We start from the raw sequence: 55,465 nt of genomic DNA on the forward strand, positions 1-55,465 counted from the left end.
CAACTTCTCCTTCAACTCGCAGCCACTCGTGCTCTTCAGAATAATACGTCGACATTCCTGTTCTCTCCTGACTTCAACGCTTGTAGTTTTGCAAAACAAACGGCAACGACACAATCTCAGATGGCTGAGGCGCAAACGTTGTTTTTGGCAGCAGTTGTATACCAGGATATACAACCGGCAATTCCCCTTTGGGAAACTTTTCTCCGTCAGGCAACGAATTTGCCCGAAGGCAGCGCGTTGACTGCATGTTCAAGTACATGCAGCCCCGCGATCAGATCATGTTCGGACGTATCTTCTGAGAAGTCATGACTAATCCCGTTGATCGACGGCACGAACAGCATAGCAACCGGCATCAGGCGGGACACATTGGTTGCATCATGCAACGCGCCAGACGGCATGGAACGCCAGCGGGATGGGGCAATTCTTTCCGCCCCCTGTTCCAGCGCCGCGCGGAGTTCCCGATCCATCGCCACGGGCTCCAGCCCCAGCAACGGCCCGAAGGTCAACGACATGTTCATCTGATCGGCGACCTCCTGCGCGGTCGCGCGGATGATCTGCTCCATCCGTTCCAGCCGGTCAGATGTACCGTCGCGCCATTGCATCGAGAAGCGAGCAAGCCCCGGCACGATGGACGACGCGTTGGGATGCATATCGACATGGCCAATGGTCCAGACCGTTTCGGGGGCAACCACATTCCGGAACCGGTCGTTGATCAGCGAATTGAACAGGGACACTGCCTGAAAGGCATCCCGACGCAGATGCATCGGTGTTGTGCCCGCATGATTCTGCTGTCCCTCAAAGGTGATTTTCATGTCGCGGATGCCAACGATGTCGGTCACGACACCGATCTGATCCCTGCTGGTGTCCAGCGCAGGCCCCTGTTCGATATGCATCTCGAGAAACCCGGTGAACCGACCGGGATCGACGAAGTTCTGAGCCAGACCACTCATCAAGGCGCGGGCCTCGGAAAATGCCGTGCCTTCATGATCGGTGAGAGCATCCGCTGCGGACAAAGGCAGCGTTCCCGACCACACGGCAGACCCGGTGGTCACGCCAAACCGCCCTTCTTCATCCTGAAAGCTGACGACCGAAATCGCGCGATCCGTTGCGCGCGCCACTTCAAGTGCCGCGATGACGCCCAGCGCACCATCCAGCCAACCACCTTCTGGCTGGCTGTCGGAATGCGACCCCATCAGCAGCGACGGACCGGCGGCCAACCCAAACAGGTTTCCGACCGGATCGAAATGCGGGCGCAGTCCGGCGTCTTCCATCCGACCGGCCAGCCAGCGGCGCGCCGCGATATCCGCGTCGGAATAGGCGGGCCTGACCACGCCCTTCCCAACACCCGCCGCCCCAAACGAGCGCAATTTGTGCAGATCGGCCAGAAACCGGTTTTCATCGACAGCCATGATTGCCCCCTTGTCACGATCAAACTTATGGGCCGCGCATTGACCTGCAAGTCTTCCGCTGCATCGGATCCGCGATTTTTCACTCCGGGCGGGTGCAACACCTCTGGCCCCGGCAATGAACCTGTCTTAAGACATGACGCCAAGAGGAACCACCATGTCACATATCACACTGGTTCGTCACGGACAGGCCAACACCTCTGCGCGTGATGAAAAAGACTATGACAAGCTCAGCGAGCTGGGCCATCAGCAGGCGCGGTGGCTTGGGGGGTACCTCAAGGAAACGCATACGCATCACACGCGGGCGTACTGTGGCACCCTGACCCGGCATGTGGAGACCGCTTCCAGCATGGAACTGCTCAACCCGGTGCGCGACGCGCGGCTGAACGAGATTGAATATTTCACAATCGCAAAGCTGTTCGAGGAACAGCATGGCGTGGCCGTTCCGACGGACCGGGAGGGTTTTGTCGAACACCTGCCCCGAACCTTTGCGGCCTGGGCAAGCGGCGATATCCGCAACACACCAGAGACCTTCGCTGAATTCGAAGCCCGGGTTTCGGCGGCATTGCGGGATATCGGAACCGAGGGTGGCCCGGCCATCGTTGTCACCTCGGGGGGACTGATTTCCATGGTCGTGCGGCAGGCGATGGGGCTGGACATACCTTCCATGGCTCGCGTGGCACTTGCCATAATGAACACGTCCATGCATCGTCTGCATCCGATCGGCCCGCAGCTCAGTACGGTTCTGTTCAATGCCGTGCCACATCTGGAAGCGCCCGACCGGCAGTTTGCCCAGACCCATCTGTAAGGAAACCGGAGGCCATCTGATGCAACTCTACTACGCGCCCCGCACGATTTCAGTCGCCGTCGCCATCGCGCTGGAGGAAGCGGGTTTGGAATACGAGGCCATACGTCTGGATTTTGCAGAAGCCGAGCAGACCAAACCGGCCTACAAGCAGATCAACCCCAAAGGACGCGTGCCGGCATTGGCCGTTGACGGCGGTATTCTGACCGAAACAGGCGCGCTGCTGGACTACATCGCGGTCAAAGCGCCCGAAGCCGGGCTGGTGCCTGACGACCCGGTCATGGCGGCCCGTATGCGCGAGGTGATGTACTATCTGGCCTCAACCATGCATGTGAACCACGCGCACAAGCTGCGCGGGCCGCGTTGGGCAGACAAGAAAACCAGCTGGAAGGATATGAAAGACAAGGTACCGCAGACGATGACCGCGTCCTGCGACTATATCTCGTCGAACGGTCTGCGCGGACCGTTTGTACTGGGCGAGGCGTTCTCGCTGGCTGATGCATATCTTTTTGTCGTCTGCAGCTGGCTTGAGGGCGACGGCGTGGACGTCTCGGCCTTTCCCAAGATTGTCGCCTTCCGCGAGGCGATGGAAGCACGCGCATCGGTTCAGGCGGTGCGCGCCGCCGGAATGCTCTGACAAAAGGACAACGAATGACACATCTCTGGGTCCGGGCAGAACAGCGCCCGAACGAAGAACGGGTCGGCCTGACCCCCGAAGGCGCCGCCGCGCTGCTTGCCGCAGGCATCCGCGTGACGGTCGAGGAAAGCCATGTCCGTGCGATCACGATCGACGGCTACAAGGACGCCGGGTGTGAGATCGCGGCCGAGAATTCATGGCCCGACGCCCCGCGGGACGCAATCATCTTCGGCCTCAAGGAACTGCCCGAGGATGGCACGCCCCTGCCGCATCGACACATCATGTTCGGCCACGCCTTTAAGGGCCAGCATTCTGGCCGCGCGCTGCTGGAGCGGTTCAAGACCGGTGGCGGCACGCTTTATGACCTGGAATATCTGGTCGACGAAAACGACCGCCGGGTTGCGGCTTTCGGGTACTGGGCCGGGTACGCAGGCGCGGCGGTGACGCTGAAGACGTGGGCCGCACAGCAGCGCGATGAGGTATGTCCGCCCGTGGGTGTCTATCCCAGCAAAGATGCGCTGAACGCGGAGCTTCTGGCCGAACTGGACGCGACCGGCACCGACCGCCCCCGCGCCATTGTCATCGGTGCCTTGGGGCGTGTCGGAACGGGCGCGGCTGATCTGTGCGAAGCCATGGGCGTTACAGTCACCAAATGGGACATGGCCGAAACCGCCAGCGGCGGACCCTTTCAGGAAATTCTCGACCATGACCTGTTCCTGAACTGCATCTTCGCCCGCCCCGGTACGCCCGTCTTCGTCCCGCGTGAGGCATTGACCGCAACTCGCAAGCTGACCGCCATCGGTGACGTGGCCTGCGACCCGGACAGCGACTACAACCCGGTTCCGGTATATGACCGGGCCACCACCTGGGACGCCCCCGCCCTGCGCGTGGCAAGTGATCCGGTGATGGATGTGATGGCGATCGACAACCTGCCGTCGATGCTGCCGGTTGAAAGTTCCGAAGACTACGCGGCGCAACTGCTGCCCTCTCTGCTGACCCTGACCAATCTGGAAAGTGGCGTCTGGGGCCGGGCGGAAGCAACCTACAAAACACATATCGAAGGGATCTGAGCGATGACGATTCACTGGTGTGGCACCGGCCTCTCGGCCATTCCCGGCCTGCGCCGCCTGTTCGAGGGCGGGCACAAGATCACTGTCTGGAACCGGACCATCGAAAAAGCCAAAGCCGAGGTCGGAGACCTGACGGATGACATCCGCGCTTTCGACATCGACGCACTTGGTGCGGTACTGGAAAAGGGCGACGTGATCGTGTCCATGCTGCCGGGCGACTGGCATGTGCCGCTGGCGGAGCTGGCGATTTCGAAAGGGGCGAATTTCGTCTCGTCGTCTTATATCGCGCCCGAAATGCGCGCGCTGGACGACAAGGCGCGCGAGGCCGGCGTGGCGCTGGTCAACGAGGTTGGTCTGGACCCGGGTATCGACCACCTGATGGCACATGCACTGGTCGATGAGTACCGCGCCTCGGATGCGTTCGATCCGCAGAACCACCTGAGCTTCATCTCGTATTGCGGCGGTATCCCGAAGAACCCCAACCCATTCCGTTACAAGTTCAGCTGGTCGCCGTTGGGTGTGCTCAAGGCGCTGCGCTCGCCCTCGAAATCGATCCGCGATTACGCCCCGCTGGATGTCACACGCCCATGGGATGCGATCAGCAGCTATATCGCGCCGCTTCCAGCGCCGGAAAGCTTTGAGGTTTACCCAAACCGCGACTCGATCCCTTTCATGGCGCAGTATCACTTCGAGGATCACTGGCCGGTCAAGGAATTCGTCCGCGGTACTCTGCGTCTGAACGGCTGGGCGGACGCGTGGTCGGACGTGTTCCGCGAAATCGAAACCCTGACCGGACCGGACGGCGATGCGCGGCTGAAAGAGATGTCCGATCAGTTCTGGGAAGAAAACGCCTATGACGACGGCGAACCCGACCGCGTGGTTCTGTGCGTCGGCCTGAAGGCCGAAAAAGACGGGGCCGAGGTCTGGCACAAAACCTACGTCATGGACGCCTGGGGCGATGAACGCGGCACTGCCATGGCCCGTCTGGTATCGATCCCGGTCTCACTGGCCGTCGAAGCCGTCCTGAACCGCGCCATTCCCGCTGGCGTTCATGCGGCGCCCAGCGATCCCAAACTGGTGGCGGCGTGGATGGGCGAAATCGACACGCTGGCGCAGCATTTGCAGATTGTGGATCACACAAGCTGAGCTTTTTCTCAGCGCGCAAGAAAACAGCCGCATCGGCGTGGCGATGCGGCTGTTCCGACATCCCGCTTTCAGATGTAAAGCTGGATCGTTTCATCAAGGTCAGACCGATTGATTCCAAGCTCGGACAGCTGGTTATCGGACAGACGGTTCAGTTCCTGAGCGGCCCGCACAATATCAGACCGAACAGCACGGATTTGCATGGCCCGGTCAAAAAGCAGCAATGCGCTGGCAATGGGGCGCTCCTGGTGTACTCCAATAGTATCTAACATCGTTTTGTTCCTTGAATTGCAGACAAAGATCGGTCCGTGTCGGGACGAACCAGCCTAGCGACGCAGTTCCACTGGGGACTGACCATAGACGCTTTGATAGGCGGATCGTGCGATCCGATGGCGCGGAATGCCGATGTCGTCCAATTGTCGGTCAGTCATTTTTTCCAGCGTTTGCATCGACTCAGCGACCTGCCGGCGACGCGCAAACTCATCTCTGAGCGCGCGATAATCTGAACTCAGACCGGCAAAGAAGCTGCGCTGCGGTCTGGCTGTGTGTACATGTGCCATCGCCTTCTCCTTCTCATCCGAACAACGTTTCTGGTCACAGTTCTGATAAAGGAGCGGAGTGTTAACGATGCCAAAACACCGGATTAATCCGAATTAATGTTCTGCTTGCGGGTCTTCGAAATCCAAAGCAGGATCAGACGACTCTGGCCCTGTTCGATGGTTCAGGCATATGGAGCCTACATCAGGTCATTCTCGACATCCTCGGCCGAAATCCCCAGCGCATCCAGCCCGTTTTCCAAATGATCAGACAGGTGCGGTGTGCCGATCAGGTAGTCGGCACAGGGGGTCGAGGCCTCGGATTTTGCGGTTGCGATGGCTTCGGCCAGATCTTCGGCAAAAAAGCTCTCGCGGCCGATCCACATGATCGCCACCAGCTCGGCCTGCTCGTCTTCGCTCATGCGGTCGACGAAAGCGCGCAGCTCTGCTTCGGCACGCCCCAGCTCGCGCCCCATCATTGCCACCTGGGCTACCTTTCTGGCCGAAATTTCCAGCATGTCCCATCTCCTTATGTTCGCGGGTTTCAGGCTATCACAATCACGACGCAACGGCCGCGTCTTTGATCTTACGCAAACGTCGCCTGCTCTGAGGGAATCTTACATGCGGGGGCGCGACACCGGCTGCTCTGGCACCGGTGCGGTTCGAAAGGGTCGGAACGTGGCCTTCTTGATCCACAGCTTCAAAGCCTGCCATAGGATCAGGGCAAATCCCCGGCGCGCCCCAAAGGGGCGACGGACAAGCGCCGTCAGGATTGAGCGGTTGGTTAACGGTGCCCGCAACCCGGTCAGGGTTGCCACCAATCCGCCATCCTTCCGGGAGTAGTCGATCATGACGCCAACTCGGTCCGGTCGGAAGTCAAACCGGAAGCTGTACGTCCCTTCGATCTTCTGAAACGGAGAAACATGCATCTTCTTGTCCGCCACTATTCGATCTTCGGGCCGGATCGGCGACAGGTCGGGCTTATGACAAAGATAGCTGTGCCGCGTGCCATAGGTATTCGTCACTTCGGCGATCACTGCGAAAAGTTGCGCGTCCGGGTCAAGGCAAAGCCAGAAGCTGACCGGGTTGAACACGTGCCCCAGTACGCGCGGTTGCGTCAGCAGCAAGATTCGAGACGGCGAGGGCAAGCCCATCTCCTCAAGCCTGCTGCGCAGCCAGTTCACTCCCTGCCCTTCACCTGGGCTGCCACCATGATCGCGGTCGCGCCAGTTCATCACGTTGGCACGCCGAAAGGAGAACAGAGATGGTGTTTCCGGCAGGTTTTCGGGGTCGAACAGAATGAAATCGACCGAATACCGAAACGCGTTCTCAATCTCACCTTTCCGGCTGTGATAGATGTGCCCCGCGATATGGTCGATTTTGTTCATGCGGCTACGGGTTCCTGTCAGACTACCAATAATGCAGTTTCTGCAAACTTAATGCGCTGATTTCAGTTTTGTTACGGCCAGATGGGCAAATCGGATCAAAAAATGCAGGGCTAAATGATCCGGCTTTGGCGCTGCCACGTAATGTGGTTATGTTTACCGAGATCGACACCGCGACGCTCGACGATCCTGCGCCCCCAAGTGGCGCGGGCCAGCCTTGGGTCGCAAAGAAACGCATCAAGGGTAAACAATTGAACGGAAAGCAAAAGAAGTGCGGTGTCAGGTCCGAATGGGTTGATCACGTCAAGCGCATACGTGACACGCAGGATCAGGCGGCTTTTGCCGAGCTGTTCCGGCATTTTGCACCACGTATCAAGGCGTTCCTGATCAAGTCCGGTGCCGATGGCACCACTGCTGAAGAATGCGCGCAGGAGGTGATGGCAACTTTGTGGCACAAGGCGCATCTTTTCGATCCGACCCGCGCCACTGTGGCAACCTGGGTGTTCACGATTGCAAGGAACAAGCGGATCGACATCCTGCGCAAACAACGCCGCCCCGAACCCGAGGATCTGGGCTGGGGACCCGAAGCCGAACCGGATCAAACCGAGGTTGTTGCCCTGCAACAGGAAACCGACCAATTGCGGGTTGCTATGAAGGCTCTGCCCGAAGCGCAGCGCCAACTGATCGAAAAAGCATATTTCGGCGATCTGAGTCACCGCGAAATCGCGTCGGAAACCGGATTGCCGCTGGGAACAATCAAATCACGAATTAGACTGGCGCTGGATCGCCTGCGCCATGCGATGAACTGAGAAAACGATGACAGAAGCCATTAAACATCACCTGACCGACGACCTGCTGATGGCCTATGCAGCAGGAACGCTGCCCGAGGCATTCGATCTGATGGTCGCAACGCATTTGTCACTGTGCGACCGCTGCCGGGCCGTGGCTGAAAGCTACAACATCATTGGTGGCGAGGTTTTGGAGGATCAGGTCGAGATGCCCGCAATGGGCGAGGATTCTTTGGCGGCGACCATGGCCTTGATTTCCCAGGGCGCGCCGACGCCCAAGCCGGCACAGCCAGCCTGCTCCGTTCTGCCCGCGCCCTTGCAGGATTACGTCGGTGGCGATGTGAACGCGATCCGCTGGAGGCCGATTGGCATGGGCGTCAAGCAAGCGATTCTGCCGACGACACGCGAGTCAACGGCCCGGTTGCTGTTTATCCCTGCAGGGTCTGCCGTACCGGATCACAGCCACCATGGAACAGAACTGACCATGGTGTTGCAGGGCGCGTTTTCGGATGAGGTCGACCACTTTGCGCGTGGTGATGTCGAAATCGCCGATCAGGACCTGCATCACATGCCGGTGGCCGACATCTCGGCCGACTGCATCTGTCTGGCGGTGACGGACGCGCCCCTGAAATTCACCAAACTGATGCCGCGCCTGTTCCAGCCATTCCTGCGGATCTGACCCGCGCGATCAGGCCTCGGTCTTGCCCAAGGGCACAACGTTGGCGTGATCGTCCGGGGACAGTTCCTCAAAATCGAAATTGTCCAGACGTTGTGCCCGGCGTCCCGCCTTTTCAGCGCTGATCTTGATGTCCGAGATGTCTTTGGCGGCCTGCCCGAAATGCCGGTCCAGATTGGCCACGCGATCGCCCAGCCTTTCGACATCCTTGTGCAGCATGCCCAACTCCCGGCGGATCGCGCCAGCCTGTTCGCGCATCCGGGCGTCCTTGAGGATCGCGCGCATCGTGTTCAGCGTTGCCATGCAGGTCGTGGGTGAAACGATCCAGACACGTGCCGCGAACCCTTCGCGGACCACTTCGGGCAGGCGCGCGTGCAATTCGGCATAGATGGCTTCGGACGGAACAAACATAAGCGCACCGTCGGCTGTTTCACCGTCCAGAATGTACTTCTCGGAAATAGTCCTGATGTGCACCTTCACCGCCGCACCAAAGGCCTTCAGGCATCTGTCCACTTCGGCCCGAGTCTGGGCAGCGGCCAGCGCTTCGAAATCTTCCAGCGGAAACTTTGCGTCAATTACGATGGGGCCGGGCGGGTTGGGCAGGTGGATCAGGCAATCCGCCCGTTTGCCGTTCGAAAGGGTGGCCTGCAACGAATAGCTGTCGGTCGGCAGCGCCTTGGACACGATGTCGTTCAGTTGGATTTCCCCGAACATCCCGCGCCGCTGTTTGTTGGAAAGAATATCCTGCAAGGACAGCACATCCCCTGACAATTTGGTGATGTTGTCCTGCGCCTTGTCGATGGCGGCCAGCCTTTCCTGCAATTGGGTCAGCGAGGTCGCGGTCTGTTTCGACGACCCGTGCAGCGATTCCTTCATCCGTTCCTGCATCTCGGCCAGGGCGCGGGCCGATTTCATCGCGTTGTCCGCCAGCCGGTCGTTCATCTGCTGCTGGACCGAAGACAGGCGCGCCTCGACCGTCTGGATCACCTGAACCTGCGCATTGGCCTGCGTGTCCGACACGTGCTGCAGCCCGCCACGCAGCTGCTCCTGCCCTTGCCCCAACTGCTGCACATGCTGGCCCAGATGCGCCATCTGCCGCGCCAGCGGTTCCGCCATCCGGGCTGAGCGGTTGGCCGCACGAAGCGACAGGAACAACAGCAGCAAGATCAGCGCAACCACTCCACCCACGATCAGAATCAATGGGTCGTTCAACGCGTATTGGGTACCTGCAATCTCGATCATGCTGCCTCGGATGTTCTTGTTTTATTCCCCTTAGCCTGTCTTGGGCGCAGGATCAACTGCGCCCGAACAGGCGTTCGATATCGCTCAGCTTCAATTCGACATAGGTGGGTCGACCGTGGTTGCACTGGCCGGAATGTGGAGTGGCCTCCATCTCGCGCAGCAGAGCATTCATTTCTTCGGCCCGCATCCGGCGGCCTGACCGGACGGAACCATGGCAGGCCACCCGGCTGAGGATCGCCTCGATCCGCGCCTGTACCTTCTGGCTTTCGCCCTGATCGGTCAGCTCATCCAGGATATCCAGGATCATCGCCCTGGCATCGACCTCACCCAGAATGGCCGGGGTTTCGCGAACGGCGATTGCGCCGCCTCCAAAGGGTTCGATCGTCAGGCCGAAGCGGGACAGATCTTCGGCCACCGCCATCAGACGCGAACAATCCCCTTCGGACATTTCAACGATTTCGGGGATCAGTAAGGCCTGCGCGGCAACGCCATTTGCGGCCGTCTGGTTTTTCAGCTTTTCATAGACCAGCCGTTCATGCGCTGCGTGCTGATCAACGATCACCATGCCATCGGCGGTCTGGGCAATGATGTAATTCTCATGCACCTGCCCGCGCGCCGCACCCAGCGGCAGGTCCTGTGCAGGCGGTTCTTCCACCGTCGCAATCGCGGACGCCAAAGGCGCCGCGTCAACAATGCTTCCGCTGTAGTCGTTTGCCAGTTCGGCAAAGCCCGGGGCCTGCGCCCGGTAGGCCGCCTGATGTGCGGCTGGTGAAGGGCGGTCCATCTGGTAGACCCGCGCCGGCGCCGGATGCGCCGGTTCCGGCCGCATCGCACCCAAAGTGGCATTGGCCACGGTCGAGGACGCACGGTGTCCGGCATCGGCCAGCGCATGACGCAGGGCGGACACGATCAACCCGCGTGCAAGACCCGGGTCGCGGAACCGCACTTCGGATTTGGCGGGATGGACGTTCACATCCACCAGCGTCGGATCACAATCGATGAACAGTGCTGCTGCCGGGTGGCGGTCTCGGCTGAGGAAATCGAAATAGGCTGCCCGCAACGCGCCGGTCAGCATCTTGTCGCGAACGGGTCGCCCATTCACGAACAGGTACTGCGCCACCGCTGCCCCCCGGGAATAGGTCGGCAACGCGGCGTAACCGTAAAGCCGGATGCCCTCGCGCGTGGCATCGATCTGCAACGCGTTCTCGGCAAACTCGCGCCCGATCACGCGGGACAGACGGGCGTGCAGGGCGTCAAACAGATCGCCGTTCTCGCGGTCGGCGCGGAAGGTTACGCGCCCCTCTCCCCCGCCCGAGACGTCGCGCAGGGTGAAAGTGACCGAGGGCTCGGCCATGGCCAAACGTTTGACCATATCGGTGATCGCCTGTGCCTCGGCCCGGTCGGTGCGCATGAACTTCAGGCGCGCAGGTGTCGCAAAGAACAAGTCGCGCAACTCGACAACAGTGCCCGCACGCAGGGCCGCCGGTTTAACCGGCTCTATCTTCCCGCCCGACACATGGACCTGTGCCGCATCCGCCCCCGGCACGCGGCTTGTGATGGTCAGGCGGCCAACGGCACCCAAAGACGGCAGTGCCTCACCCCGAAAGCCGAAGGTGTGGATGTTCAGCAGATCCGTCCCATCTATCTTTGACGTCGCATGGCGGGACAAGGCCAGCGGCAGATCCTCGGTCGCGATGCCGCAGCCATCGTCTGTGACTCGAATCAGCGTCTTGCCGCCATCAGCGATATCTATGGCGATCCGCGTCGCCCCCGCGTCAATGGCGTTTTCGACCAGTTCCTTAACCGCCGAGGCAGGTCGCTCCACCACTTCACCCGCGGCGATACGATTTATCGCCGCGTCGTCAAGTTGACGGATTTTGGGGCGATTTTCGCCGATATTGCGGTATGCCTGCGCCATACCACCAGACCTAGCACAATCACGAGCGATTCTGCCACCGATTTGAAACCTGTATTTCGGGAAACGAGGGGGCGTTCGGACAATTGTATCGCGCCGGTCTGATAGCGGCGTCATGATCACAATTGCCCGAACGTTCTTTGGTGAGTGGTGGTCGTTCGAAGTTCAATTGACCCGTCCCTAGCACGGGACCTGATGAATTTCGCGTTAACTCTGAATGCGCATTCACTTGGGCAGGTTTTGGCCGAGACGTCACGTCAACGGTTGGCGGGAAAGCGCCGCTTCAGGCAGCCGCAGGTGCCCCGGCACGGGTCCGGCACGGGCCGAATACGGCGGCCAACGCCAGTATCAGACCTGACATGGTCGCAATCATCCCTGCCGCGCTGACCGCATCCGCACCGCCCAGCCACAGTGGCCCGTACCCGGCCAGTATGTAGCCGGAAACGGCGGACAGTACGGCGAACAGAACACTCCATGCGATCTGGGTTTCCAGCCGGTTTGTCATCATCCGCGCCGCGGCAGGCGGGCAGATGAACATCGCGATCACGATGATTGACCCTACCGCGTCAAACGCCGCAACCGCTGCGACCGCCGCCACGATCACAAGCGCCATACCCAAGGCACCCGTTCTTATGCCCATCGTGCGCGCGAACCCTTCGTCGAAGGTCGAGATCTTGAGCGGTCGCCAGAACAGCCAGGTGAACAGAACCACACCGGCCAGCGTCAGGGCGATGCGCGGCAGTTCCGGCGGCAGGCCTGCCAGCGCCGTAGCGTCCAGCAGCGAGGCCCAGCCCGTGGCGTCCAGCCAGATCAGGCTTTCCAGGTTGCCGTAAAGCGCATGCTCTACGTCCAGATGCACGGTCGAGGTGTCCGTCTGTTCCAGCAACAGCACACCTGCGGCGAACATGGTGGTGAAGACCACGCCCATCGCTGCGCCGGGTTCAATCTGACCAAGACGCCGTATTGCCTCGATCATCACCACGGCGACAACCGCAGCACCCGCTGCGCCCAGCATCATCGGCCAGGTCGAAATCGCTCCGGTCAGCAGAAAGGCCACAACGATACCGGGCAGCACCACATGGCTGATGGCATCCCCGATCAGCGCCTGCTTGCGCAGCACAAGAAAGTTGCCGGGCAGGGCGCATGCAATCGCCGCAAACGTTCCGATCAGCAATGGCGTCAGGGATAAGGGAACGAATTCTTCACCGCTCATGGCATGACCTCCTGCGGGCCACCGATGCGGCGGTCGATTTCAGTGATCTGATCGCGGGTCAGAACAGATTCGATGTCGCGCAACCCGTCATAAAGTGCCGCCGTTGCCTCATGCGCCTGATCGGCGCGCACGATCTCCCACCGTTTTTCATCGCGCAGGGCTTTGGCGGCGCGCGCCTTGCCCGCCTCAGTCGCCACGCCATCGGCCCGCACAAGGCCGGCCCGGCGCAGCAACCGCAAGGTCAACGGCTCGTATATCTTCTGCCCCTGCGCCATTGCCAGCAAACCCTGACGGATATGAACGCGACGCTGGAACCTCAGGTGGCGCAAAATCGCGGCCAGAACGCCGCGAACCGGCGCAAAAAGCAGCGACAGGGCAAAAAAGCCAAAGCTGACCAGCACGATGATTGGCCCCGTCGGCAGATTGGGGGCCGAGGCTGAAATCCCAGCACCCAGATACCCAGCCATCCCACCGGTCAACCCGGCCAGCAGGACGACCCGGTCCGACCGGTCGGACCAGAACCGCGCAGTCACGGGCGGGATGATCAGCAGGGCGACGATCAGGATCAGCCCAACGATTTTCAGGCCCACAACCGTGACGGCCATGACCAGCCCCATCATGGCCAGATCGACCCGGTGCACCGGTACGCCTCGGGCGGCCGCGTATTCCGGATCAAAGGCCACCATCATCATGGGGCGGCGTATGATCATCACCAGCAGCAGCGTAACCGCCCCGCCCATGGCGATGATCAGTGCGTCAGCCCAAAGCATCCCTGCGGTCGAGCCCAGCAGGAACCCCTCCAACCCGGCCTGACGGCCTACACCCATGGTCTGGATCACGGTCAGCAGCACGATCCCCATCCCGAAGAACACGGACAGGACGGCGCCAATGGCGGCATCCTCGGCCAGACGGGTGTGCCGGGTCAGCCAGTTCATGCACAGCAGACCCACCCAGGCAGACACAGCGGAGCCCGCCAGCAGGCCAATCAGGTTGCGCCCGTCGCCGCCCAGCGCAACCAGCGCCATGAAGGCCAGGCACACGCCCGGAAGGGTCGCATGGCTGATCGCATCGCTTACCAACGCGCGTTTGCGCAGAAACAAGAAGGTTCCAGCCACACCAGCGGACACGCCCAGCAAGCTGGCACCGATGGCGACCAGCGTGGCGTTATAGCCAAGCTGCAGGGTCAGGGCGTCCCAAAACATGATTTACCCCAGCGCGCGGGAAATCTGGTCGATCTGGGCGGTTGCCAGACGACCTCCATAGGCGGATTGCAGGGTTTCGGCCGTAAAGGCCTGCGCCACGGGGCCTTCAGCAACCTTACGGGTGTTGATCAGGAAGACATGGTCGAAATAGTCGGTCACGGTGGCCAGATCATGATGCACGACCACGACAGTCTTGCCGGCTTCTTTCAGTGATTTCAGAACCGCGATGATAGCTTTTTCGGTAGCTGCGTCGACACCGGCAAAGGGTTCGTCCAGAAGATACAGATCGGCATCCTGCGCCAGCGCGCGGGCCAGAAACACACGTTGCTGCTGCCCGCCGGACAACTGGCCGATTTGACGATCGGCGAAATCGCGCATACCGACGCGGTGCAGGCAGTCCATCGCCCGCGACATATGCCGCGCACGTACGCGGCCCAGCAGCCCAAGTTCGCGCGACAGCCCCATCAGCACCACATCAATCACGCGGGTCGGAAAATCCCAATCCACGCTGGCGCGCTGCGGCACATAGGCAATACGAGCGCGCTGTTTCTCAAGCGGCTGACCATAGACCGTGACTTGCCCCGACAAAGGCGACACGATCCCCAGAGCTGCCTTGAGAAGGGTCGACTTACCAGCGCCGTTCGGCCCGATAATCGCCGTCATCGCCCCCGGCTGGACTGTCATGTCCACCGAAAACACCGCCGGTTTCTGACCATAAGAAACGGTCAGTCCGCGAATGGCCAGCGGGCTGTCTCCGGCGCTTTGGTCGGTCACTGAAACACCCTGATTTGCGGCCAGTTCAAGCATTGCCTCAGAACCCCGCCGACAATTTGCCGTTCATGCCGCGCGCAGGCACATCGGCCCCAAGCGCCCCGGCAATAACCGTAATGTTGTGATCCAGCATGCCGATATAGGTACCCTCATACGTGCCCGGTTCGCCCATGGCATCCGAATACAGCTCGCCACCTACGCCCACTTCGTGGCCCTTGGAAGCGGCGCCTTCGATCAATGCACGCATCGAGCGGTCGGAGACCGAGCTTTCCACGAAAACTGCGGTCAATTGCTTCTCGACCAGCGCATCCACCAGCTCTCCGATCCGGTTCAGACCGGCCTCGGACTGGGTCGAAATGCCTTGTATACCCATCACTTCATAGCCGTACTCGGCCCCGAAATAGCCAAAGGCATCATGCGCGGTGACAAGTACACGGTTGTTTTCCGGGACAGACGCCAGGGCCTGACCGGCATAGGCTTCGAGCTGTTCGAGTTCGGCCAGATGCGCCTGTGCGTTGGCGGCAAAGATGCCCGCTGCTTCGGGGCGCGCCTCGGTCAGCGCTTTCTGCACTTCGATCACAACATCACGCCACAGGGCCGGGCTCATCCACACATGCGGGTCGTATTTGTCGGCATAATCGTCATGCGCACGCAACTTGGCTTTGTCGACTCCTTCGGCAACGGCAACGACGGTACGCTTGCGGCCAAGGTCATGAAAGAAATCTTCCATCTGCGCTTCAAGGTACAGACCGTGCCATAGAATAAGGTCGGCGCGGGTCATCGCAACGATGTCGCTGCGAGTCTGGCGATATGCATGCGGGTCGACGCCGGGGCCCATGAGGCCCTTAACTTCGACCTGATCACCCCCGACCTGACGGGCGGCATCGGCAATCATGCCGGTAGTGGCGACCACCTTCAGCGGCGCTTCGGCCAAGGCGGACAAAGGCAGAATGGCGACCACGGCCAGTACTGCAAGAAAGCTGCGACGAATCATATTCAGCCCCAAAATGGCATCCTCTTGAGAATGAATATGCGAACCATTCGCAACTAAGTCAATGCTATTGCGAATTACTCGCAAGAAAACGCCTTTTTTGTCCAAATGGTCAAAAAATTTGAGCTGAGAGCAGCCGAACACCTTCCCTTTCACCGCGTCCCGTGCGATTTTGGCGCAAACCTCCCAAAGGACGTGATGATGGATACGCAGAGCTCAGAAAGCCCCGTGCGCACCGCGCATCTGCCGCAAGTGACAGAACCCAGAAACCCCGGCATGGAACTGGACATGGACTGGGTTCGTGCCGTTCAGGCCAACACCTCGGCGATTGAGCGCCGCGCGGCGACGCTGCCCGGCCGCCGTTCAGTCAAAAAGGAATATCAAGCGGCCTGGCTGCTCAAGGCGATTACCATGATCGACCTGACGACCCTGTCCGGCGACGACACCGTTGGCCGCGTGCGTCGCCTGTGCGCCAAGGCCCGGCAGCCTGTGGCACCTTCAGTTCTGCAAGCGCTGGATATGCCGCCGATCACCACAGGGGCGGTTTGTGTCTATCACGACATGATCGAAACTGCCGTGGACGCACTTGAAGGCACCGGTATCCCGGTCGCTGCTGTATCCACTGGCTTCCCCGCCGGTTTGTCACCCTTCCACCTGCGCGTGGCCGAGATTGAAGAAAGCGTGAAGGCTGGTGCCGAAGAAATCGACATCGTGATCTCGCGCCGTCACGTGCTGTCGGGCGACTGGCAGGCGCTGTACGAGGAAATGAAGGCCTTCCGCGTGGCTTGTGGCGATGCACATGTCAAAGCCATCCTTGCAACCGGAGAACTGGGCAGCCTGCGCAATGTCGCGCGCGCCTCGCTGGTCTGCATGATGGCCGGGGCGGACTTCATCAAGACCTCGACCGGGAAAGAAAGCGTCAACGCCACTTTACCCGTGTCGCTGGTGATGATCCGCGCGATCCGTGACTACTATGACCGCACAGGCTATCGGGTTGGCTACAAGCCTGCGGGCGGAATTTCGAAGGCCAAAGATGCGCTGGTGTACCTGGCGTTGATCAAGGATGAACTGGGCGACCGCTGGCTGCAGCCCGATCTGTTCCGCTTTGGCGCGTCATCGTTGCTGGGCGATATCGAACGGCAGTTGGAGCACTATGTCACCGGGGCGTACTCGGCTGGCTACCGTCACTCCATGGGCTGAGGACAAGAACATGGCAACTAAAGCAGACCTGCAAACCTGGATACTAGAAGCATTGTCACATTTGAAGGGCGAGGGCAGCGTATCCCAGATTGCAAAAGCTATCTGGGACCAACATGAACGCGAGCTTAGGGCATCTGGCGACTTGTTCTATACGTGGCAATACGACATGCGCTGGGCCGGCCAGCGACTACAAAAAGCTGGAAAGCTAGAAAAGCTCTCAAGAAGTTGGGTCTTGAAATGACAGTCAAAGAGATTTTCGAAACCATGGATTACGGCCCTGCCCCAGAAAGCGCAGCCGAGGCGCTGGCCTGGCTGGTCGATCAGGGCGACAAGTTCGGTCACTATATCGATGGCGCCTTCACCAAGCCCGGCAAGGGCTTTGACAGCCGCAATCCAGCCACCGGAGAGGTGCTGGCCAGGCTGACGCAGGCCAAACAGGCAGACGTGGACGCCGCTGTTGCTGCCGCACGCGCGGCGCAGCCGAAATGGGAGAAACTGGGTGGCGCTGGACGTGCGCGGTATCTCTATGCCATTGCACGGCTTTTGCAGAAACATTCGCGCCTGTTTGCGGTTCTGGAGAGCCTGGACAACGGAAAGCCGGTCCGCGAGTCGCGCGATATCGATATCCCTCTGGCGCAGCGGCATTTCTATTACCACGCGGGCATGGCGCAGCTGATGGAGAGCGAATTGCCCGGTGCCGAGGCGTTGGGGGTTTGCGGCCAGATCATTCCGTGGAACTTTCCCCTGCTGATGCTGGCGTGGAAAATCGCTCCGGCGCTGGCCATGGGCAACACGGTGGTTTTGAAACCGGCCGAATACACCTCGCTGACTGCGCTGCTGTTTGCCGATATCTGTTCGCAGGCGGGTCTGCCGAAAGGCGTGGTCAACATCGTCACCGGTGATGGTGCAGTGGGCGAGATGATCGTGGCGTCGGACGTTGACAAGATCGCATTTACCGGCTCGACCGTCGTTGGCCGCCGGATCCGGGAAGCGACAGCTGGATCGGGCAAGAAACTGACGTTGGAACTGGGCGGAAAGTCCGCCTACATCGTGTTTGACGACGCCGATATCGACAGCGCCATCGAAGGTCTGGTTGACGCGATCTGGTTCAATCAGGGTCAGGTGTGTTGTGCAGGCTCGCGCCTGTTGGTGCAGGAAGGCATTGCCGACCGTTTCCACGACAAGCTGCGCGCGCGCATGGACGGCTTGCGCATTGGCAACCCGCTGGACAAATGCATCGACGTGGGTGCCGTTGTGGACCCGGTTCAGTTGCAGACCATCAAGGGCATGGTCGAAAGCAACACGGCTGGTCAAGTGCATCAGGCCGCTTGCGAGATGCCCGCGATCGGCTGCTTCTATCCTCCGACGCTGATCTCGGGGCTGGAGACATCCGATCCGCTGATGCAGGAAGAGATCTTTGGACCGGTGCTGGTGTCCTCGACCTTCCGCACGCCGGAAGAGGCGGTCGAGCTGGCCAACAACACCCGCTACGGGCTGGCCGCGACGGTTTGGACCGAAAATGTGAACCTCGCACTGGACATCGCGCCCAAGCTGGTTGCGGGTGTGGTCTGGGTGAATGCCACCAACCTGTTCGACGCCGCCGCAGGCTTTGGCGGCGTACGCGAAAGCGGCTTTGGCCGTGAAGGCGGTTGGGAAGGTCTTGCGGCCTACACCAGGCCCAAGGGCAAGACCAAGCCGCTGGCGAAGGTTGAAGCTGCGATGGGCGAAGGTGCTCCGGTCGATCCGATTGACCGCACCGCCAAGATGTATGTGGGCGGCAAGCAGGCGCGCCCCGATGGGGGTTATTCGAAACCCGTCTGGGGCAAGTCCGGACTGCTGGGTCATGTCGGCCTTGCAAACCGCAAAGACGTTCGCAACGCCGTTGAAGCTGCAGCGGGGGCCAAAGGCTGGTCCAAGACCACCGGCCATCTGCGCGCACAGATCCTTTATTATATTGGCGAGAACCTCTCGGCCCGTACTGATGAGTTCGCCGCTCGTATCGACGCCATGACCGGCAAGAAGGACGGCGCCAAAGAGGTAGACGCCTCGATCCAGCGCCTGTTCACTGCCGCTGCCTGGGCCGACAAGTATGACGGTCAGGTGCACGGCGTTCCGATCCGCGGCGTGGCGATTGCCATGAAAGAGTCCGTGGGTGTCATCGGCGCGCTGTGCGCGGACGAAGCACCTTTGCTGGGTTTGGTTTCAGTGATGGCCCCGGCCATTGCGATGGGCAACCGGACAGTTCTGGTAGCATCGGAGCCTTATCCTTTGGCGGCGACGGACTTTTACCAGATCCTCGAAACCTCGGACGTGCCCGCTGGTGTGGTCAACATCCTGACCGGCAGCCACGCGGAACTGGCGAAACCGCTGGCCTCGCATCTGAACGTCGATGCGGTCTGGTCGTTCTCTTCCACCGACCTGTCGAAAGAGATCGAGGTGGTCTCGGCCGGGAACCTGAAACGGACCTGGGTCAATAACGCGACGGCATTTGACTGGAGCATGGACCATTCCCGCCGCTTCCTGCAGGCTGCCACGGAAGTGAAGAACATCTGGGTGCCTTACGGCGAGTAGGGCTCCCGCATCTCGGGAGGCCTACATGGACTTTTCAGGAAAGACCGTCATCGTAATCGGCGGAACCAGCGGTATCAACCGGGGCATTGCCGAGGCCTTTGCGGCCTCGGGTGCCAAACTGGCCGTTGCCAGCCGTTCACAGGAGAAGGTCGATGATACGGTTGCCGCACTGAAAGCTGCGGGCGCACAGGATGCCGTCGGTGCGGCGTTTGACGTGCGTGACCCTGAGGCTGTGGCTGAGGGCCTCAAGCAATTCCACGAGGCATTTGGAGATTTCGACGTTCTGGTGTCGGGCGCGGCGGGCAATTTTCCCGCCTTGGCGGCCGAGATGTCGGTCAATGCGTTCAAGACCGTGATCGATATTGATCTGATGGGCACGATCCACGTGATGAAGGGGGCCTATCCTTACCTCAAGCGCCCCGGGGCCAGCATCATCAACATCTCGGCCCCGCAATCCTATCTGCCTTACGAAGGTCAGGCGCATGTCTGCGCCGCCAAGGCGGGGGTGGATCAGATCACCCGCACATTGTCGATGGAATGGGGTGTCGAGGGCATCCGCGTGAACTCGGTCGTGCCCGGATTCATCGAAGGCACCGAAGGGGCCAAACGACTGGCCCCCACCAAAAACGCCCACGAAGAGCTTCGCAAGGACGTGCCCTTGGGCCGCTGGGGACAGCCGAAGGATGTGGCCAATGCCTGTCTGTTCCTCAGCTCTGATCTGGCCAGCTATATCAGCGGCACGGTTCTGGCCGTTGACGGAGCGCTGTACCAGCGTGGGTCGGGTAAGTTCGGACAGATGATGGGTGAGATGTTGCGGAATATGAAAAAGGGCTGAGCTTTGCTCAGCCCCTGATCATCAGTTTGTCGTTTCCAGACCGACCGGCTTGCCCACTACGGTAAAGTGCAGGCCTTCGGGGTCCAGCAGTTCGGATGCCACACGGTTCACATCCTCAAGCGTCACGGCATTCACCTTATCGTTGCGGGTGGCGATATAGTCGATGGGCAGGCCTTCCATCTGCATCCCGACCATGATCCCGGCAATCTGGCCGTTGCCATCAAAGCGCAGCGGATAGGCACCGGTCAGGTAGGTCTTGGCATCATCCAGTTCCTTCTGAGTCACGCCTTCGGACGCGGCGCGCGCCCATTCATCGCGGATCACCTCGACCGCTTCTGCGATCCTGTCATTGGCCGATGACACCGACCCCAGATAGACCGAGGCCAGATCTTTGGGCACCAGATAGGTTCCGACGCCATAGGTCAGGCCCCGTTTTTCGCGAACCTCCTGCATCAGGCGGCTTTCGAACCCGCCGCCACCCAGAATGTGGTTCAGAATAAAGGCGGGAAAGAAATCCGGATCGTCACGGTCGATCCCCTTCTGCGCAAACAGGGCGACCGATTGCGGGGTGTCGAAATCCACGACGCTGATGCCGCCCGTGATTGAAACCTGCGCCTTGTCCGGGATCGGTTTGCCGGTTTCGGGCAGATCGGCCAGCAGCCTGTCCAGCAGTGCACCCAGGTCTTCTGCCGAAATGTCGCCGACGGCCCCGACATACAGCCGGTCCCGGGCAAAGACGTTGTCGTAGGCCGCAACGATGTCGTCGCGCGTCAGGGCGGAAACGCTTTCGATCGTTCCTTTGCCCTCGGACCCATAGGGATGGTCCCCATAGGCCATACGGGCAAAGCTGCGGCCAGCTATGTCGTTAGGATCGGTCTCGTCCGACCGCAAACCGGACAGTACCTGAGCGCGAACCCGGTCAATCGCGTCCTGATCGAAGCGGGGCTCATGAATCGTGGTGCGCAGCAGATCGATCACTTCATCCCGGTTTTCGGTCAGAAACCGCGCCGAGATCGAAACCGTGTCGTCGCTGGCGTTGTAGGTGAACGAGGCCGCAAGCGATTCCAGTTCTCGCGCGTAGGACCGCGCGTCCATGTCGCCCGCGCCTTCCTCGATCAGGCCACTCATCAGATAGACCGCGCCACGCTTGTCCTGGTCATCCAGCGAGGTGCCGCCGCGAAACCGCAACTCCAGCGCGGTGAAAGGGATCGAAGGGTCCTCGACCAGCCAGGCCTTGATGCCGCCGGGCGAGGTGACTTCCTGAATCTCGATCTCGGCCCATGCGGGCATCGCAATGACCAAGGCGATCAGGGTTGCGAATATCCGTTTCATTGCGTCACCTCATCGTCACGCGTCAGCCATCCGGTGACAGACGCTTCGGGCTGCAGCACCTCGCGGGCGGCCGCGATGATCTCTTCCCCGGTCACGGCCTGTAGAATGTCGGGCCAGGCCTGCACATCCTCGACCGTCAGGCCGGTGGTCAGCGCGCGGCCATAGCGGTTGCCGATCCCGTCGACATTGTCGCGCGCATAGGTTTGGGCGGCACGCAGCTGCATCTTGATCCGGTCCAGATCCTCTGCGTTCACACCTTCGGCAATGAAGTCCGCAACCGCCTGATCCATCGCATCCTCAGCCTCTTGCAGCGAGACGCCCTCGGCCGGGACGACCACCATATCGAAAGTCGTGTCATCCAGCGATACGCCCCGATAGAACGCGCCTGCATAGACGGCCATCTGCTTCTCGAACTGCAGTTTTTCATTGAGGTACGAAGTGGTGCCGCCACCCAGCAATTCGGCCAGCAAATACAGCGCTGCGGCCTTTTCCTGAGCACCTGCGTCACGTTCCGGCGCCAGATAACTGCGCTGCAGGTAGGGCTGCGCCACACGCGGATCCTTGAAGGTCAGGCGTCGTTCGGCGGTTTGCGGCGGCTCCTGTGAGCGGACCCGTTCAGGCAGGTCCGGGTTGGCGGGGATCACGCCATAGTATTTTTCGGCCAGAACGCGGACCTCCTCCGGGTCGACGTCACCCGTGACCACCAAAATCGCGTTGTTGGGCGAATAGTGTATCCGATAGAAGGAAAGCGCATCGTCCAGATCCAACTCCTCCATCTCGTGCTTCCAGCCGATGATCGGCACACCATACCGGTGGTTGAGATACTGCGCCGCGCTCATCTGCTCGCCGAAGAGGGCACGAGGGTTGTTTTCCGTGCGCTGGTTGCGTTCCTCCAGGATCACATCGCGTTCGGTTTCGATATCGGCTTCGGTCAGGCGGATGTTGCGCATCCGGTCCGATTCCATCTGCATCATCAGTTCCAGCCGGTCAGCGGCGACGCGCTGGAAATAGGCGGTGTAATCATAGGACGTGAACGCGTTGTCATTGCCGCCATTGGCCGCCACGGTGGCCGAGAACTCTCCGGCCTCAAGCGTGTCGGTGGCCTTGAACAGAAGGTGTTCCAGGAAATGCGCCACGCCGGACGCGCCGATGGGCTCGTCCGCCGAACCGGCCCGATACCAGACCATATGCTGTACGACCGGGGCGCGATGATCCTCGACCACCACGACATCCATGCCGTTATCCAGTGTAAAAGTCGTGACTGCCTCCTGCCCGTCTTCGGCCAGAAGCGGGGTCGCGGTCATCAGGGCGGCAAACAACGCCAGTGCCCGAACCATGCGGCATCCTCCGTTTGGTTTATGCGTTTCAAACTACGGTGGCGCCGCGCGGGTTCAAGGGCGATGACGGAAAGTTAAGAATTATTCATCGGCAGGCGGGGCCGAGGGAGTCTCAATCCCTGCCGCGCGGGCTGCTTCGTTTTGCGCATTCGCGTTGATCGCCTGCCGCTCGTAAACCTGCTCATAGCGGTCAACCGGGAACAGTTTCAGACCTGTCCAGCGGCCACGGCGCTTGCGGAAATCCGCATCTTCCTGCGCGACGACCTGCCGCGTATTGGCCGGAACGCCATAACGGCTGGAGGCGGTGACCAGTGCCGCATCTGAAGACGGAATGCTGGTATTCGAGTTCAGTGCCGCCGCACTGCCCCCCAGCGCCACCACGGCATCCGCCTTGGGTGTCGGATCAACCAGATTGCCGCCACCCGGTGTGGGGGCCGGCAGGAAGCTGTAATCCTTGGGTGCTGTCAGCGGCTTGACCGGCAGCACCGAAAATTCGTCCGGACCCGGTCCGGGTGGCTGAAGATCGCGCAGACCACGTTTGGAACAGCCCGCCACGGCAACGGCAAGTGTCAGTGCAAGTATGGCAAGCGGCATCCGCATTTGTGTCTCCAGCCTGTTTGAGGCGCTTTTATCGCATATCGTCCGGCGCGTCACGAGGGCTTTTTGCCATCAAACAGAACAAGCCCCAGTGCTCCGGCAAAAATGAACACATCGGCCAGATTGAAGACAAACGGGTTATCGATGCCACAACAGGACATGTTCAGGAAGTCCAGGACATAACCGTACAGAACACGGTCCACCACATTTCCAAGCGCCCCGCCGATCAGCAAGCCGCCGCAAATCTGCATCAGCTTCGACGGGGTCGTCCGCATCAACCAGATCAGAACGGCGGTGCAGATCACGACCGATATGCCAATCAGAAACCAGCGGGCTGCGTCCGTGTTCCCCTGAAACAGGCCAAAGTTAATCCCGCGATTCTCGCCGTACTTGAACACAAGCAGCGGCGGCAACACGTCGACACCCCCGGGCCTTTCGGCCACGCGCATCACGTGAACGACCAGATATTTACTGATCTGGTCGATCAACAGCGCCGCCAGCGCGGCCCAGAGCAGCAGGCGATAACGCATCAGTGACGGAAATGGCGCATGCCGGTGAAGACCATTGCAAGGCCTGCCTCGTCCGCCGCAGCGATCACCTCGTCATCGCGCATCGAGCCGCCCGGCTGGATCACGCAGGTCGCGCCGGCTTCGGCGGCCTCCATCAGCCCGTCAGGGAAGGGGAAGAACGCATCGGACGCCACGGCCGAGCCAATGGTCAGCGGTTGCGGCAAGCCAAGCGCATCGGCCATGCGTTCGGCCTTCTTGGCGGCAATCATGGCAGAGTCCAAGCGGCTCATCTGGCCCGCGCCCACGCCCACGGTCGCACCGTCTTTGACGTAGACGATGGCGTTGGATTTGACGTGCTTGGCGACTTTCCAGGCAAACAGCAGGTCGCGCATCTGCTCTTCGGTCGGGGCCTTTTTGGTGACAACCTTCAGGTCATCCATTCCGATGAACCCATTGTCCTTGTCCTGCACCAGCAGGCCACCGGCCACCTGTCGCACGGTTTTGCCACCAGTGGTCACATCCGGCAGGCCTTCGGTGGTCAGCAGACGCAGGTTTTTCTTGGCCGCGAAGATCGCCTTTGCCTCGTCCGACGCGCCGGGGGCGATCACGACTTCGGTGAAAATCCCGGTGATTTCCTGCGCAGTCTCGGCGTCCAGCGGCTGGTTCAGTGCCACGATCCCACCAAAGGCCGAAGTCCGGTCGCAGTCGAAGGCTGACTTATACGCTTCCAGCAAGGTCGTGCCTGTGGCTACGCCGCAAGGGTTGGCATGCTTAATGATCGCACAGGCCGCACCTTTTGCAGGATTGAACTCGGCCACCAATTCAAACGCAGCATCTGTGTCGTTGATGTTGTTGTAGCTCAGTTCCTTGCCCTGGTGCTGAACGGCGGTCGCCACACCCGGACGGTTGGTTCCATCAGTGTAGAAAGCCGCCTGTTGATGGCTGTTCTCACCATAGCGCAGGGTCTGTTTCAGCTCACCCGCAAAAGATCGGCGCTTGGGCGCTTCAAGCTGCAATGCGTCGGCCATCCAATTCGAAACTGCGGTGTCGTACGCTGCGGTCCGGGCGTAGGCCTTTTGCGCCAGCCACTGGCGGAACCCGTACGAAGTCTTGCCGTAATTCTCTTCCAACTGATCCAGCAGCGAGGAATAGTCCTCGACATCCACGACCACGTTCACGAAGGCGTGGTTCTTGGAGGCCGCGCGGATCATCGCAGGTCCGCCGATATCGATATTTTCGATACATTCGTCGTAACCAGCACCTTTGGCCACTGTCGCCTCGAACGGGTAGAGGTTCACCACCAGCAGGTCGATTGGACCGATGCCGTGTTCTTCCATCGCAGCAACGTGGGTGTCGTTGTCGCGTAGCGCGAGCAGCCCGCCATGCACCATCGGATGCAGGGTTTTCACACGGCCATCCATCATCTCGGGGAAGCCTGTGATCTCACTGACGTCCTTCACCTCAAGCCCTGCCTCGCGCAGCGCCTTGGCCGTGCCGCCGGTCGACAGCAGCTCGACCCCACGCTCGGCCAGCGCCTTTCCCAGCTCGATCAGCCCGGTCTTGTCGGAAACGGAAAGCAACGCGCGGCGCACGGGGTGAAGGTCGGTCATGGGTCCAAAGGTCCTTTTGGCGTCAGTCAAACTCGGGCTCGTCCCGGTGCAGATCGCGTACGGCATAGGCTGTATCCTGTGCCTTGCTCAGCGTCCACCGGATGCGGGTCGCATACTCCATTGCGCGCCCGGATAGAACGATCTGTTTTGTCGCGCGCGGCTTCAAACGCCCTTTCTCAAGGTAAACGCTTGGCTCGACTGACAATTTTCCCGCGCCATCATGGCGAAAAACCCAGATTTCACCGCTTTTGAGAGCCATCGACACCGCAGCACCCCCCAAATCCAGCGCCGCATCCACGTCGGGGTGCAGGTGAAACCGGATATCAAACGCGATACCCGACAGGCCCGAGGCATCCATTGCCTTGTCAAACTGCCGCTTCGCCTTGTCGGTTGCGGTCAGCAAAATGTCTTCACCCACAAGTTCGCGGCCGTCAAAACGCAGTTCAAAAGTACGGGCGTGGGTCAGACCAAACACTTTTGCGTACCCGTCATGACCAGCCATGAAGCGGGTTCCTTCAAAACCGGCCTCAACCTCGGTCAGGACCTGCGAGGGCGCATCGACCAGCGCTTCGTTTTCCGTGCCCGGGGCCGGATCGGTCAGGCGGGCGCTAGAATACCCGTCCAGGCAAAGGGTAGAATGAGAAGGCGTCGCCCGCCCGGCCCGACGCCACTCGAGCCCGAAACTAGCGCCGGACCCGCAATTCACGACCAACGGCCTGCGTCCGGATGTCAGCTCAAACGCCAGGGTGGAAGCGTGCGCGTTATAGGATGCAGCCCCTTTGGGCGGTGCGCTGGCATCGATGATCACGCTGGTTCTTGCGGCGTAGAGACGGGCATATCCCATTGACAGCCCTGTTGAATGGTCCGGCTTCACGCCACTTTGCGCCAGGGCCTGATCCAGCCGCCCTTCGAGGCCGCGCCCGCCACCATGAAACCGGGCCAGCGCGCCGTCCGAATGCCGCAGACTGCGCAGGGTCGGTGCAATGCGTCTGATCGCGTTCAGCTGAGATCCCGGCGTCCCCCGACCCAGTTCACTCAGCGCGGCGGATGTCCAGGACAGAAGCGTAAATACCTCAAGCAATTCTTCGGGGTTCCGGGTGCTGATCCCGCCCTGCTTATCCACCTGCCGCTCGCATTCCCGCGACAATGCGCTGAGGGCCGGATCGGCCAGTCTCTCCAATCCCTCCAGCGCCAGACCGGCCTGCACCAGACCGGTCAACGCTTCGAACCGGGGCAAGCCCGGCGTCGCGGCGTGCCAGCGTTTGGACAGATACCACGTTTGCTGCGCCAGAGAGCGGAAGAACAGCCTGCTGTGCTGCTCGTCCACACCGCGCAACAGGAAAATGGCGTGGTTGATCCAGCGGATCACCCGGCGACCTGTCAGGTCGGGCGCCCAGCCGGGTCCCTGCCCCCGGCCATGTGTCGCGATCCAACCCCAGACCCAACGCTGGGCTTTTTCCCGCGCGCGCATGTCTCCAACTGCGGCCAGATCGTCCAGCCAGGCAAATCCGTGACGCTCATTGTCAAAACCGGCACTGGGCGCTGCGACATCCCACAGCCCGGTATCCTGCGCCTCGACCAAGTAACCGGCGAACAGCAGGTTCCCGGCCACCAACTGCCTGCCGCGCGCGAATGAGCCGACAGCGCGGGGTTCGGGCTGGCTGACAAATCCGGTGACCGCCTTCTGGCGCTGGCTGAGGCGCGCGTAGAAACGGTTCTGAAACCGCATCCACCGGTTGGCCATGGTGTCCGACTTCGACATGACGCTTGTTTCTCTGCCCCTTGCGCTCTGCTGGCGCCTGAGACCCAACGATAGACCGGGCGGCGCGTCAAGTCATCGAAAAGCGTGCCTTCAGGCGGATTTGTTCAGGCAGGCGATATAGAACCCGTCCATGCCGCCCCGATCCTCCCAAAAGTCTGGCCGCAGGCGCAACCCGCCTTCCTGCGTGATCCAGTCGGAATCGACACCTTCGATGCCCAGCGCGCCTTGGTCGATCTGCATATCCGGATATTGTTCCAGCGCCTCTTCGACCTGCACCTCGCCTTCATCCGGCAGCAGCGAGCAGGTGCAATAGACCAGCCGCCCGCCGGGTTTCAGAAGGGTCCAGGCATGGGCCAGCATCTGGGCCTGCAATTCGATCAGCCCGCCAAATTCCGAACCATCCTTTGCAAAGGTCAGGTCAGGGTGCCGACGAATGGTGCCCGTGGCGGAACAGGGGGCATCCAGCAGGATGGCATCATACTGACCCTGATGTTCCAACGCGTCGCCGGCGATGACCTTGGCTGACAAACCGGTGCGGGCAAGGTTTTCGCGCACCCGCTCCAGCCGCCCTTCCGAGATGTCCAGCGCGGTGACATCTGCCCCAGCCGCCGCCAGTTGCAACGTCTTGCCGCCGGGGGCGGCACAGAGGTCCAGAATTCGCTCACCCGCTTTCGGCGCCAGCACCCGCACGGGCAAGGCCGCCGCTGCATCCTGTACCCACCACGCGCCCCTGTCATAACCCGGCAGGGTCGATACCTGGCCGGCATCGTGAACGCGCATTGAACCCGTTGGCAAAGCCTCACCGGGTCCGGTCGCGCCGGGCTTTAGCGTGATGTCCAGTGGCGCGCCATTGAAATGAGCCCTCTCCATGCCGGCAACGGCATCGGGACCCCAGGCCATGATCAGCGGTTCCCGCAGCCAATCCGGCAGGCGCGGCACCCGCATTCTCGGCCAGGCATCCGGCCCTTCAGCGGCGACTTTACGCAGCACGGCGTTTACCAAGCCCTTTAGGCGTCCATGCTTGCGCGACCGGCCTACGATCTCGACCATGGAGTTGACGACGCCATGCGCCGCCTCGCCGTGGCACAACTCGACCGCGCCAAGGCGCAAGGCGTTATGGACAGTCAGCGCCGGGGTTCGGTTCAGGTGATTGTCCAGCAGGCGGTCCGCCCGCTCCAACCCGCGCAACGTTTGCAGCGCTAGACGCTGAGCCCTTGCACGGTCCTCGGGTTCAAAACGATCCAGCGCGCCTGCGGCCAGGCATTCCGACAGCAATCGCCCTTCTCCCAAAATCTGATCCAGCAGATAGATCGCGCTGCGCCGCGCCGCTGTTGCGCTGTCAGACATGGATTCGCCTTTCCTGTGACCCAAGCCCGCATTGCCAAGGGCGGACGCGGGCGTATATCAAGCCCATGCACGGAAAGGAACCCGATGTCATGACCGATCAGCGCAAAGACCTGCCGCCTGCCGCCCAGCGCGCGCTGGCCGAAGCCGAAGAACGCCGCAAGAAGGCCGAGACCGAAGCCAAGCAAATGCCAAAGGAACTGGGCGGACGCGACGGCCCCGACCCGGCCCGCTATGGCGATTGGGAGAAAAAAGGCATCGCCATCGATTTCTGATCGTTCAGCCCCGCAAAGCCTGCAGAAAATCAGCGATCAGCGCGCGCTGCTTGTTCGATTTCGCACGCTCTTCGGGCCATGTCAGCCAATAGCCATCCTTGGTCGGCAACTCGGGCAGATCCAGCCTGCACAATCGTCCCGCATGTAAGTCCGAATGGGCCAGAGGCACCGAACCCAGCGCCACGCCGATCCCCTGCCGAGCTGCGGAAATCGCGTGTTCCATCGAATCGAGACTGATCTTTGACGGCGGCAATTCCGCATTGTCCGTCTTGCGCGCCCAGTCCCGCCATGCCGGTCGTTCCCCGCGCAGATCAATCAGCGGCGCGCCCCATTCGACACCCGGCGCGGCCATCGGCACCAGAACCTCACGCGCGATCAGCGCCGCATCGCGCCCGGGCCAGGTTCCGCGGCCGTAGCGGATTTGCAGCCATGTCCTCTCCTCGTCCAGCGACGACCGGCGCGCAACCGAGTCGGTCATCACCCGCACCTTGGGCCGCACCTCCTGAAACCGCGCGACGGCCGGCAGAACCAGTGCGTGGATGTTCGAGGACAGGCCCGCGACACGCAGCTCTCGCGGGGATTTGCCGAACAGGTCTTCTGTATTTCGCTCCAGTGCCTGCAGACTGTCTTGCACCAGCGGCAGGTAACTTTCGCCTTCAACAGTCAGGGACACGCCGCGCGCTTCGCGCACGAACAATGTTCGGCCCAGCCAGGATTCAAGGTTGCCGATCCGCTGGCTTACCGCCGCCTGCGTCAGGCCAAACTCACGCGCGGCGGCTGAAAACCCGCCAAGACGCCCGGCAGCCTCGAACACGCGCAGCCAATCCAGAGGGGGCAGACCGACTTTCTTTCTATCCATTAGTTTTTCCGGGCCTCAGCAGAAAGAAGGATTAATTGTATTAATGCCACAAGCACCGTATCTCCTCAACCAAAGCCGCGCTGAACAGGAGATTCCCAATGCTGCGCACCGCCACTTTCACCCCTTCGGTCGTAACTGTCACTTTTGCCGACGCGTCCCAATCGCGCTTTCACGCCATCTGGCTGCGTGACAACGCGCTGGACCCCGACACCCGCGCGCCGGGCAACGGACAACGTCTGATCACCATCGGTGACATTCCCGCAAATGTTTCGGTCAGTGCAGCAGAAATTGTCGGCGGCGATCTGCAGGTCACCTTCCAGCCCGAAGACAAGACCGTTTCCTTCCCGGCCGACTGGCTGGCCGACCACGACTATGATCACGATCACGGCGGTGCAGTCGGGCGCGTCGCGCACGGCATCACAACCTGGGAACGCGGCATGGAGGCGCCCTCCGGCGACTGGACTGCGGTTCACGTCAACTCCGGTGCCAAAAGGGACTGGCTGGCCGCAGTGGCCGAGTTCGGTTTTGCCAAGCTGACCGGCGGTCCCGCCGAACCGGAATCGCTGCTGAAAGTGGCCGATCTGTTCGGTTACGTCCGCGAAACAAACTACGGCCCCTATTTCGAGGTCCGGACCGAGGTGAACCCCACCAACCTTGCCTATACCGGCCTTGGTCTGCAGGCCCATACCGACAATCCCTACCGTGATCCGGTTCCGACGCTGCAAATCCTCTACTGCCTGGAAAACAGTGCCGAAGGCGGTGACTCGATCGTGGTCGATGGCTTCCGGGCCGCTGAAAAGCTGCGGGACCTGAACCCTGAAGGTTTTGCTCTGCTGGCGGGCTATCCGGCGCGGTTCGAGTATAAGGGTTCCGACGGTGTCTGCCTGCGCTCGCGCCGCCCGATGATCGAGCTTTCACCTGACGGAGAACTGATCAGCATCCGCTTTAACAACCGCTCATCCGCGCCGTTTGTGGATGTGCCGTTCGACAAGATGGAAACCTACTACGCCGCCTATCGGCAGTTCGGTGAAATCATCGACGACCCGGCCATGGGCGTGTCGTTCAAGCTGGAACCGGGCGAAAGCTTTATCGTCGACAACACCCGCGTGCTGCACGCCCGTCTGGGCTATTCCGGTGCCGGATCACGCTGGCTGCAGGGGTGTTATGCCGACAAGGACGGATTGCTGTCCACTCTAGCCGCGATGGCGATGGCACAACCGGAGGCGGCGGAATGAAACCCGATTTTTCGACCCTGAACCGCGACAATATCGTGGCCTTCATCGGTGATATCTTCGAGCGCCGTGGCGGAGAGGAATATCTGGGCGAGCCCGTCACCATGGCTCAGCACATGTTGCAGGGGGCCACTATTGCCGAGCAGAACGGCCAGACCGAAGAGATCATCGTCGGAGCATTGCTGCACGATATCGGCCATTTCACGTCCGAATTCGGCACTTATCACCCCGACGACACCGAGGATCGCCACCACGAGGACGCTGGCGCCGAGGTGCTGGAGCAGTTTTTCCCGTCGGTCATCACCGATTGTTGCCGCTATCACGTCGCGGCCAAGCGCTATCTCTGCGCCACCAAGCCCGAATATTTCAATCGCCTGTCCGCCGCATCCGTCCATACACTGGAACTGCAGGGCGGACCCATGAGTGCCGACGAAGTGGCAGAGTTCGAGGCCAAACCGAACCTTAAAGAGATTATTCAGGTGCGCTATCTGGATGAGGCGGGCAAGCGTGCCGACATGGAAACTCCGGAATTCGCCCATTTCGCACCGATGGTGCAGCGTATGGTCGACAGACATCTGGGGGCATCATGAACGCGCCGGAATACATCTTCGAAGCGAGCTCCAAGCCGTCGCTGCCATGGCATGAGGTTCCGCTGATCCGGGCGACAGAGCAGTCGGTAAAAGGCTACGGCTGTCTGGTCGATGACCCTGATACGTTCGAAATCGAAATCGTCCGCTGGCCGCAACAGGGCTGGCGGCCGATCGATGACGGCACCGGTGACGAAGGCGGCTGGGTCGAGGGCACATTCCATGGAGAATGGAAGGGTGATGTGCTTTATGGTCGAAACGAGGCCGTCAATGGTCACTACGTGCTCGGCTGGTCGACCGATCCGCAGCAAGCGCAACCGGAACAGCAAACCGCGCCGCGCGATCAGGTGTTGTTGTGGCACATGAACTATCATCCGGATGGCGGGCAGATGTTCTGGCCGCTGGATAACAGACCGTTCATCGTGCCTGCCGCGCTGCCCGGCGATAACCTGACCCCCGACAAGGTGGTGGCATTCTGGTGCGACGGCTCGCGCGGTCTCTATATCCATCCCGGCATCTGGCATGAGGGGATTTTTCCCGTTGAGGACGACCAGCGGTTCCTGGACCGTCAAGGCAAGGTCCACGCCCGGGTCAGCGCTGACATCGGGAAGGAATTCGGTGTCTACCTCGCCTGCCCGCTGCGTGCGGACAAGATCAGGGATCTGTGAGCAACGCCCGCTGATGGTCGTTAAGTCGCCCTGAAATCCAAACCTGCACGGCCAGCAGATAGGGAAGAAAGAACGCGAAATTCTGCGCAAGATCAAAAGGGCCCGAGAAATCGGGCTCTGACCCAAGCCCTCCGGTCAGCAGGTACCATAATGTGTAGTGCACACGGTATAACCAAGACCCAAGCGCCAGCCAGAACAGTCGCAATCCCCACGCCCAGTGACCAGCGCGATCACCTGCCATTGCCTTTTGGGCCAGCATCAGAGCCGAAACAAACAGGCACAGGCCATAGAGGAAGAAGCCCACAGACATCACCGAGCCACCAATCGTTCCCCGCAACAGGATATAGGCCATTCCCGCCGCGCCTGTGATCAATGCAAGCGAAATCAGAACAGAACCCAATGCACGGTGAAATCGGTTGAATCCAAGCCGAAGCCTTTTGATCAGTTGCAGCGGCACCAATGCCAACAGCACCGTTCCGGCCAGTATGTGCACCATCATCATCGTATTGCAGATGCCCTGACCGTCGGCAAACAAATAGCTGCGCTGGGCTGCATCGTCAGACAGCCCAATACCGATCATGCCAAATCCATGCACCAGAAAAGGCAGCAGCGTCAGGTAAAACGCCACGAGCAACAGGCCGGACGCCACAGGGGATTTCAGGATACGCATACCCGGACTTTAGCGCCGGCTGGCGACCTGTCTACGGGTCAGAGCCCCAGCACATCCACCATGTCATACTGACCGGGCGCCTTGCCCTGCCCCCACAGCGCCGCCTTCAGCGCACCGCGTGCAAAGATGGCGCGATCCGAGGCCAGATGGCGCAATACGATGCGTTCGCCGGGGGCTGCGAACAACACGTCATGCTCGCCGACAACGTCCCCACCCCGAATGGCGTGGAACCCAATGTCACCGCGCTTGCGCGCGCCGGTAATGCCGTCGCGACCCCGGTCGGACACATCGGCCAGATTGACGCCCCGGCCTTCGGCAGCCGCTTCGCCCAGCATCAGCGCGGTGCCCGATGGTGCATCGACCTTGTGGTGATGATGGCCTTCGATGATCTCAATATCGAAATCCTCATCCAGCGCGGCGGCAACCTTTTTGGTCAGTTGTACCAGCAGGTTGACCCCCAGACTCATGTTGCCGGCCCGCACGATCACGGCATGGCGCGCGGCCGGTTCCAGCGCCGCGATCTGTTCTTCGGTCATGCCGGTGGTGCCGATCACGTGCACGCAACGCGCTTGCGCGGCCAGGGCGGCAAATTCCAGCGTCGCCTCGGGTGCGGTGAAATCGATGACAGCCTGCGCCTGCGCGAAAGCCTCGAGCGGGTCATCGGTCACGGCTACGCCCAGCGCCTGCCCACCCATCGCCTCGCCGACATCCTGACCGATCCAGTCGTGGCCGTTACGCTCGACCACGCCGACCAGACGAACCTGATCACTGTCCGTGACGGTCCTGATCAGCATCTGCCCCATACGGCCCGAAGCCCCTGTGATGACGATCCCCGGAATATGGGTCATGGCGCTGGTCCTTTCGCGTTGCCTGCCGGATGGTCGGCTCAAAGCCTCCTACCCCGTTCGCGCCCGCTTGGCAAAGCCCCGCTTTGCGCTTAGATCGGGGTTTATGGCAAAGAACAAATTCCACGATGGCCCCGGCCCGTCCCAACGACAGCTGCGCGTCGGCGAGCTGATCCGCCGCACCCTGTCCGAGGTTCTGGCGCGCGGAGATGTCCACGACCCCGACCTGAATCGCATGTCGATCACAGTTGGCGAGGTGCGCACCTCGCCCGATCTGAAGATTGCGACTGCCTACGTGCTGCCGCTGGGCGGCAAAGGGCAGGAGGACGTGATCGCGCTGCTCGCCCGCAACAAGGGTGAGCTGCGGCGCATGGTCGGCAAGAAGGTCGGTCTGAAATTCTCGCCCGATCTGCGGTTCCGGCTGGACGACACGTTCGACCGGCTGGACGACACCCGCCGCATGTTCGATCAGGACGCGGTGCGCCGCGATCTGGACGAGTGATCCGCCCCGCCGTCTCGCTGATCGCGGCCTTCTGGGCCGCGCAAGCCTCTGCGGTGACCTGTGAAAAGCTGACCCATGAGGGCAAGCGGTACACAGTCTGCGAGGTGGATGCTGCGAACGAAGATCTGCGTCTGTTTCTGAACGATGAAAACGGCGAGCTGCTGGGGCACTTCTCTTCCGTCAATGATGCACTGAAACCGGGCGGCAAACGGCTTGCCTTCGCGATGAACGCGGGCATGTATCACGAAGACCGCTCACCTGTCGGTCACTATGTCGAAGAGGGCCAGGAACAAATGCGCGTGATCGCCAATCCGGGCCCCGGCAATTTCGGCCTGTTGCCCAATGGCGTGTTCTGCATTCGCGAGGGTCGCGCCGACGTGTTCGAGACACTGGATTTCGTCGATCAGATTCCCGACTGCCGTTTTGCCACACAATCCGGCCCAATGCTGGTCATCAACGGAGAGCTGCATCCGCGCTTCCTGCCCGATTCGACCTCGCTCTATGTGCGCAACGGTGTGGGCACCAGTGCCGACGGCACCCGCGCTGTGTTTGCAATTTCGGATGATTACGTCACTTTCCACGAGTTCGGCGGCCTGTTCCGGGATCTTCTGGGTACGCCCAACGCGCTGTTCTTCGACGGCAATATCTCTCGGATGTATGACCGGGCGAACAAACGGTCCGATGTCGGGTTTTCGCTGGGGCCAATCGTCGGCGTGGTCGAGGATGCGCCAGCAAATTGACAGCAGTGAGGCGATCCGCTAACCCGCGCGCCTCAGCAATCTTCTAGGTGCAGTATGGGACGCAAACGCAAGGGCCGCGATATTTCCGGTTGGCTGGTGGTGGACAAGCCCGCGGGCATGACCTCGACCGCGGTGGTCAACAAGGTGCGTTGGGCGATGGATGCAAAAAAGGCGGGCCATGCGGGTACACTTGACCCCGAAGCGACCGGTGTTCTGGCCGTGGCTCTGGGCGAGGCGACCAAGACCGTTCCCTACATCACCGATGCTTTGAAAGCCTATACTTTCACCGTGCGTCTGGGTCAGGCCACCAACACCGACGATGCCGAAGGCGAGGTGATCGCTGAAAGTCCCGCGCGCCCCTCGGATGACGACATCAAACAGGCACTGGCCCCGTTTCTGGGTGACATCATGCAGGTGCCGCCCAAGTTCTCAGCCGTGAAGATCGACGGCCAGCGCGCCTACAAGCTGGCCCGCGACGGCGAGGATGTGGACCTGTCCGCCCGCCCGTTATGGGTCGAGGAACTGGTTCTGGTCGACCGCCCCGACGAAGATCACGTCGTGCTGGAAATGACATGCGGCAAAGGCGGCTACGTCCGTTCGATCGCGCGCGATCTGGGCGAGGCACTGGGCTGTCACGGCCACGTCAGAGAGCTGCGCCGCATCTGGTCCGGCCCGTTCGAGGCCGAAGACGGGCTGAGCATCGAACAGATCGATGAAATGGCCAAGACCGAGGCACTGGACGATTACCTGCACCCGCTGGAGACCGGCCTGTCCGACCTGCCCGAGCTGAAATGCACCCCCGAAGGTGCTACCCGCCTGCGCAATGGCAATCCGGGCATGGTTCTGGCATCGGACGTTGAATACGGCGATGAGGCCTGGGCCTCACTGGATGGCAAGGCTGTGGCCGTGGGTATCTACAAATCGGGCGAATTGCACCCCAGCCGGGTGTTCGTCGATAGCTGAGCGATGTTCCCCCAACTCGGTTTTGCCGCTACGGTCGGATTACCGATTGCAACGATGGGGGTTCACGTTGGAAAACGATGCGGTCTTCCAATACCTGAAGCTGTTTCTTGAAAACATCTCGATCTGGTCGCTGATCGCCCTGGGGCTGGTCATATGGATCATCCGCAAGCCCGAGCGCCTTAAGGCGATCCCTCGCTACGTTTCGTCCGCAAAGCTTGGCGAGTTCGAAGTTCAGCTTCGTGAAGTCAAGCAAAAGCTCGACGAAACAGAGGCGCATGTCGCCGAGTTGGAAGAGGAAAACGCGCGTCTGAATACGTTGTATTCGGCCTTCGACATTCACGCGCCGGTGTCCGAACTGGAAGAAACCCGGCAGTCGCTTAAAGTCCTGGCGGGGAACCTGCCCGATACGGCGCCGATCCATGACGGGTTGAAACCCGGCGCGGACCCTGCAGATGTTTACGTGGCCGCCGAGATTTTGCGGACAAACAGGGACCTGACCTTCTATGACGCTTTGGTTGCCGTCATCGCCCGCATCGCAGCGCACCCAAAACTGGAAGGCCTGCGGTATCATACGGTCTGGACACTGGCTTCGGCGCTGCATCGGATGACACTGGCGGCCGTCAAGCACAGCGACGTACCCAAAGTCACCAAGGACCAGTTGGCTGCGGCCAGGGACGCGCTCACGCTTCTGCGTGACAATCCGCATGTGCAGCTTGATTGTCCCACGAATCCGAAACAGGGCATACGCGGGCCAGCGGGATATGCCTTGAACTGGGTCGACAAAGGTTTGGACAAATACACCGACCGCTGAGCTTGCGCTTGCGAAAGCCGGCGCAATTGGTCACTAACCCATCATGATCACCCGTTCCCACACCAAAGGCGACGCGCCCTCGACCGCCGTGTATTCCGATTGCGAGAACTATCGCTATAGCCTGACACGCATCTGGGATCCGACGGGGCGCAAGGCGCTGTTCGTCATGCTGAACCCATCGACCGCGACCGAGGTACAGAACGACCCAACGGTGGAACGGTGCGAACGTCGGGCGCGGGCATTGGGGTTCGGCGCATTTCAGGTGACCAACATCTTTGCCTGGCGCGACACCGACCCGCGCAAGATGCGAGCCGCCCCCGATCCGGTCGGACCCGAGAATGACGCGGCCATTCTGGACGGTGTCCAATGGGCCGACCAGGTCATCGCCGCCTGGGGCACCCACGGCGCACATCTTGAGCGTGGCCCTGCTGTTGAAAACCTGCTGCGCGGAACCGGCCAGCCCCTGTTTCATCTTGGGCTGACAAAAGACGGGCATCCCAAGCATCCCCTGTACATCGCCTACTCTCAGCAGCCCCAAGCGTGGTGACAAAAGGTTAACCACACCCACAGGCTTGCTTTGACCAAACTTCTGAATCCATGGAATATTTCACCAGGCTTTCGGAGGATTTTCATGTTTCTGATCGGTTTGCTTGGACTGGCGGCCGTGGGCGGTGCCGCCTACGCGGTCAGCGATATCTTTTCGTCCGAAGATGAAGAATCAGATGACGACGTCGCACTGGATCAGCCGGATGACGCTGGCCAGGGGGCGTTTCTGGAAATCGACGACAATGTCGATGACCCGGCCCCTCCCGAGGTTGAAGACCTGCCCACCGGAACTGAAGAACCCGAGTTCGAGGGCACTGAAGTCCCCGAAACGGGCGATGACACCGAGACGCAAACAGACGCGTCCGGGGACGATCCGATTGACGTTCAGGACAACAATTTGATCATCGAAGGCAGCCATGAGGACGACATGTTGTTCGGGGACACCGGCAACGACATCGTGTCCGGTGCAGAAGGCGATGACCTGATTCATGGCATGGATGGGGATGATCTTCTGAATGGCGATTGCGGGGATGACGAGCTTTATGGACACGGCGGTTCGGACGAGATGCACGGTGGGCAGGGTGACGACACGCTTATTGGTGGGCAAGGCGATGACATTCTGACCGGCGGGGAAGGCGATGATGTCCTGCAGGGCGGCTATGGCAATGACACGCTAAGCGGCGGGGCCGGTGAAGACGTCGTTTTCGGCGGCGATGGCGATGATCTTATTTCAGGCGACGATGGCGACGCGGAACAATCAGCAGACTTCCTGAACGGTGGCGCAGGGGAAGACACGATTCTGGCGGAAAGCGGCGATATCGTCACTGGCGGACAGGACGCGGATACATTTGTTCTGAGCCCCGAGGACGACGACGATCAGGTCGCAGTAATGGGTTTTCAGCCAGGGCAGGACAAGTTGCTGATTTCCTGGAATGACGCTGAAGAACCCGATATTCGTCTGGAAACCGACGCCGAAGACGAAAACCTGATCCGGGTGATGGTCAACGGGCAGGATGTGGCGCATCTGCTCGGTGCCGAAGGTATCACGGCAGATGATATCCAATTCATGACCGAAGCAGAACTGGAACAGCTGGGCCTTCAGGACTGAGCCAGGAGATTCCCTTTGCCATTTGCCGCAAATGCGCCTATACGCGCGCATCCGCATCGGAATCGGTGCGGTTTTCTCCATGGGCCTGCGCTGGACGACATCCCGGCCTGCGCCATTCACTCTAACCTTTCAAAGGAGACCCCGATGTCGATCACTGCCGCTGAAAAAACACGCGTCATGAAAGAATTCGCAACCAAAGAGGGCGACACCGGTTCGCCTGAAGTTCAGGTTGCCATCCTGACCTCGCGCATCAACACCCTGACCGAGCACTTCAAGACCCACAAGAAAGACAACCACGGTCGTCGTGGTCTGCTGAAGATGGTTGCTCAGCGCCGCAAGCTGCTGGACTACCTGAAAGGCAAGGAAGAAGCGCGCTACCAGGACCTGATCAAAAAGCTGGGCATCCGCCGCTAATCGCTTTTTGCATTTGTTTCAAACGCCCGCCATTTTGGCGGGCGTTTTTTGTTGTGGCCATCGAACCTCTTTTTTTAGAGCGGTCGACCCACGCATTTGACATTGCCAGTGGGTTGAGGTGTGTCTGCCTGCACAACTTAAGGCTATGCCGAAAGCCTGTTAAATGCTTCTAATTCTGAACTCATTCGTGCTGTCGCTCCGCGTCACTCCCCGCATGATTTCCCCATCCTTGCGATCAGCCTCGCCTCAATAGTTGTGTGGATGGTTCTGGATGTTTTCACCCTCGGGCTGGCCGGTCACGTCAGCGAGCCGATTACAAGCGCCTTCATCAGCCTGTTCGGGATACGCGCTGCTCTGGCATTGAAGGGGGAAACGCGGCGCACGGATTACAAGGCTTTGGTTCTGTATTCGGTAATGTACGGATTGTTCTTTGCGGCGGCACTGTGGTGCCTGACCTTCATTGTGAACCTGTCCGCTATCTTGTTTGCCATCTGGCAGGTGGGTGAACCCTTCTCTTGGAGCGCTCTGCAAAATGCAGCCGAAAGCACTCAGGTCGCGTTCGCGCTAATCGCAGTGGGCAGCAAATTAATCATTTTTTTTCTCGTATTAGCCGCATTCTACGCGGTCATGGCAGTGCCTATGGCAAGTGCCGCACAATCCGCTGGGCTGCGTGCGCCAAGCCATGCGTTTTTTAGCGGGTTCAGGCGCAGCTTTATCCCGCTGTTCTGCGTCTTTTTCGTTTCGATTTTCCTGCAGATTTATTTCGGCATACTCACGGCGGTTTACGCATTACTTCCCATCATTTTGTCCATGTTTTCGATCTTGACCGTCCAGACTTTGCCTGACTTCGACCTTGAGATCATCCTGAGAGGGCTCGTCGTAAGCGGCGCACTGCTGTGGCTGAATGCGTGGCTCTGGTCCGTATCTGCTTTGGCGCTTTTAAAGTCCAAAGACAAAGGTGCACCAAGTGCCACAACCGCGCCGACGGCAGAGCCCCCGCAAGACATCCGCGCGCTGCGCAAATCGCGCGAACGGTCTTTCTAAACGCTTTCGGCACCCTTTCGCTATCGGCATCCGGTTTCCCTTCCCTTCGGGCCAAAACTCATGTATGCGCGCGGGTATCTGAGACGTTGTGCCCTGACCCCGGCACTCGAATGGAAGATAAAGTGGGGTCGGCGGCAATGGGGCCGCCATGCAAACGGGAGACCCGGAGGGCCGGGAGTGCTCCCTTCTAGGATACGCATATGTTTGATGTAACAAAGAAATCGATTCAGTGGGGCGAAGAGACGCTGACACTGGAAACCGGCAAGGTTGCCCGTCAGGCGGACGGCACCGTGATTGCCACGCTGGGCGAAACCAGCGTCATGGCCAACGTGACCTTTGCCAAAAGCCAAAAGCCCGGTCAGGACTTTTTCCCGCTGACCGTGCACTACCAAGAGAAATACTATGCCGCCGGTAAGGTTCCGGGTGGCTTCTTCAAGCGCGAGGCGCGCCCGACCGAGAAAGAGACGCTGACCGCGCGTCTGATCGACCGTCCGATCCGCCCCCTGTTCGTTGACGGCTTCAAGAACGAAGTTCTGGTGATGTGCACCGTGCTGAGCCACGATCTGGTCAACGACCCCGACATCGTTGCGATGATCGCCGCCTCGGCTGCCCTGACCATCTCGGGCGCGCCGTTCATGGGCCCGATCGCTGGTGCCCGTGTTGGTTTCGTGGATGGCGAATACGTCCTGAACCCGACCGTGGACGACATGCAGGACCTGCGCCTGAACCCCGAACAGCGTCTGGATCTGGTTGTCGCCGGCACCAAGAACGCCGTGATGATGGTGGAGTCCGAAGCGTACGAGCTGTCCGAGGCCGAAATGCTGGGCGCCGTGAACTTTGCGCACGAGCAGATTCAGCCGGTTCTGGACCTGATCATCGATCTGGCCGAAGAAACCGCTAAAGAGCCGTTCGATTTCCAAGCGCCCGATTATTCGGACCTCTACGCCGCTGTTGCCGCAGCCGGTGAAGAGCAGATGCGCGCCGCCTTCGCGATCACCGACAAGCAGGAGCGCACCGCCGCTGTTGCCGCTGCCCGTGAAGCGATCAAGGAAGCGCTGACCGAGGAACAGCTGGAAGACGCGAACCTGGGTTCCGCGATGAAAAAGCTGGAAGCTGGCATCCTGCGCGGCGACGTCGTCAAAGGCGGCAAACGCATCGACGGCCGTTCGACCACTGATGTCCGCGCCATCGAAGCCGAAACCTCGCTGCTGCCGCGTACGCATGGCTCCGCCCTGTTCACCCGTGGTGAAACGCAGGCGCTGGCCGTGACCACGCTGGGCACTGGTGATGACGAGCAGTTCATCGACGCGCTGCACGGCAACTTCAAATCGAACTTCCTGCTGCACTACAACTTCCCTCCGTATTCGGTTGGTGAAGTTGGCCGCGTTGGTTCGCCCGGCCGTCGTGAGATCGGCCACGGCAAGCTGGCATGGCGTGCGCTGCAGGCGGTTCTGCCTGCGCCGACCGACTTCCCCTACACCATCCGCGTGGTGTCGGAGATCACTGAATCCAACGGCTCGTCCTCGATGGCGTCTGTCTGCGGCGGTTCGCTGTCGATGATGGATGCGGGTGTTCCGCTGAAAGCACCGGTTGCCGGTGTGGCCATGGGTCTGATCCTGGAAGATGACGGTGAGTACGCCGTTCTGACCGACATCCTGGGTGACGAAGATCACCTGGGCGACATGGACTTCAAGGTGGCGGGTACCGAGAACGGCATCACCTCGCTGCAGATGGACATCAAGGTCGCAGGCATCACGCCGCAGATCATGGAAACCGCTCTGGCACAGGCCAAAGAAGGCCGGATGCACATCCTGGGCGAGATGGGCAAAGCCCTGTCCGAGACCAACGAATTCTCGGTCCACGCTCCGCGCATCGAGACCATGAACATTCCGACCGACAAGATCCGCGAAGTAATCGGCTCGGGTGGCAAGGTCATCCGCGAGATCGTCGAGGTTTCGGGTGCCAAGGTCGACATCAACGACGACGGCGTCATCAAGATCGCCTCGCCGGATGGTGAATCGATCAAGAAGGCCTATGACATGATCTATTCGATCGTGGCCGAGCCGGAAGAAGGTCAGGTCTATACCGGTAAAGTGGTCAAAATCGTCGACTTCGGTGCCTTCGTGAACTTCTTTGGCAAGCGCGACGGTCTGGTGCACGTGTCCCAGATCGAAAATCGCCGCCTGAACCATCCGTCGGATGTTCTGAAGGAAGGTCAGGAAGTGAAGGTCAAGCTGCTGGGCTTTGACGATCGTGGCAAGGTTCGCCTGTCGATGAAAGTCGTCGATCAGGAAACCGGTGAAGAGATCGTCCCCGAGAAGAAAGAAAAGAAAGAGGAAAGTGCAGAGTAATCTGCCCCTTTTTCGGAGATACAGAAGACCCCGGCTTTGGCCGGGGTCTTTTTTATGGGCTTTGGTTTTCAGGTCGGGTTTCCGGCGACTGAACGCTCTGTTTCAGCAGGTCGGCGATTTCATCGACCTCTGGCCTGCGCCGGGTCCTGTGCGGGCGGTTCAGGACCAGTGACAGGCCGCTCTCGCATCTTTCGGGAAACAACGGGCAGAGCAATCCAATGCGCAGCGCCTGTTCGATCAGGCAGGCATGGCCCATCAAGACCCCCGCCCCGGATTTGGCTTCCTCGACAGCCAGACTGTACAGGGAATAGCGCGGCCCTTTTTGCGGATCAGCCAGCGCCCGCCCGGATTTATCCGACCAGATCGCCCAATCGTCCTGCCATGTCTGATCGTGCAGCAATGGAAGGGTGCCTGGATCGCGACCCTTTGCGACGTCTTCGGCCATTGCCGGAGTGCAGACGGGAAAGATGATATCCCTGGCCAGGACCACCTGCTCGGCGCTGCCATCGGGGATGGCGAAGAATACGGACAGGTCGAAAAACTCGCGCGTCAGGCTGGGCGGTGATTCCAGCGCGGTGACCGAGAAATTGATATCAGGATAGATTTTCCGGATCCGCCCAAGCCGGGCGGGCAGCCAAAGCTGCGCGACCGACGGCAGAGCGGCGATATGGATATCCGCATTGGGTTGCTGGTTCCTCAGGCTTTGCGTCGCGGATGCAAGCGCGTCAAAGGCCTCAGTAAATTCGCGGCTCAGACTGCGGGCAGCCGGGGTCAACTGTACGCCCTGCGCATTCCGGCGGAACAATGTCACCCCTGCCCAGCCCTCCAACGCCTTGATATGCTGGGAAATCGCACCGGGCGTGACGTTCAGTTCATCCGCAGCGGCGACAAAACTGCCGTGACGCGCCGCGGCCTCGAAGGCGCGCAGGGCGTTCATGGGTGGCCCCTTGGGGCGGCGTGGTGAAACGGGCAATTTCCTAGCCTTAGCTTTTCTACGCCAAGAAATAGCAAATCTGATTTGCGCTGTCATTCGAAGTGATCAATCTTGGCCGCAAATGGAGGACACGGATATGACAATCGAACAACGGGCCTGGGTCCCTGCGGCATGCGAGACACTTGTGCAGGATATCGCGGCCAGGACGGCACAGGCGTCCTCGGCAGATCTGCTGGGGCGGATTGACCAGCTTGTGGCACGAAACCGTGACATCCACGAGAAAGAGTGCTTCAACCTCAACCCTGCCACAAACGTAATGAACCCGAAGGCCGAGGCATTGCTGGCCTCGGGCATCGGCTCGCGCCCTTCGCTGGGCTATCCCGGCGACAAGTACGAGATGGGCCTGGAAGCCATTGAAGAGATCGAGGTGATCGCGGCCGAGCTGTGTGCCGAGATTTTCGATGCGAAATATGCCGAAATCCGGGTACCTTCTGGGGCGATTGCGAATCTTTACGGCTTTATGGCCACCTGCAAACCGGGCGACACGATCATCGCACCACCCGCGTCAATCGGCGGGCATGTCACCCATCACCTGGCCGGCTGTGCCGGGCTGTTCGGCCTGCGAACCATCGAAGCGCCGGTCAATCCCGATGGGTATACGGTCGATCTGGACCAGTTGCGGCAGATCGCGCTGACGGAACGGCCTCGCCTGATCACGATTGGCGGCAGCCTGAACCTGTTTGAACATCCGGTCGCCGAAATCCGTGCCATCGCTGATGAAATCGATGCCAAGGTCATGTTCGATGCCGCGCATCAATGTGGGATCATTGCCGGAAAGGCTTGGCGCAACCCGCTGGCCGAAGGCGCGCATTTCATGACCATGAGCACCTACAAAAGCCTGGGCGGGCCAGCGGGGGGACTGATCGTCAGCAATGACGCCGAGATCGCGCAGGCGCTGGATCGCATCGCCTTTCCCGGCATGACGGCCAATTTCGACGCGGCCAAATCGGCGGCCCTGGCTTTGACGATGCTGGACTGGCGCGATTTTGGTGCCGAATACGCGGCGGCGATGATTGCGATGGCCAAAGCGCTGGCCGAAGCGTTGGATGCCAGAGGGGTTCCGGTTTTTGCGGGTGCCGGGGGCTTTACCGCCTCGCATCAGTTCGCCGTGCTGGCGGAACCCTATGGTGGCGGGCAAGCGGCCTCAAAAACACTGCGGCATGCGGGTTTCCTGGCCTGTGGTATTGGGTTGCCCGTTAACGCTGTCGCCGGCGATCTGAACGGCCTGCGCATCGGAACACCGGAACTGGTCCGGTGGGGCATGACTGCGGCCGACGCCGAACATCTGGCCGCGCTGATTGCAGACGGTCTGGCAAAAAAGGATATAGCGGGGCAAGTTTCAGACTGGCGGCAAAGCTTTTCGACCCTGCATTTCATACACTAAGACGATGCGGGCGCGTGAGCCGCAATCTCATGCGCCTGCGGTTGTTTTCCTCATACATTAGAGCGGCTTGCACCATTGCCAATAGGGCCGATGCCACCGGCGAAATTATTCACTCACACTGTTCAAATCCACCGTGACCCGAGTTGATCGGGAACCGGCTTTCGTTTGTTCCGATCCGCCCCACATGTGCCCCGTGCATCTTACGGAACAAAGGACATGACCATGATCACCCGTTTCATCCTCGCCTCTGCCGCATTTGGCCTGGGCGTTTCCGCCGCTGGCGCGCAAAGCCTGACCGAGGGCGCTTATATTCAGGGCTTCGCCGGCTACAGCCGGTTGCAGGACAGCGATTTTTCGGGCTCGATCGGTGGCGCAAACCAATCAGTTGATACCGATTTCGACTCGGGCTATTGGCTTGGCGTGGCAATCGGGACGGAAGTTCCGCAATGGTCCAACGACAGGATCGGAACCCGGATCGAGCTGGAATTGTCCTATCGCGAAAATGATGTGGACGGGGTGAACTTCACTGGCAACGGACCGGCGACCGAGGGCAATATCTCGGGCGATGTCACTCAGACCTCGCTGTATGCGAACATCCTGTTCGACATCAAACAAAGCGGACCGCTGACACCCTATTTCGGCTTTGGTCTGGGTGCGACCTATTCAGATCTGGACTTCGCCTATGGTCCGGGGGTTGAGCTGAACGACAGCGGCACCGATTTTGCTGCACAACTGATTGCCGGGGCGGCGTATGACATCAATGACAACACCGCCTTCATCGCCGATGCCCGCTATTCGCGCGCCTTTGATGTTTCGTCCGATCGTTTGGCGCCAAACGGCGCGCTGACCGGGTCGGTCGAGGACGATCTGGATACGTTCAGCATAAATCTCGGCCTGCGTTACAAGTTCTGACGCGGTACGGGAAAGTGTTTCCCTCCGGTTTCGCTTTCCCCGCGTGCCCTCGTGATCTATGCACGGGGGCATGCGATCCTTTGTCATTCATATGTCCTCAAGCACAGCGCGCCGCGCCAATGCCGATCAGTTGTGCCAAGACCTTCCCAATGCCGAATTGTTCGAGGCCGTGAATGGTCGCGATCCGGACCAGATCGCGCATGTCAGTCTGCATCCCGGCAACCTGCACCGCCCCCATTATCCGTTTCCACTGCGCCCCGCTGAAATCGGCGTCTTCGAAAGCCACAGGCGGATCTGGAAAAAGATGGTCGATGAACAGATCGAACTGGCCATCATCACCGAGGATGATCTGCGCATAGACCCCCCCCGCATGGCCCAAGCACTGGACATGCTGGACTCTCTTGCGACCCCCGACCAATATATCCGTATCCCGGTGAAACAGCGCGAAGTGCCGGTGCAGACCCTGGCGGAACAGAACGGTTTGAAACTGATCCTGCCGAAAGTCATCGGATTGCAATGCGTGTGCCAGATGGTTGGCCGGCGCGCCGCAGAACGGTTGCTGGCCGCAACCAACGAAATCGACCGCCCGGTGGACACGTTTCAGCAAATGCACTGGCTGACCGGCCAGCCGATCCACGCCCTGCTGGGCAGCGGCAACCGTGAAGTGGCGCGGGAAATAGGCGGCTCCACCATTCAGACAAAACCGCCGCTCAGCGACAAGCTGACACGGGAATTCAAGCGCGCTGCCTATCGGGCGAAGCTACACCTGCACCCACAGAGACCACTGCCGTAATCAGATAGAAAGTACCTTCGGGAGAAATCGCGCCCCGAGGGGCGCGATGGGGGGAGGCAGCCCCCCCTTGGACCCAGGCAGCCGTTACGACGGCGCCTTGGTCTTGCGCAGATAGGGGAAGATCGTCTCGAACTCGCCAAACTTCGCTTTGGCATCTTCATTCGACACGGTGGGCGGGATAATCACATCCTCACCCGGCACCCAGTTTGCTGGGGTCGCAACGCCCTTCGCGCTCATCTGCAGCCCGTCCAGCGCGCGCAGGATCTCGGCAAAGTTGCGGCCGACAGTCATCGGATAGGTCATGGACAGCTTCAGTTGCTTGTCCGGCCCGATGATAAAGACCGACCGCACCGTGGCGCTGTCGGCAGGTGTGCGGCCATCGGGCAGGTAGGCTTCGGCAGGCAGCATGTCAAAGGCCTTGGATACCGCCAGACCGTCATCGGCGATAATCGGGAAACCGGGGTTGGCATTGCCATAGGCCTCGATATCCTTTTTCCATTTCTTGTGATCTTCCACACCGTCGACGGACACGCCGATCACTTTGGTGTTACGTGCAGCCCATTCATCATTCAGCTGCGCCACAGCCGAGAATTCGGTGGTGCAGACCGGGGTAAAATCCTTGGGGTGCGAAAACAGGATGGCCCAGCTGTCGCCGATCCAATCGTGGAACTGAACAGTGCCCTGATCCGTTTCTGCAGTGAAATTCGGGACGGTATCGTTGATGCGCAAACCCATGGGGCATCTCCTTTCCTGTGAAAAAACCGAGTCGGTTGCCGTAAACCTAAACACTTTCCGCAATTGTTAAACCATATGCAGGGCAAAGCTGTCAGCAATTCGCAGAAATAATTTGATCAAATTATCTCTTGCCCGTATTTGGCGGCAATGACAGAGTGACGCCGAGCCCGAAGCCGGAGCAACAGGGTCAGGAGGACAGGCCATGATCGAGAAACGCAATTTCTACATCAACGGACAGTGGGTCGCGCCGTCAGCGCCCCAGGATTTCAACGTCATCAACCCCTCGACCGAGGAACCATGTGCGGTGATTTCACTGGGCTCGCAGGCGGATACCGACGCTGCAGTCGCTGCTGCCAAGGCGGCTCTGCCGGGTTGGATGGCGACACCGGTGGCGCAGCGGATCGCAATGGTGGAAAAACTTGCAGATATCTACCAGACCCGCAGCGAAGATCTGGCGCAGGCGATGTCGCTTGAGATGGGTGCGCCGATCGACATGGCGCGCACCCAGCAATCAGGTGCAGGTATCTGGCACCTGAAGAACTTCATCCGGGCCGCCAAAACCTTTGAGTTCGAGCGTCCGCTGGGCGATCACGCCCCAAATGACCGAATCATCTACGAGGCCGTCGGCGTGGCGGCCCTGATCACCCCATGGAACTGGCCGATGAACCAGATCACGCTCAAGGTCGGTGCGGCGGCGATCGCGGGCTGCACCATGGTGCTGAAACCCTCGGAACAAAGCCCGCTGAACGCGATGATCTTTGCCGAGATGATGGACGAGGCAGGCTTTCCGCCCGGTGTGTTCAACCTCGTCAACGGTGATGGCGCCGGGGTCGGCTCGCAACTGTCTGCGCATCCGAATGTGGATATGGTCAGCTTCACCGGCTCGACCCGTGCTGGGACCGCAATTTCGAAAAGCGCGGCTGATACCTTGAAGAAAGTTCATCTGGAACTGGGCGGCAAGGGCGCCAATGTCGTCTTCGCCGACGCGGACGAAAAGGCGGTCAAGCGCGGTGTTCTGCACATGATGAACAACACGGGCCAAAGCTGCAACGCGCCCAGCCGTATGCTGGTGCAACGTCCGATTTATGATCAGGCGGTCGAAACGGCGGCCGAAGTGGCAGGTAAGGTCACTGTCGGCAGCGCCGCCGAAGAAGGTCGCCACATTGGCCCGGTCGTGAATGAGGTGCAGTGGACCAAGATTCAGGACCTGATCCAGAAAGGCATTGACGAAGGCGCGCGCCTGGTCGCGGGCGGCACCGGTCGGCCTGAAGGTTTGAACAAGGGTTACTATGTGCGACCCACCGTGTTTGCCGATGCCAACAACCAGATGACCATCGCCCGCGAAGAGATCTTTGGCCCGGTCCTGACCATGATCCCCTTCGACACCGAGGAAGAGGCCATCGGGATCGCCAATGACACGCCCTACGGCCTGACGAACTATGTCCAGACACAGGACGGTGCGCGCGCCAACCGGATGGCCCGCGCCCTGAGGTCCGGCATGGTTGAGATGAATGGCCAGTCCCGCAGTGCCGGCTCGCCCTTTGGCGGCATGAAGCAATCCGGCAATGGGCGCGAAGGCGGCGTCTGGGGGCTTGAGGATTTTCTGGAAGTCAAAGCCGTCGGCGGCTGGGCGGCAGAGTAACGCGCCACAACAAGTCAGATGCGCGGCACCCGAGGGTGCCTCGCTTACTGGGCGTCAGGCATCCGCCTGCGCGGCTTCGTATGCCAGCATCGCGCGTTTCACCGGCAACCCCCAGTGATAGCCGCCCAACCCGCCGGATTTGCGCAGGGCGCGGTGGCAGGGGATCAGCCAGCTTACCGGGTTGCGGCCCACGGCTGTTCCCACGGCGCGCACGGCTTGTGGCGAACCGACCCGCTGCGCAATTTCGGAATAGGTCGTGACCTGACCTGACGGGATGTGCATCAGTGCTTCCCACACCTTGATCTGCAGAGGTGAGCCAAGCAGGTGCAGCGGCGTCTCGGCGCGGCTGGGCCCGAAGGCACCTTGCACCCAAGGGTTCAGGCGTTCGGAGTTTTCCACAAACTCCGCATTCGGCCAGCGCGCGACCATGTCCTCCATCGCTGCTTCCCCGCCCGTCTCGGACGCAAACGCGATACCGCAGATGCCCTTTTCCGTTCCCATGACCAAAGCCGGGCCAAAAGGGCTTTCGAACCAGCCCCAGAAGATCGCCAGTCCTTCGCCTTTGCGGGCATATTCGCCGGGGCTCATGGATTCCCATTTGAGGAACAGATCGTGCAGGCGGCCACTGCCGGACAGGCCGACATTGTGCGCGGTTTCCAATGTGGTGAACCGTTCCCTCAGCAGTGCCTTTGCATGGCCCAGCGTCAGATATTGCTGGTAACGTTTCGGAGACACCCCGGTCCAGCGCGAAAACAACCGCTGAAAATGCGCGGGGCTCATGTCCATCTGGCGAGCAAGCTCTTCGAGGCTGAGCGCCTCGCCGCCCTGGTCGATCAGATCGATGGCCCGGCGCATGACGTTGTAGTGATAGCCGGTTTCTGGATTCTGGACGTTCATGTTGCACCTCTTCGCTTGCATTAACATTACCGCGCTCAGACCAATGCCGCGACCCGGAACCTGCGCATATTTTTGTCAACTGAGTTGACGAATCGTTTTGCACCCATCAAGATTGAGGGCATGGAACATTCGTTGGATCAGCTCTATCAGGCAGTTCAGGCCACGCGGCCCCTGCTGCGCAACATTACAGCCGCGGTTGAACGCGGCAGCAATCGCGAAGGCGTAACTGTTGGACAACGTGCGATCCTTGAGGGGTTATCCCTTTTCCCCGGAGCGACAGCCCCACAGTTGTGCATCGAGTTGCAGCTAAAACGGCAATACGTCGCGCGCATCCTGCAGGAAGTGATGAAGGCCGGTCTGGTCGACAGTCGCGCCAACCCCAAGCGCGCGCGTTCTTACTGCTATCGGCTGACACCTGCGGGCCAAGACATCATCACTGCGATCAGAACAGATGAAATGTCAAAACTGGCCAGTTTTTCCACAGACTTCTCTCCCGAAGAGCTTGCGACTCACCACAAGGTGCAACTGGCGCTCACTCGGTTTTTTGCCAATCTGACTGAGGAGGTATGAGATGTCGGTTCTTTGGATTATCGTCACTGGAAGTGTGATCGCGGTTCTCTATGTTCTCAATGAAATTCGCAGGATCGGCACGCCAACAACCGGACCGGCAATTGATCTGGCCGCTCGTCCTGAAACGGCGCTGGTGGTGATCGACATGCAGACTGATTTCACCTCAATACCCGGATGGGATGCAGCGGAGTTGGATGGTGCCATTTCGAACATCAGAGACTCCGTCAGGCAGGCCCGCGAAACCGGAATGCCCGTGATCGCCATTCGGCACGTTTTCAACGGAAAGCTGGCGAACCTTCTGAACGGCTGGTTCAATCAGGGGCGTGGCAATGAAGGGTCAGCCGGGATCGAGACCGATCCGCGCCTCGGGCTGGATGCGGACGCGGAATTTGTGAAATCCATAGGTGATGCCTTTTCCTCGAATGCGTTTGAACAGTTTTTGGAATACAATCGGATCGGAACACTGATCCTGACCGGCCTTGATGGTTGTCATTGCGTCAACAAGACGGCGCAGGGGGCGCTGAACCGGGGGTATCGGGTGCACATAGACCCGACGGCTGTTCTGGCTGCTAATCCAGCAAACTGGGCGAAGGTCAAGGAGCGGTTGGAGTCAAATGGGGCGGAGCTCCGAGGGCTATAGGCGTGAAACTCCGATAGCAGCCCCGACACTCGGCCATTCGTATTGCCAATTTCCCGCCTTTTTAATTGCGGGCAGCGATCCGGCAGGGCATACCGTTCTGGATGGCTAAACAACTCGACTACCACACGATCCGAGAGATCTTCACACGCTTTCAACAAGCCGACCCGGAACCCAAAGGCGAGTTGGAAAATGTGAATGTCTACACCCTAGTCGTGGCGGTGGCGCTTTCGGCGCAGGCAACCGATGCGGGTGTCAACAAGGCCACGCGCGCGCTGTTCATGATCGCAGATACACCGCAGAAGATGCTGGAACTGGGCGAAGAGGGTCTGATTGAACACATCAAGACCATCGGTTTGTTTCGACAGAAAGCCAAGAACGTCATCAAGCTGAGCCGAATTCTGGTCGAGGAATATGGCGGCGAAGTTCCCAACTCCCGTGCCGCGCTGCAATCGCTGCCGGGGGTGGGGCGCAAGACGGCCAATGTGGTGCTGAACATGTGGTGGCGGCAACCGGCGCAGGCGGTGGACACCCATATCTTTCGCGTTGGAAACAGAACCGGGATCTGCCCCGGCAAGGACGTGGATGCCGTCGAGCGTGCCATCGAAGACAACATTCCGGCCGATTTCCAATTGCACGCGCATCACTGGCTGATCCTGCACGGCCGCTATCATTGCAAAGCGCGCAAACCTCTGTGCGGAACCTGCATTATCCGCGATCTCTGTCAATTTGAGGACAAGAACCTATGAAAACCTACCAGCTTGTCGGCATTGGAAATGCCGTCGTTGACGTGATTTCCCAAGCCGATGACAGCTTTCTTGAGCTGATGGGCATCGAGAAAGGCATCATGCAACTGATCGAACGCGAGCGCGGCGAGGTGCTGTACGCCGCGATGGGCAGTCGGGTCCAGACGCCCGGTGGCTCGGTGGCCAATACCATCGCCGGGGCCGGAGCGCTTGGGCTGGACGCTGCCTTCATCGGTCGGGTGCATGACGATGCGCTGGGCCGGTTCTATGCCAACGCGATGAACGAAGACGGTGTGGATTTCGTGAACGCCCCGGTCCCGGGTGGTGAACTGCCGACCTCGCGTTCAATGATCTTTGTCTCTCCAGATGGGGAACGGTCGATGAACACCTATCTGGGGATTTCCTCGGAACTGTCGTCCAAGGACGTTCCGGCCGACGTGGCAGGCAACAGCCAGATCATGTTTCTTGAGGGTTATCTGTTTGACAAGGAAAAGGGCAAGGCCGCGTTCCTTGAGGCCGCGCGCAATTGCCACAAAGGCGGCGGCAAGGCGGGTATCGCCATTTCAGATCCCTTCTGCGTGGAACGCCACCGGGTGGACTTCCTTCTGCTGATCGAGAACGAGCTGGATTTCGTAATCGGCAACGAAGCCGAGATCAAGTCGCTGTTCGAAACTGACGACCTGGAAGAAGCGTTGGCCAAAACCGCCGAGATTTGTCGGCTGGTCGTATGCACCCGCTCAGGCGACGGTGTGACGATTCTGCACGAAGGACAGCGCATCGACGTTCCCGTTCAGAAGGTTGTACCGGTGGATGCGACCGGCGCAGGCGACCAGTTCGCTGCCGGGTTCCTGTTCGGTATGGCCACAGGCCGGGATTATGAGACATGCGCCCGGATCGGCAATATCTGCGCCCGTGAAGTCATCAGCCATATCGGACCCAGGCCCGAGGCGGATCTGGTTGCGCTGTTGCGGGAAGAAGGATTGCTCTGACCCCTGCATGGATGCGTTCCTGACCCGCCTGCCGGATCGGCTGGCGGGTTTTCTTTTTCAGGATCGGCGGATCGGGCGCGGGTATTTCTGCGTAACATTGCGCCGACGTGTTCTGATCGCTTGGAAAAAACTGTTTAACAACCGAAGGCATTTCTTCTTATCATTCAGCCGAAGCCCTTCGCTGCTCCCGGCGTTCTGGCACTGTTTGAAAAGCGAAACTTAATTTGGCACGTAAATGCGATAATTCCTTTCTGGGACCATTCTTTACCCGTTCCCGATCCGGATGTGCCCACAAGTCAGCGGCGTCCCGGAATTTGAATGTGAAGAACCTTTCTATGGATTCAGCGCGTTGAGGCGGGGTCTGGTCGCACTTCTGGTGCTATGGGCCGCCGCAGCGCAGGCCGAACCGGACTGTGCCGAAAGCCCGGTGCGAAACGCGGTCGATCTGGTTGCCTTTGAAATCGGCGCGATTGAATCGGACAAGGCATCGGACCTGCCTGCCGAAACACCCGGGACCGAAGTCACCGAGTCGCGGCGACCGCAACTAAGACCCTGCAAGTTCCGCAACATTGCCCTGGGACGCGAACGAATGCGCAATCGGGGTGCGGTGTGCAAAGACTGGACCATTCTGGGCGAAACGCTCAAACAGATATCGGGGCCATACAGGGGGTGCAGGATCGCGAACCCGGTTCGTGTCCGAAAGATCTCGGATGTTGCGCTCAGTCAATTGGCGTTGATGGATTGCGAAACCGCAATCACGCTGAAGACCTGGATTGAAAACACGGCCAAGCCGGCATTCGCGGATCAGGGCGGCGGCCTGAAAGGAATGCGGCTTGCAGGCCACTACGCCTGTCGGACGCAGAACAACCGGCCGCGCGCGCGCCTGTCGGAACACGCCAGGGGCCGTGCCGTGGACATTTCTTCCTTTGTGCTCTGGGACGGCACCATCATCACGGTGGGCGACGGTTGGACAGATGAGGACAACAGCGACGTTTTGCGTGAACTGCACAAGGGTGCCTGTGGTCTGTTCGGAACAGTTCTCGGCCCAGATTCAGACCGGTTTCACAAAGGCCATTTTCATTTCGACACCGCCCGACGCGGCGGTGGGCCGTTGTGCCGGTAGGCGCAAGGCATAGTCATCACGCAGTCAAGTCGGCTGACGGACGCCTGACTTAGGACAGGTATTCTTCAAAGGCCTCCAACACACTTTGGTACACGTCCCGCTTGAACGGAACGATCTCGTCGACCAGGTGTGCGGGTTCCTGCCATTTCCAGCGGGTAAATTCCGGGTGTTCGGTCTGGATATCGATCTGATCATCACGGCCTGTAAAGCGTAGCAGAAACCATTTCTGCTCCTGCCCGCGAAAGCGGCCCTTCCAGATTTTCGGAACGATGTCATGCGGCAGATCATAGGGCAGCCAGCCGTCGGTCTCGGCCACGATCTGAACCAGGTCCGCGGTCACGCCCGTCTCTTCCATCAGTTCGCGCAGGGCCGCATCGCGGGGGTCTTCGCCCTTGTCCACGCCACCTTGCGGCATTTGCCAGGCCTCGGCGTGGCGGTCGTTACGCTGACCGACGAATATCCTGCCCTCGCCATTCATCAGCATCAGCCCGACGCAGGGACGATACGGCAGTCTGGCGATTTCTTCAGGTGTCATGTGCGGCCTCGTGAAAATGCTGTGTAGCGTCTGTAACAAGCGGCACGGCGAAGGCAAAGAGTATGACGTTAGGTTTCACGTGACAATGTTGACGCGAACGTCAATCTATCAGCCGAGTTTACGAGGGAGAGTTCCGCCATGACTGCGTACCCAAACATGCTGGCCCCGCTGGATCTGGGCTTTACCACGCTGAAAAACCGCGTGTTAATGGGGTCGATGCACACGGGGCTTGAGGAAACCGGCGACTGGAACCGGGTGGCCGAATTCTATGCCGACCGGGCGCGGGGCGGCGTGGCGTTGATGGTGACAGGCGGAATTGGCCCGAACCTTGAGGGATCGGTGCTGCCCGGGGCGGCGATGATGACCAACGAGACAGAAGTGGCGAACCATTCCATCGTGACCCAGCGCGTGCGCGACGCGGGCGGCAAGATCGCCATGCAAATCCTGCATGCGGGCCGTTATGCCTATGGCCCCAAATGCGTGGCCCCCAGCCCGGTCAAATCCCCGATCTCGCCGTTTCCCCCGCATGAGCTGGATGAAGAGGGTATCGAGAAGCAGATCAGCGACATCGTGACTGCCGCCGTTCTGGCGCAGAAAGCGGGCTATGACGGGGTCGAGATCATGGGGTCCGAGGGGTATTTCCTCAACCAGTTTCTTGTGACGCACACGAACAAGCGCACCGACCGCTGGGGCGGTTCCTACGAAAACCGGATGCGCCTGCCGATCGAGGTTGTGCGCCGCACGCGCGAGGCAGTGGGCGCCGAATTCATCATCATCTATCGCCTGTCCATGATCGATCTGATCCCCAACGGCTCGACCCATGACGAAGTTGTACAACTGGCGCAGGAGATCGAAAAGGCGGGGGCTACGATCCTGAATACCGGAATCGGCTGGCACGAAGCGCGAATTCCGACGATTGCCACCAGCGTCCCACGCGCAGCTTTTGCGTGGGTGACCAAAAAGCTGATGGGCAAGGTGTCGATCCCGGTGATCACCTCGAACCGGATCAACACACC

The 55,465-nt window shown here is 60.3% G+C and carries 59 protein-coding genes (1 of these 59 cut by a window edge); 34 read left to right on the forward strand and 25 right to left on the reverse strand.

All coding sequences use genetic code 11. From position 1 onward, the window contains the following. Positions 1-206 precede the first annotated feature (206 nt). Positions 207-1,409 carry a Zn-dependent hydrolase gene (locus tag ACR0J8_RS13670; RefSeq protein ID WP_480890700.1) on the reverse strand — a complete coding sequence of 401 codons (1,203 nt, stop codon included), beginning with the start codon at positions 1,407-1,409 and terminating at the stop codon, positions 207-209. A gap of 154 nt (positions 1,410-1,563) precedes the next feature. Between ACR0J8_RS13670 and ACR0J8_RS13675 the strand changes: the two genes are divergently transcribed. The 4 genes from ACR0J8_RS13675 to ACR0J8_RS13690 are packed head-to-tail and all read left to right on the forward strand — an operon-like array spanning position 1,564 to position 5,064. Beyond that, positions 1,564-2,214 (forward strand): histidine phosphatase family protein, encoded by a 651-nt coding sequence (locus ACR0J8_RS13675; protein ID WP_480522918.1) that lies wholly within the window; start codon positions 1,564-1,566, stop codon positions 2,212-2,214. Between the two features lie 19 nt (positions 2,215-2,233). Continuing rightward, the gene (locus tag ACR0J8_RS13680) at positions 2,234-2,848 is read left to right on the forward strand and encodes a glutathione S-transferase family protein (protein WP_480890702.1); all 615 of its coding nucleotides are present in this window, start codon (positions 2,234-2,236) and stop codon (positions 2,846-2,848) included. Between the two features lie 14 nt (positions 2,849-2,862). Further along, positions 2,863-3,918 carry a saccharopine dehydrogenase gene (locus ACR0J8_RS13685; RefSeq protein ID WP_480522920.1) on the forward strand — a complete coding sequence of 352 codons (1,056 nt, stop codon included), beginning with the start codon at positions 2,863-2,865 and terminating at the stop codon, positions 3,916-3,918. Between the two features lie 3 nt (positions 3,919-3,921). Continuing rightward, a complete protein-coding gene (locus ACR0J8_RS13690; RefSeq protein ID WP_480522921.1) occupies positions 3,922-5,064 on the forward strand; it encodes a saccharopine dehydrogenase family protein in 1,143 nt (380 codons plus the stop codon). A gap of 68 nt (positions 5,065-5,132) precedes the next feature. On the opposite strand, the gene ACR0J8_RS13695 is transcribed toward ACR0J8_RS13690, so the two are convergent. From ACR0J8_RS13695 to ACR0J8_RS13710, 4 genes are all read right to left on the reverse strand, one after another. Further along, positions 5,133-5,333 (reverse strand): DUF1127 domain-containing protein, encoded by a 201-nt coding sequence (locus ACR0J8_RS13695; protein ID WP_170613123.1) that lies wholly within the window; start codon positions 5,331-5,333, stop codon positions 5,133-5,135. A 54-nt stretch (positions 5,334-5,387) separates the two neighbouring features. Then, positions 5,388-5,621 (reverse strand): YjiS-like domain-containing protein, encoded by a 234-nt coding sequence (locus ACR0J8_RS13700; RefSeq protein WP_170806978.1) that lies wholly within the window; start codon positions 5,619-5,621, stop codon positions 5,388-5,390. A gap of 176 nt (positions 5,622-5,797) precedes the next feature. Then, a complete protein-coding gene (locus ACR0J8_RS13705; RefSeq protein ID WP_170613119.1) occupies positions 5,798-6,115 on the reverse strand; it encodes a DUF3775 domain-containing protein in 318 nt (105 codons plus the stop codon). A 99-nt stretch (positions 6,116-6,214) separates the two neighbouring features. Continuing rightward, on the reverse strand, positions 6,215-6,985 hold the full coding sequence (locus ACR0J8_RS13710; protein ID WP_480522922.1) for a DUF1365 domain-containing protein: 771 nt from the start codon (positions 6,983-6,985) through the stop codon (positions 6,215-6,217). 149 nt (positions 6,986-7,134) lie between these two features. Between ACR0J8_RS13710 and ACR0J8_RS13715 the strand changes: the two genes are divergently transcribed. Both ACR0J8_RS13715 and ACR0J8_RS13720 read left to right on the forward strand, forming a co-directional pair. Continuing rightward, positions 7,135-7,791 (forward strand): sigma-70 family RNA polymerase sigma factor, encoded by a 657-nt coding sequence (locus tag ACR0J8_RS13715; RefSeq protein ID WP_480523168.1) that lies wholly within the window; start codon positions 7,135-7,137, stop codon positions 7,789-7,791. A gap of 7 nt (positions 7,792-7,798) precedes the next feature. After that, a complete protein-coding gene (locus ACR0J8_RS13720; RefSeq protein ID WP_480522923.1) occupies positions 7,799-8,449 on the forward strand; it encodes a ChrR family anti-sigma-E factor in 651 nt (216 codons plus the stop codon). A gap of 9 nt (positions 8,450-8,458) precedes the next feature. On the opposite strand, the gene ACR0J8_RS13725 is transcribed toward ACR0J8_RS13720, so the two are convergent. The 6 genes from ACR0J8_RS13725 to ACR0J8_RS13750 all read right to left on the reverse strand — a co-directional run bounded on the left by ACR0J8_RS13725 (position 8,459) and on the right by ACR0J8_RS13750 (position 15,783). Further along, positions 8,459-9,688: a DNA recombination protein RmuC gene (locus ACR0J8_RS13725; protein WP_170613113.1), complete on the reverse strand. Its 1,230-nt coding sequence runs from the start codon at positions 9,686-9,688 to the stop codon at positions 8,459-8,461. 52 nt (positions 9,689-9,740) lie between these two features. Then, positions 9,741-11,606 carry a DNA mismatch repair endonuclease MutL gene (mutL, locus tag ACR0J8_RS13730; protein ID WP_480890707.1) on the reverse strand — a complete coding sequence of 622 codons (1,866 nt, stop codon included), beginning with the start codon at positions 11,604-11,606 and terminating at the stop codon, positions 9,741-9,743. 280 nt (positions 11,607-11,886) lie between these two features. Continuing rightward, the gene (locus ACR0J8_RS13735; RefSeq protein WP_480522925.1) at positions 11,887-12,816 is read right to left on the reverse strand and encodes a metal ABC transporter permease; all 930 of its coding nucleotides are present in this window, start codon (positions 12,814-12,816) and stop codon (positions 11,887-11,889) included. After that, entirely contained in the window at positions 12,813-14,018 is a 1,206-nt protein-coding gene (locus ACR0J8_RS13740; protein WP_480522926.1) for a metal ABC transporter permease, read from the reverse strand. The genes ACR0J8_RS13735 and ACR0J8_RS13740 overlap by 4 nt, the downstream gene beginning before the upstream one ends. Before the next feature lie 3 nt (positions 14,019-14,021). Beyond that, positions 14,022-14,825, reverse strand: coding sequence for a metal ABC transporter ATP-binding protein (locus ACR0J8_RS13745; protein WP_321249758.1), 804 nt, complete (start codon positions 14,823-14,825; stop codon positions 14,022-14,024). Positions 14,826-14,829: 4 nt separating this feature from the next. Continuing rightward, positions 14,830-15,783 (reverse strand): metal ABC transporter solute-binding protein, Zn/Mn family, encoded by a 954-nt coding sequence (locus tag ACR0J8_RS13750; protein ID WP_480522927.1) that lies wholly within the window; start codon positions 15,781-15,783, stop codon positions 14,830-14,832. 198 nt (positions 15,784-15,981) lie between these two features. On the opposite strand from ACR0J8_RS13750, the gene deoC reads away from it, so the two are divergent. From deoC to ACR0J8_RS13770, 4 genes are read left to right on the forward strand one after another with little or no spacing between them, the layout of a single operon-like run. Then, positions 15,982-16,980 carry a deoxyribose-phosphate aldolase gene (gene deoC / locus ACR0J8_RS13755; RefSeq protein ID WP_480522928.1) on the forward strand — a complete coding sequence of 333 codons (999 nt, stop codon included), beginning with the start codon at positions 15,982-15,984 and terminating at the stop codon, positions 16,978-16,980. Between the two features lie 10 nt (positions 16,981-16,990). Next, a complete protein-coding gene (locus tag ACR0J8_RS13760; RefSeq protein ID WP_480522929.1) occupies positions 16,991-17,221 on the forward strand; it encodes a hypothetical protein in 231 nt (76 codons plus the stop codon). After that, complete coding sequence (locus tag ACR0J8_RS13765) at positions 17,218-19,551, forward strand: aldehyde dehydrogenase family protein (protein ID WP_480522930.1); 2,334 nt, start codon at positions 17,218-17,220, stop codon at positions 19,549-19,551. Before ACR0J8_RS13760 ends, ACR0J8_RS13765 begins: the two co-directional genes overlap by 4 nt. A 25-nt stretch (positions 19,552-19,576) precedes the next feature. Continuing rightward, entirely contained in the window at positions 19,577-20,386 is an 810-nt protein-coding gene (locus ACR0J8_RS13770; protein WP_480522931.1) for an SDR family oxidoreductase, read from the forward strand. A 21-nt stretch (positions 20,387-20,407) separates the two neighbouring features. On the opposite strand, the gene ACR0J8_RS13775 is transcribed toward ACR0J8_RS13770, so the two are convergent. The 7 genes from ACR0J8_RS13775 to ACR0J8_RS13805 form a co-directional block, all read right to left on the reverse strand. Then, entirely contained in the window at positions 20,408-21,718 is a 1,311-nt protein-coding gene (locus ACR0J8_RS13775) for a M16 family metallopeptidase (RefSeq protein ID WP_480522932.1), read from the reverse strand. Further along, on the reverse strand, positions 21,715-23,055 hold the full coding sequence (locus tag ACR0J8_RS13780; RefSeq protein ID WP_480522933.1) for a M16 family metallopeptidase: 1,341 nt from the start codon (positions 23,053-23,055) through the stop codon (positions 21,715-21,717). Before ACR0J8_RS13780 ends, ACR0J8_RS13775 begins: the two co-directional genes overlap by 4 nt. Positions 23,056-23,136: 81 nt before the next feature. Beyond that, on the reverse strand, positions 23,137-23,655 hold the full coding sequence (locus ACR0J8_RS13785) for a DUF3035 domain-containing protein (protein ID WP_170613092.1): 519 nt from the start codon (positions 23,653-23,655) through the stop codon (positions 23,137-23,139). 50 nt (positions 23,656-23,705) lie between these two features. Next, positions 23,706-24,182: a signal peptidase II gene (lspA, locus tag ACR0J8_RS13790; protein ID WP_170679842.1), complete on the reverse strand. Its 477-nt coding sequence runs from the start codon at positions 24,180-24,182 to the stop codon at positions 23,706-23,708. Continuing rightward, positions 24,182-25,771 (reverse strand): bifunctional phosphoribosylaminoimidazolecarboxamide formyltransferase/IMP cyclohydrolase, encoded by a 1,590-nt coding sequence (gene purH / locus ACR0J8_RS13795; protein WP_480522934.1) that lies wholly within the window; start codon positions 25,769-25,771, stop codon positions 24,182-24,184. The genes lspA and purH overlap by 1 nt, the downstream gene beginning before the upstream one ends. Before the next feature lie 22 nt (positions 25,772-25,793). Beyond that, positions 25,794-27,533: a heparinase II/III family protein gene (locus ACR0J8_RS13800; protein ID WP_321249767.1), complete on the reverse strand. Its 1,740-nt coding sequence runs from the start codon at positions 27,531-27,533 to the stop codon at positions 25,794-25,796. 90 nt (positions 27,534-27,623) lie between these two features. Further along, positions 27,624-28,880 carry an RsmB/NOP family class I SAM-dependent RNA methyltransferase gene (locus ACR0J8_RS13805; protein WP_480890716.1) on the reverse strand — a complete coding sequence of 419 codons (1,257 nt, stop codon included), beginning with the start codon at positions 28,878-28,880 and terminating at the stop codon, positions 27,624-27,626. A gap of 89 nt (positions 28,881-28,969) precedes the next feature. On the opposite strand from ACR0J8_RS13805, the gene ACR0J8_RS13810 reads away from it, so the two are divergent. Beyond that, positions 28,970-29,152, forward strand: coding sequence for a DUF1674 domain-containing protein (locus ACR0J8_RS13810; RefSeq protein ID WP_480522936.1), 183 nt, complete (start codon positions 28,970-28,972; stop codon positions 29,150-29,152). 4 nt (positions 29,153-29,156) lie between these two features. Here the strand turns inward: ACR0J8_RS13810 and ACR0J8_RS13815 are convergent, their stop codons facing one another. Then, positions 29,157-30,011 carry a LysR family transcriptional regulator gene (locus tag ACR0J8_RS13815; RefSeq protein WP_170806996.1) on the reverse strand — a complete coding sequence of 285 codons (855 nt, stop codon included), beginning with the start codon at positions 30,009-30,011 and terminating at the stop codon, positions 29,157-29,159. 98 nt (positions 30,012-30,109) lie between these two features. Between ACR0J8_RS13815 and tmpA the strand changes: the two genes are divergently transcribed. The 3 genes from tmpA to ACR0J8_RS13830 are packed head-to-tail and all read left to right on the forward strand — an operon-like array spanning position 30,110 to position 32,498. Continuing rightward, complete coding sequence (tmpA, locus tag ACR0J8_RS13820; RefSeq protein ID WP_480890719.1) at positions 30,110-31,246, forward strand: 2-trimethylaminoethylphosphonate dioxygenase; 1,137 nt, start codon at positions 30,110-30,112, stop codon at positions 31,244-31,246. Then, positions 31,243-31,833 carry a (R)-1-hydroxy-2-trimethylaminoethylphosphonate oxygenase gene (gene tmpB, locus ACR0J8_RS13825; RefSeq protein ID WP_480522938.1) on the forward strand — a complete coding sequence of 197 codons (591 nt, stop codon included), beginning with the start codon at positions 31,243-31,245 and terminating at the stop codon, positions 31,831-31,833. The genes tmpA and tmpB overlap by 4 nt, the downstream gene beginning before the upstream one ends. Continuing rightward, positions 31,830-32,498: an ureidoglycolate lyase gene (locus ACR0J8_RS13830; protein WP_321249771.1), complete on the forward strand. Its 669-nt coding sequence runs from the start codon at positions 31,830-31,832 to the stop codon at positions 32,496-32,498. Before tmpB ends, ACR0J8_RS13830 begins: the two co-directional genes overlap by 4 nt. Here ACR0J8_RS13830 and ACR0J8_RS13835 read toward each other — a convergent pair. Together ACR0J8_RS13835 and dapB are read right to left on the reverse strand one after the other, a co-directional pair. Then, positions 32,485-33,168, reverse strand: a complete 684-nt coding sequence (locus ACR0J8_RS13835; RefSeq protein WP_480522939.1) for a DUF2306 domain-containing protein — start codon at positions 33,166-33,168, stop codon at positions 32,485-32,487. The genes ACR0J8_RS13830 and ACR0J8_RS13835 overlap by 14 nt on opposite strands. 38 nt (positions 33,169-33,206) lie before the next feature. Beyond that, a complete protein-coding gene (gene dapB, locus ACR0J8_RS13840; protein WP_480522940.1) occupies positions 33,207-34,016 on the reverse strand; it encodes a 4-hydroxy-tetrahydrodipicolinate reductase in 810 nt (269 codons plus the stop codon). Between the two features lie 103 nt (positions 34,017-34,119). Between dapB and rbfA the strand changes: the two genes are divergently transcribed. From rbfA to pnp, 9 genes are all read left to right on the forward strand, one after another. Further along, positions 34,120-34,515: a 30S ribosome-binding factor RbfA gene (rbfA, locus tag ACR0J8_RS13845; protein WP_170613070.1), complete on the forward strand. Its 396-nt coding sequence runs from the start codon at positions 34,120-34,122 to the stop codon at positions 34,513-34,515. Further along, positions 34,512-35,255 carry a phosphodiester glycosidase family protein gene (locus ACR0J8_RS13850; protein ID WP_480522941.1) on the forward strand — a complete coding sequence of 248 codons (744 nt, stop codon included), beginning with the start codon at positions 34,512-34,514 and terminating at the stop codon, positions 35,253-35,255. Before rbfA ends, ACR0J8_RS13850 begins: the two co-directional genes overlap by 4 nt. Positions 35,256-35,309: 54 nt before the next feature. Further along, positions 35,310-36,218 carry a tRNA pseudouridine(55) synthase TruB gene (gene truB / locus ACR0J8_RS13855; protein ID WP_170807001.1) on the forward strand — a complete coding sequence of 303 codons (909 nt, stop codon included), beginning with the start codon at positions 35,310-35,312 and terminating at the stop codon, positions 36,216-36,218. A 67-nt stretch (positions 36,219-36,285) separates the two neighbouring features. Then, on the forward strand, positions 36,286-37,029 hold the full coding sequence (locus ACR0J8_RS13860) for a hypothetical protein (RefSeq protein ID WP_480890724.1): 744 nt from the start codon (positions 36,286-36,288) through the stop codon (positions 37,027-37,029). A gap of 43 nt (positions 37,030-37,072) precedes the next feature. Further along, complete coding sequence (locus ACR0J8_RS13865; protein WP_170613062.1) at positions 37,073-37,576, forward strand: DUF1643 domain-containing protein; 504 nt, start codon at positions 37,073-37,075, stop codon at positions 37,574-37,576. A gap of 84 nt (positions 37,577-37,660) precedes the next feature. After that, positions 37,661-38,683 carry a calcium-binding protein gene (locus ACR0J8_RS13870; RefSeq protein ID WP_480890726.1) on the forward strand — a complete coding sequence of 341 codons (1,023 nt, stop codon included), beginning with the start codon at positions 37,661-37,663 and terminating at the stop codon, positions 38,681-38,683. Positions 38,684-38,827: 144 nt separating this feature from the next. Then, the gene (rpsO, locus tag ACR0J8_RS13875) at positions 38,828-39,097 is read left to right on the forward strand and encodes a 30S ribosomal protein S15 (protein ID WP_170613058.1); all 270 of its coding nucleotides are present in this window, start codon (positions 38,828-38,830) and stop codon (positions 39,095-39,097) included. Between the two features lie 414 nt (positions 39,098-39,511). Further along, positions 39,512-40,141 (forward strand): hypothetical protein, encoded by a 630-nt coding sequence (locus tag ACR0J8_RS13880; RefSeq protein WP_480890729.1) that lies wholly within the window; start codon positions 39,512-39,514, stop codon positions 40,139-40,141. Positions 40,142-40,341: 200 nt separating this feature from the next. Next, positions 40,342-42,492 carry a polyribonucleotide nucleotidyltransferase gene (pnp, locus tag ACR0J8_RS13885; RefSeq protein WP_480522946.1) on the forward strand — a complete coding sequence of 717 codons (2,151 nt, stop codon included), beginning with the start codon at positions 40,342-40,344 and terminating at the stop codon, positions 42,490-42,492. A gap of 52 nt (positions 42,493-42,544) precedes the next feature. Here pnp and ACR0J8_RS13890 read toward each other — a convergent pair whose 3' ends face one another. After that, positions 42,545-43,429: a LysR family transcriptional regulator gene (locus tag ACR0J8_RS13890; protein ID WP_480522947.1), complete on the reverse strand. Its 885-nt coding sequence runs from the start codon at positions 43,427-43,429 to the stop codon at positions 42,545-42,547. 133 nt (positions 43,430-43,562) lie between these two features. On the opposite strand from ACR0J8_RS13890, the gene ACR0J8_RS13895 reads away from it, so the two are divergent. The 3 genes from ACR0J8_RS13895 to ACR0J8_RS13905 all read left to right on the forward strand — a co-directional run bounded on the left by ACR0J8_RS13895 (position 43,563) and on the right by ACR0J8_RS13905 (position 46,575). Then, positions 43,563-44,870: an aminotransferase class I/II-fold pyridoxal phosphate-dependent enzyme gene (locus tag ACR0J8_RS13895; RefSeq protein ID WP_480522948.1), complete on the forward strand. Its 1,308-nt coding sequence runs from the start codon at positions 43,563-43,565 to the stop codon at positions 44,868-44,870. A 222-nt stretch (positions 44,871-45,092) separates the two neighbouring features. Beyond that, positions 45,093-45,782: an outer membrane protein gene (locus ACR0J8_RS13900; protein ID WP_480890734.1), complete on the forward strand. Its 690-nt coding sequence runs from the start codon at positions 45,093-45,095 to the stop codon at positions 45,780-45,782. A gap of 70 nt (positions 45,783-45,852) precedes the next feature. Further along, complete coding sequence (locus ACR0J8_RS13905) at positions 45,853-46,575, forward strand: glycosyltransferase family 25 protein (protein ID WP_480522950.1); 723 nt, start codon at positions 45,853-45,855, stop codon at positions 46,573-46,575. Between the two features lie 84 nt (positions 46,576-46,659). On the opposite strand, the gene ACR0J8_RS13910 is transcribed toward ACR0J8_RS13905, so the two are convergent. Next, positions 46,660-47,310, reverse strand: a complete 651-nt coding sequence (locus tag ACR0J8_RS13910) for a peroxiredoxin (RefSeq protein WP_170613045.1) — start codon at positions 47,308-47,310, stop codon at positions 46,660-46,662. A gap of 202 nt (positions 47,311-47,512) precedes the next feature. Between ACR0J8_RS13910 and ACR0J8_RS13915 the strand changes: the two genes are divergently transcribed. Next, entirely contained in the window at positions 47,513-48,952 is a 1,440-nt protein-coding gene (locus ACR0J8_RS13915) for an aldehyde dehydrogenase family protein (RefSeq protein ID WP_480522951.1), read from the forward strand. Positions 48,953-49,006: 54 nt separating this feature from the next. On the opposite strand, the gene ACR0J8_RS13920 is transcribed toward ACR0J8_RS13915, so the two are convergent. Beyond that, positions 49,007-49,849, reverse strand: a complete 843-nt coding sequence (locus ACR0J8_RS13920; RefSeq protein WP_480522952.1) for a methylated-DNA--[protein]-cysteine S-methyltransferase — start codon at positions 49,847-49,849, stop codon at positions 49,007-49,009. A 120-nt stretch (positions 49,850-49,969) separates the two neighbouring features. Here ACR0J8_RS13920 and ACR0J8_RS13925 point away from each other — a divergent pair, with 120 nt between their 5' ends. From ACR0J8_RS13925 to ACR0J8_RS13950, 6 genes are all read left to right on the forward strand, one after another. Continuing rightward, positions 49,970-50,419: a MarR family winged helix-turn-helix transcriptional regulator gene (locus ACR0J8_RS13925; protein ID WP_480522953.1), complete on the forward strand. Its 450-nt coding sequence runs from the start codon at positions 49,970-49,972 to the stop codon at positions 50,417-50,419. A gap of 1 nt (position 50,420) precedes the next feature. Continuing rightward, positions 50,421-51,059, forward strand: a complete 639-nt coding sequence (locus ACR0J8_RS13930; RefSeq protein WP_480890739.1) for a cysteine hydrolase family protein — start codon at positions 50,421-50,423, stop codon at positions 51,057-51,059. A gap of 101 nt (positions 51,060-51,160) precedes the next feature. Continuing rightward, positions 51,161-51,805, forward strand: a complete 645-nt coding sequence (gene nth / locus ACR0J8_RS13935) for an endonuclease III (RefSeq protein WP_480522955.1) — start codon at positions 51,161-51,163, stop codon at positions 51,803-51,805. Further along, complete coding sequence (locus tag ACR0J8_RS13940) at positions 51,802-52,791, forward strand: adenosine kinase (RefSeq protein ID WP_170679888.1); 990 nt, start codon at positions 51,802-51,804, stop codon at positions 52,789-52,791. Before nth ends, ACR0J8_RS13940 begins: the two co-directional genes overlap by 4 nt. A 7-nt stretch (positions 52,792-52,798) precedes the next feature. After that, positions 52,799-53,014 carry a hypothetical protein gene (locus ACR0J8_RS13945; RefSeq protein ID WP_480522956.1) on the forward strand — a complete coding sequence of 72 codons (216 nt, stop codon included), beginning with the start codon at positions 52,799-52,801 and terminating at the stop codon, positions 53,012-53,014. Between the two features lie 126 nt (positions 53,015-53,140). After that, positions 53,141-53,914 carry an extensin-like domain-containing protein gene (locus ACR0J8_RS13950; protein WP_480522957.1) on the forward strand — a complete coding sequence of 258 codons (774 nt, stop codon included), beginning with the start codon at positions 53,141-53,143 and terminating at the stop codon, positions 53,912-53,914. Between the two features lie 49 nt (positions 53,915-53,963). On the opposite strand, the gene ACR0J8_RS13955 is transcribed toward ACR0J8_RS13950, so the two are convergent. Further along, complete coding sequence (locus ACR0J8_RS13955) at positions 53,964-54,449, reverse strand: RNA pyrophosphohydrolase (RefSeq protein ID WP_480522958.1); 486 nt, start codon at positions 54,447-54,449, stop codon at positions 53,964-53,966. A gap of 138 nt (positions 54,450-54,587) precedes the next feature. Between ACR0J8_RS13955 and ACR0J8_RS13960 the strand changes: the two genes are divergently transcribed. Further along, on the forward strand, positions 54,588-55,465 hold the beginning of the coding sequence (locus ACR0J8_RS13960; protein ID WP_480522959.1) for a 2,4-dienoyl-CoA reductase FMN-binding domain-containing protein. Its footprint extends 1,150 nt past the window's final position; the window shows 878 of its 2,028 coding nt (coding positions 1-878); its start codon is at positions 54,588-54,590; the stop codon falls past the right edge of the window.

The sequence above is a fragment of the Ruegeria sp. N11 genome, assembly GCF_056531525.1.

Coding starts and splice junctions, on each gene's coding strand:
- ACR0J8_RS13670 (WP_480890700.1), bottom strand. CDS start 1,409: ATGGCTGTCGATGAAAACCGGTTTCTGGCCGATCTGCACAAATTGCGC.
- ACR0J8_RS13675 (WP_480522918.1), top strand. CDS start 1,564: ATGTCACATATCACACTGGTTCGTCACGGACAGGCCAACACCTCTGCG.
- ACR0J8_RS13680 (WP_480890702.1), top strand. CDS start 2,234: ATGCAACTCTACTACGCGCCCCGCACGATTTCAGTCGCCGTCGCCATC.
- ACR0J8_RS13685 (WP_480522920.1), top strand. CDS start 2,863: ATGACACATCTCTGGGTCCGGGCAGAACAGCGCCCGAACGAAGAACGG.
- ACR0J8_RS13690 (WP_480522921.1), top strand. CDS start 3,922: ATGACGATTCACTGGTGTGGCACCGGCCTCTCGGCCATTCCCGGCCTG.
- ACR0J8_RS13695 (WP_170613123.1), bottom strand. CDS start 5,333: ATGTTAGATACTATTGGAGTACACCAGGAGCGCCCCATTGCCAGCGCA.
- ACR0J8_RS13700 (WP_170806978.1), bottom strand. CDS start 5,621: ATGGCACATGTACACACAGCCAGACCGCAGCGCAGCTTCTTTGCCGGT.
- ACR0J8_RS13705 (WP_170613119.1), bottom strand. CDS start 6,115: ATGCTGGAAATTTCGGCCAGAAAGGTAGCCCAGGTGGCAATGATGGGG.
- ACR0J8_RS13710 (WP_480522922.1), bottom strand. CDS start 6,985: ATGAACAAAATCGACCATATCGCGGGGCACATCTATCACAGCCGGAAA.
- ACR0J8_RS13715 (WP_480523168.1), top strand. CDS start 7,135: ATGTTTACCGAGATCGACACCGCGACGCTCGACGATCCTGCGCCCCCA.
- ACR0J8_RS13720 (WP_480522923.1), top strand. CDS start 7,799: ATGACAGAAGCCATTAAACATCACCTGACCGACGACCTGCTGATGGCC.
- ACR0J8_RS13725 (WP_170613113.1), bottom strand. CDS start 9,688: ATGATCGAGATTGCAGGTACCCAATACGCGTTGAACGACCCATTGATT.
- mutL (WP_480890707.1), bottom strand. CDS start 11,606: ATGGCGCAGGCATACCGCAATATCGGCGAAAATCGCCCCAAAATCCGT.
- ACR0J8_RS13735 (WP_480522925.1), bottom strand. CDS start 12,816: ATGAGCGGTGAAGAATTCGTTCCCTTATCCCTGACGCCATTGCTGATC.
- ACR0J8_RS13740 (WP_480522926.1), bottom strand. CDS start 14,018: ATGTTTTGGGACGCCCTGACCCTGCAGCTTGGCTATAACGCCACGCTG.
- ACR0J8_RS13745 (WP_321249758.1), bottom strand. CDS start 14,825: ATGCTTGAACTGGCCGCAAATCAGGGTGTTTCAGTGACCGACCAAAGC.
- ACR0J8_RS13750 (WP_480522927.1), bottom strand. CDS start 15,783: ATGATTCGTCGCAGCTTTCTTGCAGTACTGGCCGTGGTCGCCATTCTG.
- deoC (WP_480522928.1), top strand. CDS start 15,982: ATGGATACGCAGAGCTCAGAAAGCCCCGTGCGCACCGCGCATCTGCCG.
- ACR0J8_RS13760 (WP_480522929.1), top strand. CDS start 16,991: ATGGCAACTAAAGCAGACCTGCAAACCTGGATACTAGAAGCATTGTCA.
- ACR0J8_RS13765 (WP_480522930.1), top strand. CDS start 17,218: ATGACAGTCAAAGAGATTTTCGAAACCATGGATTACGGCCCTGCCCCA.
- ACR0J8_RS13770 (WP_480522931.1), top strand. CDS start 19,577: ATGGACTTTTCAGGAAAGACCGTCATCGTAATCGGCGGAACCAGCGGT.
- ACR0J8_RS13775 (WP_480522932.1), bottom strand. CDS start 21,718: ATGAAACGGATATTCGCAACCCTGATCGCCTTGGTCATTGCGATGCCC.
- ACR0J8_RS13780 (WP_480522933.1), bottom strand. CDS start 23,055: ATGGTTCGGGCACTGGCGTTGTTTGCCGCCCTGATGACCGCGACCCCG.
- ACR0J8_RS13785 (WP_170613092.1), bottom strand. CDS start 23,655: ATGCGGATGCCGCTTGCCATACTTGCACTGACACTTGCCGTTGCCGTG.
- lspA (WP_170679842.1), bottom strand. CDS start 24,182: ATGCGTTATCGCCTGCTGCTCTGGGCCGCGCTGGCGGCGCTGTTGATC.
- purH (WP_480522934.1), bottom strand. CDS start 25,771: ATGACCGACCTTCACCCCGTGCGCCGCGCGTTGCTTTCCGTTTCCGAC.
- ACR0J8_RS13800 (WP_321249767.1), bottom strand. CDS start 27,533: ATGTCGAAGTCGGACACCATGGCCAACCGGTGGATGCGGTTTCAGAAC.
- ACR0J8_RS13805 (WP_480890716.1), bottom strand. CDS start 28,880: ATGTCTGACAGCGCAACAGCGGCGCGGCGCAGCGCGATCTATCTGCTG.
- ACR0J8_RS13810 (WP_480522936.1), top strand. CDS start 28,970: ATGACCGATCAGCGCAAAGACCTGCCGCCTGCCGCCCAGCGCGCGCTG.
- ACR0J8_RS13815 (WP_170806996.1), bottom strand. CDS start 30,011: ATGGATAGAAAGAAAGTCGGTCTGCCCCCTCTGGATTGGCTGCGCGTG.
- tmpA (WP_480890719.1), top strand. CDS start 30,110: ATGCTGCGCACCGCCACTTTCACCCCTTCGGTCGTAACTGTCACTTTT.
- tmpB (WP_480522938.1), top strand. CDS start 31,243: ATGAAACCCGATTTTTCGACCCTGAACCGCGACAATATCGTGGCCTTC.
- ACR0J8_RS13830 (WP_321249771.1), top strand. CDS start 31,830: ATGAACGCGCCGGAATACATCTTCGAAGCGAGCTCCAAGCCGTCGCTG.
- ACR0J8_RS13835 (WP_480522939.1), bottom strand. CDS start 33,168: ATGCGTATCCTGAAATCCCCTGTGGCGTCCGGCCTGTTGCTCGTGGCG.
- dapB (WP_480522940.1), bottom strand. CDS start 34,016: ATGACCCATATTCCGGGGATCGTCATCACAGGGGCTTCGGGCCGTATG.
- rbfA (WP_170613070.1), top strand. CDS start 34,120: ATGGCAAAGAACAAATTCCACGATGGCCCCGGCCCGTCCCAACGACAG.
- truB (WP_170807001.1), top strand. CDS start 35,310: ATGGGACGCAAACGCAAGGGCCGCGATATTTCCGGTTGGCTGGTGGTG.
- ACR0J8_RS13865 (WP_170613062.1), top strand. CDS start 37,073: ATGATCACCCGTTCCCACACCAAAGGCGACGCGCCCTCGACCGCCGTG.
- ACR0J8_RS13870 (WP_480890726.1), top strand. CDS start 37,661: ATGTTTCTGATCGGTTTGCTTGGACTGGCGGCCGTGGGCGGTGCCGCC.
- rpsO (WP_170613058.1), top strand. CDS start 38,828: ATGTCGATCACTGCCGCTGAAAAAACACGCGTCATGAAAGAATTCGCA.
- ACR0J8_RS13880 (WP_480890729.1), top strand. CDS start 39,512: ATGTACGGATTGTTCTTTGCGGCGGCACTGTGGTGCCTGACCTTCATT.
- pnp (WP_480522946.1), top strand. CDS start 40,342: ATGTTTGATGTAACAAAGAAATCGATTCAGTGGGGCGAAGAGACGCTG.
- ACR0J8_RS13890 (WP_480522947.1), bottom strand. CDS start 43,429: ATGAACGCCCTGCGCGCCTTCGAGGCCGCGGCGCGTCACGGCAGTTTT.
- ACR0J8_RS13895 (WP_480522948.1), top strand. CDS start 43,563: ATGACAATCGAACAACGGGCCTGGGTCCCTGCGGCATGCGAGACACTT.
- ACR0J8_RS13900 (WP_480890734.1), top strand. CDS start 45,093: ATGATCACCCGTTTCATCCTCGCCTCTGCCGCATTTGGCCTGGGCGTT.
- ACR0J8_RS13905 (WP_480522950.1), top strand. CDS start 45,853: ATGCGATCCTTTGTCATTCATATGTCCTCAAGCACAGCGCGCCGCGCC.
- ACR0J8_RS13910 (WP_170613045.1), bottom strand. CDS start 47,310: ATGGGTTTGCGCATCAACGATACCGTCCCGAATTTCACTGCAGAAACG.
- ACR0J8_RS13915 (WP_480522951.1), top strand. CDS start 47,513: ATGATCGAGAAACGCAATTTCTACATCAACGGACAGTGGGTCGCGCCG.
- ACR0J8_RS13920 (WP_480522952.1), bottom strand. CDS start 49,849: ATGAACGTCCAGAATCCAGAAACCGGCTATCACTACAACGTCATGCGC.
- ACR0J8_RS13925 (WP_480522953.1), top strand. CDS start 49,970: ATGGAACATTCGTTGGATCAGCTCTATCAGGCAGTTCAGGCCACGCGG.
- ACR0J8_RS13930 (WP_480890739.1), top strand. CDS start 50,421: ATGTCGGTTCTTTGGATTATCGTCACTGGAAGTGTGATCGCGGTTCTC.
- nth (WP_480522955.1), top strand. CDS start 51,161: ATGGCTAAACAACTCGACTACCACACGATCCGAGAGATCTTCACACGC.
- ACR0J8_RS13940 (WP_170679888.1), top strand. CDS start 51,802: ATGAAAACCTACCAGCTTGTCGGCATTGGAAATGCCGTCGTTGACGTG.
- ACR0J8_RS13945 (WP_480522956.1), top strand. CDS start 52,799: ATGGATGCGTTCCTGACCCGCCTGCCGGATCGGCTGGCGGGTTTTCTT.
- ACR0J8_RS13955 (WP_480522958.1), bottom strand. CDS start 54,449: ATGACACCTGAAGAAATCGCCAGACTGCCGTATCGTCCCTGCGTCGGG.